The 46,886-nt window shown below is 59.6% G+C and carries 33 protein-coding genes, 1 rRNA gene and 1 pseudogene (1 of these 35 running past the window's edge); 16 read left to right on the top strand and 19 right to left on the bottom strand.

Going from position 1 to position 46,886, the window contains the following annotated elements:
• The first annotated feature begins 78 nt into the window (after positions 1-78).
• Positions 79-194 (top strand): 5S ribosomal RNA (gene rrf / locus F7R06_RS14415).
• Positions 195-210: 16 nt separating this feature from the next.
• Here rrf and F7R06_RS14410 read toward each other — a convergent pair.
• Positions 211-759: an LLM class flavin-dependent oxidoreductase gene (locus tag F7R06_RS14410; protein WP_425530741.1), complete on the bottom strand. Its 549-nt coding sequence runs from the start codon at positions 757-759 to the stop codon at positions 211-213.
• 273 nt (positions 760-1,032) lie between these two features.
• Between F7R06_RS14410 and mrdA the strand changes: the two genes are divergently transcribed.
• The 5 genes from mrdA (at position 1,033) to qhpG (ending at position 8,716) form a co-directional block, all read left to right on the top strand.
• Complete coding sequence (gene mrdA / locus F7R06_RS14405; RefSeq protein ID WP_090318407.1) at positions 1,033-2,925, top strand: penicillin-binding protein 2; 1,893 nt, start codon at positions 1,033-1,035, stop codon at positions 2,923-2,925.
• Between the two features lie 206 nt (positions 2,926-3,131).
• Complete coding sequence (locus tag F7R06_RS14400; protein WP_090318412.1) at positions 3,132-5,036, top strand: sigma-54-dependent Fis family transcriptional regulator; 1,905 nt, start codon at positions 3,132-3,134, stop codon at positions 5,034-5,036.
• Positions 5,036-6,754, top strand: coding sequence for an ABC transporter ATP-binding protein (locus F7R06_RS14395; protein WP_090318415.1), 1,719 nt, complete (start codon positions 5,036-5,038; stop codon positions 6,752-6,754). The genes F7R06_RS14400 and F7R06_RS14395 overlap by 1 nt, the downstream gene beginning before the upstream one ends.
• Positions 6,744-7,421, top strand: coding sequence for a subtilisin-like serine protease QhpE (gene qhpE / locus F7R06_RS14390; RefSeq protein ID WP_090318418.1), 678 nt, complete (start codon positions 6,744-6,746; stop codon positions 7,419-7,421). The genes F7R06_RS14395 and qhpE overlap by 11 nt, the downstream gene beginning before the upstream one ends.
• A complete protein-coding gene (qhpG, locus tag F7R06_RS14385) occupies positions 7,418-8,716 on the top strand; it encodes a flavin-dependent monooxygenase QhpG (protein ID WP_090318421.1) in 1,299 nt (432 codons plus the stop codon). Before qhpE ends, qhpG begins: the two co-directional genes overlap by 4 nt.
• A gap of 134 nt (positions 8,717-8,850) precedes the next feature.
• Here the strand turns inward: qhpG and F7R06_RS14380 are convergent, their stop codons facing one another.
• Both F7R06_RS14380 and F7R06_RS14375 read right to left on the bottom strand, forming a co-directional pair.
• Positions 8,851-10,341, bottom strand: coding sequence for an aldehyde dehydrogenase family protein (locus F7R06_RS14380; protein WP_090318424.1), 1,491 nt, complete (start codon positions 10,339-10,341; stop codon positions 8,851-8,853).
• A 320-nt stretch (positions 10,342-10,661) separates the two neighbouring features.
• Positions 10,662-12,362, bottom strand: coding sequence for an acid phosphatase (locus F7R06_RS14375; protein WP_090318427.1), 1,701 nt, complete (start codon positions 12,360-12,362; stop codon positions 10,662-10,664).
• Between the two features lie 577 nt (positions 12,363-12,939).
• Here F7R06_RS14375 and peaA point away from each other — a divergent pair.
• The 4 genes from peaA to peaD all read left to right on the top strand — a co-directional run bounded on the left by peaA (position 12,940) and on the right by peaD (position 17,514).
• Positions 12,940-14,520 (top strand): quinohemoprotein amine dehydrogenase subunit alpha, encoded by a 1,581-nt coding sequence (peaA, locus tag F7R06_RS14370; RefSeq protein ID WP_090318430.1) that lies wholly within the window; start codon positions 12,940-12,942, stop codon positions 14,518-14,520.
• A gap of 95 nt (positions 14,521-14,615) precedes the next feature.
• A complete protein-coding gene (gene peaB / locus F7R06_RS14365) occupies positions 14,616-16,046 on the top strand; it encodes a quinohemoprotein amine dehydrogenase maturation protein (protein WP_090318434.1) in 1,431 nt (476 codons plus the stop codon).
• A gap of 1 nt (position 16,047) precedes the next feature.
• Positions 16,048-16,371: a quinohemoprotein amine dehydrogenase subunit gamma gene (qhpC, locus tag F7R06_RS14360; protein WP_007971075.1), complete on the top strand. Its 324-nt coding sequence runs from the start codon at positions 16,048-16,050 to the stop codon at positions 16,369-16,371.
• Between the two features lie 24 nt (positions 16,372-16,395).
• On the top strand, positions 16,396-17,514 hold the full coding sequence (gene peaD / locus F7R06_RS14355) for a quinohemoprotein amine dehydrogenase subunit beta (protein ID WP_090318437.1): 1,119 nt from the start codon (positions 16,396-16,398) through the stop codon (positions 17,512-17,514).
• A 137-nt stretch (positions 17,515-17,651) separates the two neighbouring features.
• On the opposite strand, the gene F7R06_RS14350 is transcribed toward peaD, so the two are convergent.
• Positions 17,652-18,053 carry a lysozyme inhibitor LprI family protein gene (locus tag F7R06_RS14350; RefSeq protein ID WP_090318440.1) on the bottom strand — a complete coding sequence of 134 codons (402 nt, stop codon included), beginning with the start codon at positions 18,051-18,053 and terminating at the stop codon, positions 17,652-17,654.
• Positions 18,054-18,117: 64 nt separating this feature from the next.
• The gene (locus F7R06_RS14345) at positions 18,118-18,516 is read right to left on the bottom strand and encodes a GFA family protein (protein WP_090318442.1); all 399 of its coding nucleotides are present in this window, start codon (positions 18,514-18,516) and stop codon (positions 18,118-18,120) included.
• A 202-nt stretch (positions 18,517-18,718) separates the two neighbouring features.
• On the opposite strand from F7R06_RS14345, the gene F7R06_RS14340 reads away from it, so the two are divergent.
• On the top strand, positions 18,719-19,201 hold the full coding sequence (locus F7R06_RS14340) for an SRPBCC family protein (protein WP_090318446.1): 483 nt from the start codon (positions 18,719-18,721) through the stop codon (positions 19,199-19,201).
• A 333-nt stretch (positions 19,202-19,534) separates the two neighbouring features.
• On the opposite strand, the gene inhA is transcribed toward F7R06_RS14340, so the two are convergent.
• Positions 19,535-20,221 carry an isonitrile hydratase gene (inhA, locus tag F7R06_RS14335; protein ID WP_090318449.1) on the bottom strand — a complete coding sequence of 229 codons (687 nt, stop codon included), beginning with the start codon at positions 20,219-20,221 and terminating at the stop codon, positions 19,535-19,537.
• A 90-nt stretch (positions 20,222-20,311) separates the two neighbouring features.
• Here inhA and F7R06_RS14330 point away from each other — a divergent pair, with 90 nt between their 5' ends.
• Positions 20,312-21,292 (top strand): GlxA family transcriptional regulator, encoded by a 981-nt coding sequence (locus F7R06_RS14330; RefSeq protein WP_090318452.1) that lies wholly within the window; start codon positions 20,312-20,314, stop codon positions 21,290-21,292.
• Between the two features lie 32 nt (positions 21,293-21,324).
• On the opposite strand, the gene F7R06_RS14325 is transcribed toward F7R06_RS14330, so the two are convergent.
• From F7R06_RS14325 to F7R06_RS14315, 3 genes and pseudogenes are all read right to left on the bottom strand, one after another.
• On the bottom strand, positions 21,325-21,720 hold the full coding sequence (locus F7R06_RS14325) for a hypothetical protein (protein WP_090318455.1): 396 nt from the start codon (positions 21,718-21,720) through the stop codon (positions 21,325-21,327).
• Positions 21,721-21,879: 159 nt separating this feature from the next.
• Positions 21,880-23,706 carry a glycoside hydrolase family 15 protein gene (locus F7R06_RS14320; RefSeq protein ID WP_090318458.1) on the bottom strand — a complete coding sequence of 609 codons (1,827 nt, stop codon included), beginning with the start codon at positions 23,704-23,706 and terminating at the stop codon, positions 21,880-21,882.
• A 180-nt stretch (positions 23,707-23,886) separates the two neighbouring features.
• Positions 23,887-24,384: pseudogene (locus tag F7R06_RS14315) on the bottom strand (PAS domain-containing protein); the annotation flags it as partial.
• A gap of 16 nt (positions 24,385-24,400) precedes the next feature.
• On the opposite strand from F7R06_RS14315, the gene F7R06_RS14310 reads away from it, so the two are divergent.
• From F7R06_RS14310 to F7R06_RS14300, 3 genes are read left to right on the top strand one after another with little or no spacing between them, the layout of a single operon-like run.
• Positions 24,401-24,664, top strand: coding sequence for a hypothetical protein (locus tag F7R06_RS14310; RefSeq protein ID WP_139204760.1), 264 nt, complete (start codon positions 24,401-24,403; stop codon positions 24,662-24,664).
• 57 nt (positions 24,665-24,721) lie between these two features.
• The gene (locus F7R06_RS14305; protein ID WP_090318461.1) at positions 24,722-32,281 is read left to right on the top strand and encodes a type I polyketide synthase; all 7,560 of its coding nucleotides are present in this window, start codon (positions 24,722-24,724) and stop codon (positions 32,279-32,281) included.
• An 8-nt stretch (positions 32,282-32,289) separates the two neighbouring features.
• Positions 32,290-33,639 carry an aminotransferase class I/II-fold pyridoxal phosphate-dependent enzyme gene (locus tag F7R06_RS14300; RefSeq protein WP_090318466.1) on the top strand — a complete coding sequence of 450 codons (1,350 nt, stop codon included), beginning with the start codon at positions 32,290-32,292 and terminating at the stop codon, positions 33,637-33,639.
• 183 nt (positions 33,640-33,822) lie between these two features.
• On the opposite strand, the gene F7R06_RS14295 is transcribed toward F7R06_RS14300, so the two are convergent.
• The 6 genes from F7R06_RS14295 to F7R06_RS14270 are packed head-to-tail and all read right to left on the bottom strand — an operon-like array spanning position 33,823 to position 41,510.
• Positions 33,823-35,274 carry a capsular polysaccharide export protein, LipB/KpsS family gene (locus F7R06_RS14295; protein ID WP_090318469.1) on the bottom strand — a complete coding sequence of 484 codons (1,452 nt, stop codon included), beginning with the start codon at positions 35,272-35,274 and terminating at the stop codon, positions 33,823-33,825.
• 11 nt (positions 35,275-35,285) lie between these two features.
• Positions 35,286-35,897 (bottom strand): GNAT family N-acetyltransferase, encoded by a 612-nt coding sequence (locus tag F7R06_RS14290; protein WP_090318472.1) that lies wholly within the window; start codon positions 35,895-35,897, stop codon positions 35,286-35,288.
• Positions 35,890-37,452: an LTA synthase family protein gene (locus F7R06_RS14285; RefSeq protein ID WP_245706674.1), complete on the bottom strand. Its 1,563-nt coding sequence runs from the start codon at positions 37,450-37,452 to the stop codon at positions 35,890-35,892. Before F7R06_RS14285 ends, F7R06_RS14290 begins: the two co-directional genes overlap by 8 nt.
• Entirely contained in the window at positions 37,445-38,221 is a 777-nt protein-coding gene (locus F7R06_RS14280) for an SDR family NAD(P)-dependent oxidoreductase (RefSeq protein WP_090318474.1), read from the bottom strand. Before F7R06_RS14280 ends, F7R06_RS14285 begins: the two co-directional genes overlap by 8 nt.
• Entirely contained in the window at positions 38,218-39,477 is a 1,260-nt protein-coding gene (locus tag F7R06_RS14275) for a capsule biosynthesis protein (protein ID WP_090318476.1), read from the bottom strand. Before F7R06_RS14275 ends, F7R06_RS14280 begins: the two co-directional genes overlap by 4 nt.
• Positions 39,477-41,510 carry a capsular polysaccharide biosynthesis protein gene (locus F7R06_RS14270; protein ID WP_090318478.1) on the bottom strand — a complete coding sequence of 678 codons (2,034 nt, stop codon included), beginning with the start codon at positions 41,508-41,510 and terminating at the stop codon, positions 39,477-39,479. Before F7R06_RS14270 ends, F7R06_RS14275 begins: the two co-directional genes overlap by 1 nt.
• Positions 41,511-41,991: 481 nt before the next feature.
• Between F7R06_RS14270 and F7R06_RS14265 the strand changes: the two genes are divergently transcribed.
• Positions 41,992-42,927: a KpsF/GutQ family sugar-phosphate isomerase gene (locus F7R06_RS14265; protein ID WP_090318480.1), complete on the top strand. Its 936-nt coding sequence runs from the start codon at positions 41,992-41,994 to the stop codon at positions 42,925-42,927.
• 223 nt (positions 42,928-43,150) lie between these two features.
• On the opposite strand, the gene F7R06_RS14260 is transcribed toward F7R06_RS14265, so the two are convergent.
• The 4 genes from F7R06_RS14260 to F7R06_RS14245 all read right to left on the bottom strand — a co-directional run.
• Positions 43,151-44,080, bottom strand: coding sequence for a glycosyltransferase family 2 protein (locus F7R06_RS14260; protein WP_090318483.1), 930 nt, complete (start codon positions 44,078-44,080; stop codon positions 43,151-43,153).
• Complete coding sequence (locus tag F7R06_RS14255; protein ID WP_090318485.1) at positions 44,081-45,601, bottom strand: glycosyltransferase family 29 protein; 1,521 nt, start codon at positions 45,599-45,601, stop codon at positions 44,081-44,083. It abuts the gene before it with no gap.
• A complete protein-coding gene (locus F7R06_RS14250) occupies positions 45,602-46,246 on the bottom strand; it encodes an acyltransferase (RefSeq protein WP_139204761.1) in 645 nt (214 codons plus the stop codon). It lies immediately after the preceding gene.
• Between the two features lie 89 nt (positions 46,247-46,335).
• A protein-coding gene (locus F7R06_RS14245) for a polysaccharide biosynthesis/export family protein (protein WP_090318488.1) crosses the window boundary here: on the bottom strand, positions 46,336-46,886 show its 3' portion. Its footprint extends 523 nt past the window's final position; 551 of the gene's 1,074 nt are visible here — the last part of the coding sequence; its start codon lies beyond the right edge, outside the window; its stop codon occupies positions 46,336-46,338.

The raw sequence follows: 46,886 nt of genomic DNA, 5'->3' as shown, positions 1-46,886 counted from the left end.
CGAAAGTTCGCAAAAACACACAAACTATCGCATACCCAATTTGCTGAAGCGTCGAAAGACGGTTCGGTACCCGAATTTCTTGACGACCATAGAGCATTGGAACCACCTGATCCCATCCCGAACTCAGAAGTGAAACGATGCATCGCCGATGGTAGTGTGGGGTTTCCCCATGTGAGAGTAGGTCATCGTCAAGATTAAATTCCGAAACCCCTATCTGCGTATGCAGGTAGGGGTTTTGTTTTTGCGCGCAGGAAAGTACCGTGATGGGCAGAGAGCGCCTGACGGTTGTGCCAGATTCCCGAGGCATTGCATTAGAAGCCTGTTTCGTAACTCCATCGGGCGGTCACCACTGGCCACGCCCAGCAGCAGGCGCCCTTCACTCAGCTCATCGACACTGTTAGCTGACTTCAACGTCAACCAAGGCTGACGCATTGGCAGTACAACCGCCGCCGTACCCAACATGATATTTTCGGTAATACCGGCCAGGTACCCGAGATAGGAAAAGGTTTCGAAAACCTGTGCCGCATCACCGAAATTCGGGTCATAAATCGGAACATCACGAACCCACAGTGCGCGAAAACCCGACTTGTCAGCCAGGCGTGCCATAGCCGCGTGCTGCTTCAGGTCCGGTACACCAAAAGGTCGACCTTCGGCCATCCGCAGCCGCTGACCGGCACTGGACCAGTCATTGTCGAGTGGCAACTCCAGTCCGATGGAGAACCCATTCGAACCCAGTAGTCGTTGAAATCGTGGATGCATGGAAAAAACTCCAAAAAACCAGAATGGAATGACATGCACCCAGTATTCACGGGCTAATCAGCAAGAAAAATGCATGAATGGGAATATCAATCTTGTATGAAAAGCACGAATCCACCACCCCACCGAAAACCCTTTGCGACGCTCAAGGACCGTCCTTATAGGAAATCGCACTAAAGTGACCGGGCAGTTTTTGATATGGTGCAGCTCGTTTTTTTAATGGACTGATTTCAAGCCCACGGATCGGCACTTCCTCTTCACAGAGTTGCTACAGAAATGCCCGAACCGATACCCATCAAGGACCACGAAAATGAGAAGCGCCTGGTCAACAAAAGACTGATCGCCTGCGCCTTGTTTGTCGTCGTCATTACCTGCGCGCTGGTGGTGCGCATGTATGTCCTGCAGGTAGTCGAATTCGACTATCACTCCACGATCTCCGAAAACAACCGTGTCCATGTCCTGCCAATCACTCCTACTCGCGGGTTGATCTATGACCGCAATGGCGTGGTTCTGGCCGACAACCGGCCCAGCTACAACCTGACGATCACTCGCGAACGCGCTTCGGATGTCAAACAAGAGCTGGACGAAGTGGTCAACCTGTTGCACCTGCCTGCCGAAGACCGTGCGCTGTTCGACAAAGCGATGAAGCAGGCGCGGCATCCGTTCGTACCGGTCACGCTGTTCTATGAGCTCAGCGAAGAACAGATCGCGGTGCTCGCGGTCAATGAGTTCCGCTTGCCGGGCATCGATGTCGAACCGCAGTTCGTGCGCCACTATCCGTTCGCTGAACACTTCGCTCATTCAATCGGGTACGTCGGTCGTATCAACGAGAAAGAATCCAAGTCCCTGGACTCGGTCGAATACCGGGGCACCCAATCCATTGGCAAAACCGGGATCGAGAAATTCTACGAGTCGGAACTGCATGGCCATGTCGGATACGAAGAAGTCGAAACCAACGCTCAGGGGCGTGTGCTGCGAGTGCTCAAGCACACCGACCCGATACCGGGTAAAAACATCGTCCTGAGTCTCGACGTCAAACTTCAGGAAGCCGCCGAGCAGGCCCTGGGTGACCGTCGCGGTTCGGTGGTTGCGCTCGATCCGTCGACGGGTGAAGTCCTGGCCATGGTCAGCAAACCCAGCTTCGACCCGAATCTGTTCGTGACTGGCATCAGCTTCAAGGAGTACGCGGCGCTGCACGATTCGATCGACCGGCCACTGTTCAACCGCGTGCTGCGCGGCCTCTATGCGCCGGGCTCGACCATCAAGCCGGAAGTCGCGATTGCCGGCCTCGACGCCGGTGTGGTCACGCCGCAGACCCGAGTCTTCGACCCTGGCTACTACCAGTTGCCGGACTTCGATCACAAGTACCGTAACTGGAACCATAGCGGTGATGGATGGGTAGACATGGACGCGGCGATTATGCGTTCCAACGACACCTACTTCTACGATCTGGCACACAAGCTGGGCATCGACCGCCTGCACGACTACATGGCGATGTTCGGTCTCGGTGAAAAGGTCTCGCTGGACATGTACGAAGAGTCTCCGGGACTGATGCCGTCCCAGGCCTGGAAGCGCGCCACGCGCCGCCAGCCGTGGTTCCCGGGAGAGACGGTAATCCTCGGCATTGGCCAGGGCTACATGCAAGTCACGCCGCTGCAACTGGCCCAGGCCACTGCGTTGATCGCCAACAAAGGGGTGTGGAACCGTCCGCACCTGGCCAAGACCGTGGACGGTGTCGCGCCAGTGGATGAGCACCCGATGCCGAATATCCTGCTCAAGGATCCCCGTGACTGGGAGCAGGTCAACCATGGCATGCAAATGGTGATGCACGATGCCCGCGGGATTGCCCGTGCGGCAGCCGTGGGGGCGCAGTACCGCATCGCTGGCAAGAGCGGTACTGCGCAAGTGGTGGCGATCAAGCAGGGCGAGCGTTACAACCGCGAGAAGACCCTTGAGCGCAACCGTGACAACGCCTTGTTTGTCGGTTTCGCACCGGCGGAACATCCCAAGATTGTCATTTCGGTGATGATCGAAAACGGCGAAGCCGGTGGCCGCGTCGCCGGTCCCGTGGTGCGGCAGATCATGGACGCCTGGCTGCTCGATCAGGAAGGCCACCTGAAACCGCAATACGCCGCGCCGAGCAAACCGCCGGGTGATCCTCACGTCTGAAGGCCATCGCTGGCAAGCCAGGCTCCTGCGATCTATCGAGTTGAAGCTCACTGTAGGGCCAGGCTTGCCGACAATGAACGGGGTCACCATCCACCTGGCGAAACACAAACGCTCTACGGCTCTTGCCATAGCCCTTACGTTAACGTAAAGATTGCGGCAGGGCGCCGTTGTTCAAAGGCGCAGGGCGGACCGACCCGGAGCGCTTGATGACACTAATAAAAACAAATTCCCCCAAATTGCACCGCGAAGCCCGGCTGGCCCGGGAAAAGCTGCATCTGGAAGGCGAAGTACCGAATGGCGTCCTGCGCGCCGAAATCGATGCCTCGTGGCGGCGTAGCCTCAGTCATGGCGTGCATTTCAATGCCCAGCATGAACTGGCGCTGGAATCGACGGCGAGCCTCGATGTATTGCTGGCAAGCAACCGTCTGCTGATTGACGCAGCCTTGCCGGCGATCGATTACCTGGCCGAACGCCAAGGCAAGGAAGGGCTGATCATTCTCGCCAACTCCGAGGCGACCATTCTGGCGGTCGAAGGACGCGCCGACCGACTCAAGGGCAGTGGCCTGCAAGACATCACCCTCGGTGCCTGCTGGAGCGAAGCCGTACGTGGCACCAACGCCCTCGGCACGGCACTGGTGGAAGCGCGGCCAACCCTGATCGATTGCGGCGAGCATTACCTGGATCGCCTCAGTGATTTCTCCTGCACCTCGGTGCCGATCCATTGCCCACAGGGCAATATTCTCGGCGTTCTCGACCTGACCCGCGAAGGTCCGCTGGGCCGCGCCCACGACAGCACCGCGTTGCTGGCCATGGCCGTCAGCCAGATCGAAAGCCGCGTCTTCAACACAAGCTATCCGGATGAAATCGTCCTGGCCTTCCACAGCCGTCGCCAGTACCTCGAATCCCCCTGGCAGGGCTTGTTGGCCGTAAGCCTCGGCGGGCAGATCCTCGCCGTCAGCGCCCAGGCCTGCCAGTTGCTGCATGCCGAGCGTTCGGCACTGGTCGGTCGGCGGTGTGAAGAGTTTCTCGGCGTCGATGGCCTGCAACTGTTGGCGCGACTGCATCAGGGCGGCGTTGGCAGCCTGCAGACCGCCAAAGGTGAATTTTTCTACAAAACCCTGCGTGCGCCGCAGCGTTCGATCAACGTCAGCAATCCACCGCGCAGCGTTGCAAAACCCGCCAAGTCCCAGCCGGACCTCGAATCCCTGGCCGGCAGCAATGTGCGTTATGCCCGGGCCCTGCGCATGGCCCGCCAAGGCCTGGCCAACCAACTGCCGGTGTTGCTGCTGGGCGAAACCGGCACCGGCAAGGAAGTCATCGCCCGTGCCCTGCACATGGCGGGCAGCCGCGCCGACAAACCTTTCGTCGCGGTGAACTGCGCGGCCATTCCTGAAGGCCTGATCGAGTCCGAACTGTTCGGCTACCGCGAAGGCGCATTCACCGGTTCGCGGCGTGGCGGCATGATCGGTCGCTTGCAACAGGCCCATGGCGGCACGCTGTTCCTCGACGAAATCGGTGACATGCCGCTGGCACTGCAGGCGCGGTTGTTGCGCGTGTTGCAGGATCGCAAGGTCGCTCCGTTGGGCGCTGGCGAAGAGCAGGACATCGACGTCGCATTGATCTGTGCCACCCACCGCGACCTCAAGCGCCTGGTGGAAGAAAAACACTTTCGCGAAGACCTGTTCTACCGGGTCAACGGCATCAGCGTGATGCTCCCGGCCCTGCGCGAGCGTGAAGACTTCAGCGCGCTGGTCAGCCGCTTGCTGGCCAGACTCGATGCACCAACGGTGGTGCTACATGACGACTTGAGCCGTTTGCTCGGCGGCTATCACTGGCCGGGCAACATCCGCCAACTGGAGATGGTCCTGCGCACTGCACTGGCCATGCGCGAGCCGGGGGAAACCGTCCTCACCCTCGATCACTTACCCGACAGCATGCTCGATGACCTGAGCTCAAGCGAACGTCCGCAGTCCGGGAGCATCCGCGAAAACGAACTGGAGATGATTCGTCAGTCCCTGGATAGCCATCAGGGCAACGTCTCGGCCGCCGCCGACGCCCTGGGCATCAGCCGCGCGACTCTGTATCGCAAGCTCAAACAGTTGCGCTCGTGATGCAGCGCCTGATCGTTCGGCTGATCGACAGCCAGAACCCCGAAGCCCTGCAATCGTCGTTGCGCTGGCTCTACAGTTTCGTGCGGCCTCATCGACTGGCGATCGCCGGGCTGCTGGGTTTGTCGGTCTGTGCTTCGGCATTGGTGCTGGTGCAACCGTGGCTGACCAAGCTGTTGATCGACGACGGGTTGCTCGCGCGCAATTTCCCGATGCTGGTGCTGATCGCCGGGCTGATGATCGTTGCCGGCTTGCTCGGCACGGCGTTGTCCGGGATTAACCGTTATCTGCACACGCGGCTGTCCGGGCGCATGCTGTTTGCCCTGCGCGATGACCTCTATCGGCATTTGCAGACCCTGTCCCCCAGCTTCTACGGTCAGCGGCGCATCGGTGACCTGATGTCGCGCCTCGATGGCGACGTGGCGGAGATCCAGCGTTTTGCCGTGGACTCGCTGTTTTCGGCGGTGTCCAGCGTGATTGGCCTGGTGGTTGCGCTGGCGATGCTCCTGACTCTGTCCTGGAAATTGTCACTGCTGGCGCTGGTGCTGATTCCCCTCGACGTGCTCTGGCTGCGCTGGATGCGACGAAAGGTTGAGCGTGATGTGCGGCAATTGCGCGAGCGCTCGGCGGACATGTCGTCGTTCATGGTCGAGACGTTGCCGGTGATGAAGTTCATCCAGTCCGCCGGCCAGCAGCAGCGCGAAGCGCGGCGCCTGGAAAACCTGGGGCAGGGCTACATGAGCCAGTTGCTGCGCCTGCAAGTCACCGAGTTTTTCACCCAGGCCGTGCCGGGCACGCTGACCTCCCTGTCCCGCGCCTGCGCCTTTCTGATCGGCGGATACTGGGTGGTGCAGGGCACTTGGCAACTGGGCGCGCTGATCGCGTTTTCGACCTACCTGGGCATGGCCGTCGGGCCGGTGCAAAGCCTGCTCGGGCTCTATGTCGCCATTCAACGAATGACCGTCAGCCTCGGGCGCGTCATGGAACTGCGCGGCGAACAGCCGACCGTACTCACACCCGCGACGCCACAGCCGCTGCCGGCCTCTGGCGATCTGCGTTTCGATGACGTGCACTTCAGCCATCCCGGCCGAACCACAACCCTGCGCGGCATCCAGGCATCCATACCCTACGGTTTGAAAGTCGCCTTGAGCGGCGGCTCCGGCGTTGGCAAATCGACCTTGATCGACCTGCTGCAACGCCACCACGACCCGCAATCCGGGCGGGTGTTGCTCGGTGAAGTGGACCTGCGCGAACTCGACCTGTTCCAATTGCGTCGGCGCATCGCCGTGGTCAGTCAGGACATCGTACTGTTTCGCGGCAGCCTGGCCGACAACCTGGCTTATGCGGTGCCAGATGCCAGCCGCGAAGCGGTAGCCGAAGTGGCACGGCTGGCCCAACTCGACAGCCTGATCGCCTCCTTGCCCGAAGGTCTCGACAGCCCGTTGGGTGAGCGCGGGCAACAGTTGTCCGGTGGGCAAAAACAACGCATCGCGATCGCCCGTGCGCTGTTGCAAGACCCCTTGATTCTGGTGCTCGACGAAGCCACTTCGGCGGTGGACGAAGCCACCGAGCGCGAAGTGATCGAGGCCATCGACCGTCTGTTTGCCGGGCGTACGCGGATATTGATCAGCCATCGTCCTTCGACCCTGGCCGATGCCGATCTGCGTTTTGAATTGCTTGACGGCGTATTGATTTCCAAAGCGGTGCTGCATGAAGCCTGAATTGCGTATCGGCGTGGTGGACAGCGGTCACTCGGCGGCGCAACGGGTGCAAGTCATCGCCGGGCGGCGCTTTGCGTTGGTCGAGGACGGACTCACCGAGAGCGATTTGCACGGCGATCCCTTGGGCCACGGCAGCGCGGTCATCGAAGCCATAGGTCGCCGTGCGCCATCGGCACTGTTTTGCGTGGCCCAGGTGTTCGACCAGCGTGGCGTCACCAGTGCCTTGCAGATTGCCACGGCGATCGACTGGCTGGTGGCTCAGGATGTACGGCTGATCAATTTGAGTCTCGGCCTGCGTCAGGACCGCAGTCTGTTGCGTGACGCTTGCGCGGCGGCGGTGGCGAAGGGCGTGTTGCTTTGCGCGTCCAGCCCTGCCCAGGGCGAGGGTGTATACCCGGCGAATTATCCACAGGTGCTGCGCGTGACAGGCGATGCGCGCTGCGCCGAACTCGAATGGTCGTGGCTCAACACCACCCAGGCGGACTTTGCCGCGTGCGTGCACGGCACTTATCCAGGCCAGTCGGGCGCCAGTCTCGGCTGCGCCGCGTTGAGCGGACATATCGCGGCGTTCCTGGTGGCACACCCCGAGGCGAGCAACGCACAGGTGATCGACTATCTGCAGCACAACGCCCGCTATCGCGGCCCTGAACGGCGCCTCGGGCCATGACTGCGATTGTGGTGCTGGGGGCCGGCCCGGCGGGCGCGGCGGTGGCACTGGGGCTGCGGCGACTGGGCTATGCCGTGACCCTGGTCAGCGAGTGGCGCCGGTTTGCCGCGCTCGAAGGCGTATCCGCGCGGGTGCTGGAGGCCTTGCGCGGTGCAGGGCTGCATCACGCTTTGGAGGAGGCGGCGTTGCCTTCTCAACGGCAGGTCAACTGGAACGGCCAGCAACACGCACAAAACATCGAATTCCTGCTGGATCGCCCGACTTTCGATCGCGGCCTGCGCCAGGACTTGCGCGCGGCTGGCGTGCTGTTAATCGAAGGCCGGGTGCTGGGCGTGCAGTCATTTTCCGATGGGCATCGCATCGACATCGAAGGACGCGAAAGCCTGAGCGCAGACTTTCTGGTCGAAGCCCGCGGGCGTCAGGCACCGGCGCTCGGCAAGGGCCTGCGCGGGCCGGAGACGGTCAGCCTGCTCAATCGCTGGCAAGGCACGCCGGGCGACACCGCCAGCGCCGTGGAAAGCCTTGAGGACGGCTGGGCGTGGATGGCGCGGCGGGCCGACGGCCAGTGCTACTGGCAATGGACGGTGGACGTGGCCAGCGCCGGGTTACCGGGCAAGGCGCAGTTGCTGGAGTACTGTCGCCAGCGACGTCAGGATTCGGCCGTGGCTCGGGCATTCTTTGCCGGCGAAGCGGAGGTTGATCTGAACCTGCACGCCCGCAGCAGCACAGCCATCCTCAGCCCGCAGGTGTGTGGCGAACACTGGATACGGGTTGGTGATGCGGCGATGGCGGTCGACCCGCTGTCGGGCAATGGCATCTTCCAATCATTGTCGTCGGCATTACAGGCACCGACGGTGATCAACACCCTGTTGCGCAAACCCGAACGGGCGGCGCTGGCCCAGCGTTTTCACCAGCAACGGGTGGAACAGCTGTTTCTGCGGTTCGCGCGGATCGGTCGGGATTTCTATGCCGATGAACAACGCTGGTTGAACCAGCCTTTCTGGCAAGCGCGGCGACAGTGGCCGGATGCTGAGGTTGCCCATGCAGAAGCGGACTTCATTGGCCTGAGGATCGAGCGGGCTCCAGTGCTGAAGGATGGTTTTGTCGACGAGGCCGAGGTGGTGATCACCGCGGATCAGCCGTTGGGGATCTGGCATGTACAGGGGGTTGAATTGGCGCCGTTGGTGCAGAGGTTAAAGCAGGGCGAGCCGGCGGGTTCGGTGTTGGCCGGGATGACGGTGGAGCAGGGGAGGATGGTTCGCGGCTGGTTGTTGACTCAGGGATTCAAGCCCTGAGATTTGAGCTGTCTGGATCGACCTCATCGCGGGCAAGCCCGCACAGTGATTTGTGTGAGGCCGAAGAATTCAGCAACACCACAAAACCTGTGGGAGCGGGCTTTCCCGCGATGGAGGCCGACAGGGCCCCGCTATTACAGCTTGATCAACACCGACTTCAACTCCGTGTAATGCTCAATCGCCGCATAGCCCATCTCGCGCCCGACCCCCGACATCTTGTACCCCCCGAACGGCAACGCCGGGTCCAGCGCGCTGTGGCAGTTGACCCACACCGAACCGGACTTGATCCGCGGAATCATCCGATGCACCGCCGCCAGGTCATTCGACCAGATACTCGCGCCCAAGCCATAAGGGCTGTCGTTGGCCATGCGCAGCGCATCGGCTTCGTCATCGAACGGAATCGCCACCAGCACCGGGCCGAAGATTTCTTCCTGCACCAGTGAGTGCTTCTGATCGACGTCAACGATCACCGTCGGCTTGACGAAAAACCCCGGCCCGAATTGCTCGCCGCCGCAGGCAATGGTCGCACCGCTTTCCCGGCCTTTTTCGATATAGCCATACACCCGCGCCTGCTGACGCGCAGAGATCAGCGGCCCCATCTCGACGCTCGGGTCCAGGCCGTTGCCGAGTTTCATGGCATTGGCGATGCCGGCGATGTCCGCCACCACATTGTCGAAATGCTTGCGTTGCACATACAGGCGCGAGCCGGCGCAGCACACCTGACCCTGGTTGAAGAAAATCGCGCTGGCGGCTCCGGCGGCAGCGCTCGGCAGGTCGGCATCGGCCATGACGATGGTTGGCGATTTGCCGCCCAGTTCCAGGGTGACCCGGGTCATCGAGTCCATGGCGATCTTGCCGATCTGCTGGCCCACGGCGGTGGAGCCGGTAAAGGTCAGCTTGTCCACCAGGGGGTTGTGGGTCAGTGCGGAGCCGGCGGTGATGCCCGTGCCGGTGACCACGTTGAACACGCCTTCGGGATAACCTGCTTCCAATACCAGCTCCGCCAGTTTCAGTGCGGTCAGGGGTGTTTCATCGGCGGGTTTGAGCACCACGGTGCAACCGGTGGCCAAGGCCGGGCCGAGTTTCCAGCAGGCCAGCAGCAACGGGAAGTTCCAGGCGACGATGGCACCAACCACGCCCACCGCTTCGCGGCGGATGAAGCTGTGGAACTGATCGTTGGGCATCAGCGGCAACGACACCTCGACGCTGGAACCTTCGATCTTGGTTGCCCAACCGGCCATGTAGCGCAGGAAGTCGATGGCCAGCTGCACGTCCATCACCTGTGCGACGGCGGCACTCTTGCCATTGTTCAGGCACTCCAGCTGCGCCAGCAGCTCGGCGTCGCGCTGCATCAGGTCGGCGAGTTTCCACAACAGGTTCTGCCGCTCCCGGGGGCGGGTACGGCTCCAGGCCGAGTCATCGAACGCCTGACGCGCGGCGAGCACCGCGCGGTCGACATCTTCCGGCGTGGCCCGTGGCACCACACAAAGCACTTCGCCAGTGGCCGGGTTGTGCAGGGGCATGGTCTGGCCGTCGGCGGCCTCGACCCAGTCTCCGCCGATAAGCATGCGCGGCGCGCGTTGGATAAAGGCCGAAGTGGCGGGAAGCAGATCAGGAAGCGACATGTTGAAACCTCGTCTTGTTCGTGTGCCGAGGTCTTTCGCAACGGTTGTGCCAGTTTACCCAAAGGCCGTATTTAGCCGGGTTCGGTGCGGAGGGAGGGGCGCTGGAGGAGGCGGATTTGTCGCAACTTGAGACGCTAAATGAGACAAGCATGACGCCCGCTGATCTGTAGAAGCTGGCTTGTCGGGTCGCCGCATCGCAGCGAAGGTCGTCAACGATGACGCATACCGTCTGGATAACTACGTCGCTCCTGCAATCATCGTCGGCAACCTGGCTCCTTCTTTTCCCCGGGATTACGTGAAGAACCTTTTTTAAGGTTTATTCAGACCGGAAACTGCAAGGCGTTGGTCAGGTCGCCCATCGGCGCCTGGCCTCGGGCGATCATCGCTTCATCGCGCTGCTTCAGACCCTCGAGTTTTTCCAATTGGAACACCCGGGTAATCAGCCGCAGGATCGACGCGGTGTCATACACCGTGTGATCGACCGCGCCTTTGCGTGAAAACGGCGAAACCACCAGGGCAGGCACCCGCGAGCCCGGGCCCCAGCGATCCCCCTTGGGTGGGGCGACGTGGTCCCACCAGCCACCGTTCTCATCGATGGTCACCACAACCACCATGTTTTTCCACTGTGGGCTTTGTTGCAGCACTTTAAGCGCGCGAACGATATGTCGGTCACCCGACGCCACGTCGGCATAACCGGCGTGCATGTTCAGGTTGCCTTGGGGTTTGTAGAAAGTCACCGCCGGCAGCTTGCCCGCCTCGGCGTCGGCAAAGAACTTGTTCGTGCTGGATTCGTCCCCCAGACCGCCATCGCGCAGGCGCTTTTTACGTTCCTCCGGGTTTTCCGGGCCCTGGCGTTTGAAATAGTTGAACGGCTGGTGGTGGTACTGAAAGTTCGGGATTTTCGGAATGCCTCCCGAATCCTTGTACTGCTCCAGCGTCGCCTGCCAGGCCCCCGCGTACCAGGCCCAATCGATGTTCTTCTTCGACAGCTTGTCGCCGATGTGCTCGTGGGTCTGCGGAACCAGGACGTTCGGCAGATCAGGTTTGGAGTAGTCCGGATGGTCCGGGTCGCGGATCCACGTCGGCCAGTAGGGCGGGGCGAGGGTATTGACCCCGTAACCATCGGGCGTCAGCGCGCTGGGGCCGAACTGCGGCGGACCGGTCATGGCGCTGGCCGGCGAGGACTCCAGCGGTTTGAGGCGTGGGTCAGCCGGATCGTTGCTTTGCAGCACGGCAATTTGTGATTTGGCAACCGAATTGGCCGCGTCCGGATAAAACGGTGCGGTGGCGCTGATCAGGTATTGGTGGTTAAGAAATGAACCACCGAAGGCGCCCTGGAAGAAGTTGTCGCAGAGCACGAAATCCCGGGCAATGTCCCATAGGCGCAGGGAATATTGGCTCTGGGCATAGTGGCCCATGGTCAAGCCTCCGGAATCGGCCCAGGCGACAAAGCCGTCGTTCTTGCCGCCGTTGATCTGCATCTGGTTCTGGTAGAACACGTGCCACAGATCGCGGGTCACCAGACCGAACGGCAAGTCTTCCGCGTTCGGGCCTTTGAGGGCGAAGGGCGCGTTGGGCAGGTTTTCCTGAAACTGGACGGCGTTGGGATAAGTCACGCCATCGAGGGTTTGCGGACCGATCTGCAAGACACCGCCCCACACCGGCGGCAAGGTTTGCAACAGGCTGCCATCGCGGTCGCGCTGCTGATAATCGGCAGGCTGGAGCGCTGATAGCGGTTTCTCGACCCCGGGAAAATCGCCAAAGAGGTTATTGAAACTGCGGTTTTCGGCGTAGATCACCACCACGGTTTTCACCTGGTCGTGCAGGGCTTTGTCGAGTTCTTCGGCCGATAGCGGACGATCAGGCGTCTCGCCTGGCGCATTGTCCTGATTGCCGTAAGCAGTGAGGGCTGCGCCGGCGCCGAGTACCGCGACGCCACCGAGAAAACGGCGGCGACTGGTGTCGATGGGGTGGTCGGATTCGGCTGAGGATGGGTTTATACCGTCTGTTTCGTCGCTCATATCGAATCCCCTGGCCTGGTCGAGTTGTTTCTACATGTTTCGGCCGGACGCTAGCAAGGGATTGTGACAGATGGGTGACGACTCACCGTTCAAAGGTGAAGACGAGCCTGCTCGCGAAAGCGGTACGTCAGCCACATTCATGGCGGAAGTGCTGCCGTCTTCGCGGGCAAGCCCGCTCCCACAGGTTTGGTGTGATCTCTGTGCATAGGCGCTGGCTTGTCGGGTCGCCGCATCGTAGCGAAGGTCGGCAACGATAACGCGAGCCGCCTGGATAACCACATCGTCCCTGCCCAAACGATCATTGGTCATCGCCCATCGACGTGGCTCACCTATGCTCGTCTCAGAGTGAAACAGTTGTCGCGAAATTAAACGTGTTGCCGGGTCGGTATCCTGGGAGAAACGCCCGACGATGTTGGCAAACCATTGATTCAACGAGGTTTTAACAAGCTGGCACGCTCCGTGTATTGCTCATCGCAGACGTTTCTACTGCCTCCGTCAGCGGCTTGCCGCCGGCGGCAGAAACCCAAAAAACGATAAGCCACAAAAATAAGAAAGCACCGTGCGAGGTTCGACGTTGATGAAGAGAAAACTCCGATCAGGCATGAGCGCCAGCCTGCTGGCCGTAGCCGCTTGTATAGCGCTGCATTCGCCTCACAGCCTGGCAGCCCGCGACGCCCAGACCATCCTCAAGGAAACCTGTCAGGGCTGTCATACCCCCGAAGCCGATAACGCCCTGAGCCGCATCAGCCACCAGCGCAAAACGCCGGAAGGCTGGTTGATGAGCATCGCCCGAATGCAGACCATGCACGGTTTGCAGATCAGCGATGAAGACCGTCGGACGCTGGTCAAGTACCTGGCCGACACCCAAGGCCTGGCGCCCAGCGAGACCGACGGCGTGCGCTATGCGCTGGAACGCCGGCTCAACACCGTCGAAAAGTTCGACGAGCAGACCAGCCAGATGTGCGGTCGCTGCCACTCCGGTGCGCGGGTGGCCCTGCAACGGCGTCCGGCTCAGGAGTGGGAGCGCCTGGTGAATTTCCACCTCGGTCAGTGGCCGTCCCTGGAGTACCAGGCCCTGGCCCGCGATCGCGACTGGTTCGATATCGCTCGAAAAGACATGGTGCCGCTGTTGGCCAAGCGCTATCCGCTGGACAACCCGGCCTGGAAGAAATGGCAGAGCGTGGCGCCGAAGTCCGACGCATTGGTAGGCGACTGGAGCTTCAGCGGCCACTTGCCGGGCAAGGGTGAACTGGCGGGTGTGATGAGCGTCAGCGCTGACGGCAGCGACACCTTCAAGGTCAGCGTCAAAGGTCAATACGCCGACGGTTCCCCATTCAATGGCGACGGCAGCGCGATCCTCTACACCGGCTACGAATGGCGCGGCAACGTCACCATCGACGGCGTGACCATGCGCCAGGTGTTCGCCGCCCAGGGCAATGCGATGCAGGGCCGGATGTTCGAGGCCGAGCACGATGAGCGTGGCCTGGACTTCGTCGCCGCCAAACAGGGTTCCGCCCGTTTGCTGGCGGTTCAGCCGGGTTACCTGAAGGCCGGCAGCGAAAGCGAAGTCACCCTGATCGGCAGCGGTCTGAGTGGCAAGCCGAATTTCGGCAAAGGCGTGGAAGTGCTCGAAATCGTCGAGCAGAGCCCGCAGCAAATCAAGGTCAAACTCAAGGCCGCCGCCAATGCCCAGCCGGGTCTGCGCGCAGTCTCCGTCGGTACGCTGAAAGGCCCGAGCCTGTCGGTGTACAGCCAGATCGCCGAAGTCAAAGTCGTGCCTGAGTTCTCGGTGGCGCGGATCGGCGAAGGCGGCGGTTCCACGCCGAAAGTCCAGGGCCGTTTCGACGCGGAAGCCTGGGGCAAGGGGGCCGATGGCAAGCCGTATCGCATCGGCGTGTTCCCGGCGCAGTGGAAGGTCGAGGCCTTCGACGAGCGCGCCAAGGAAGACGAAGACGTCAAGTTCGCCGGTACCATGCAGGCTGACGCGGGCGTGTTCACACCGGGCGATGCCGGACCGAACCCGGCGCGCAAGATGTCCACCAACAATGCCGGCAACCTCAAGGTGATCGCCGCCGTCGACGACGCAGGGAAATCCCTGACCGGCGAAGGCCACATGATCGTGACCGTGCAACGCTGGAACAATCCACCCATTCCGTGAGGTTGAAACGTGAGCCTGGCTGCAGGCAAAGGCTTCAGACACTTTTCGGAATGACCGCAAGCCCCGCATAACGGGGCTTGCACAGGAGGTTTGCAATGGGCGCTATCTTGAATCTGGTCGAACGCAACCTGCACGAAGTGCACGTTGATGCCGACCGCATGCTGTTCCATATCCCCAGCAGTTCGCTGTTCGCCAGCGATGAACTGACGGGCACCATCATCGATACCTTGCGCGGTCCCGGCTGCTCGTCGGACGACCTGATCCAGCGGCTGTCCGCGCGTTTCAACGGTGAAGAAGTCACTGAAACCCTGCGCGAGCTGATGGCCCTGGAACTGGTCAGCGACGGTTCGCCGCTGACCCCGGACATCGCCACCAAGCGGGTCGAACGCACGGCGATCAACACCGTGGTGCTCAACGTCAACACCGGCTGCAACCTGAGCTGCACCTACTGCTACAAGGAAGACCTCGACAAGCCTTCGGCCGGCAAGAAAATGGACGTCGAGACGGCCATCGCTTCGGTGGAGATGCTGCTGCGCGAATCCCCGGATGAAGAGCGTTTCACTGTGGTGTTCTTCGGCGGAGAGCCGCTGAGCAATCGCAAGCTGATCGAGTACATGGTCGATTACTGTGAAAAGCGTTTTCGCGAAGCCGGCAAGTTCGTCGAGTTCGTGATGACCACCAACGCTACGCTGCTCACCGAAGAAACCGTGGACTACCTCAACGCCCACCGTTTCGGGCTTTCGGTAAGTATCGACGGGCCGAAAACCGTGCACGACCGCAACCGCATCACCGTGGGCGGGCAGGGCACCTACGACGTGGTGCGGCGCAAGGCTGAAATGCTGTTGTCGCGCTACAACAGTCGTCCGGTCGGCGCGCGGGTGACCCTGACCACCGGCGTCACCGACGTCGAAACGATCTGGGATCACCTGTTCAACGAACTGGGGTTTGCCGAAGTCGGTTTTGCCCCGGTCACCTCAGGCGACATCAGTACGTTCAACCTGACCAGCGATGAACTGATCGAAGTCTTCGCCAACATGAAGAAGCTCGGTCGACGTTACCTGGAAGCGGCGCTGGAGCACCGCAACATCGGCTTCTCCAACCTGCATCAGTTGATCACCGACATCCACGAAGGCCACAAAAAAGCCCTGCCCTGCGGCGCGGGCCTGAAGATGCTGGCGGTCGATCACAAGGGTGAATTGAACCTGTGCCACCGCTTTACCGGTTCTAGCCTGCCAACCTTCGGCAATGTGCACAGCGGCGTAAAACAGGTTGAGCTGAACGACTTCCTGTCCCAGCGCCTCGACCGTACCAACACCGGCTGCGAAGACTGCCAGATCCGCAACCTGTGCTCCGGCGGTTGCTACCACGAAAGCTACGCCCGCTACGGCGACCCGACCCATCCGACCTATCACTACTGCGAACTGATGCGTGACTGGGTCGACTTCGGCATCGAGGTCTACACCCGGATCATGGCTCACAACCCTGCGTTCATCAGCAGCTACATCACTCCGCGCAAGGCTCACTGATATGAAACATCTCAAGGCAATCAATAACAAAGCGTTGAAGCTGGATCAGGCCGCGGACGAAAACCGCATCGAAGAAGTGGTGGCGATGAGCTCCGTGGCGGGCTGCGCCTCGACCACCGACCCGGGTTGGGAGATTGATGCGTTTGGCGGTGTGTCGTCGCTGTGCCAGCCGATGGAGGCTGACCTGTATGGCTGCTCCGATCCGTGCTGGTGGCCGGCCCAGGTGCCCGACATGATGAGCACCTATCCAGACTGGAACAAGGATGCCCAAGCGTCCAACGAAAACTGGCGCAACCTCGGCACTGTCTTCCCCAAAGACAAGTGATCAGATAAGAAGAAGGATTCCAGCATGCACAGCATCAACGCCTGCGGCCTGGCCGCTTTCGCCCTCCTGAGCACCTGTTCGCTCAACGTGATGGCCGATGAAAACACCGCACTGCAAGACGGTCACGAGTACATGTTGACCACCAATTACCCGAACAACCTGAACGTGATCGACCTGGCCACCGACAGCCTGTACAAGACCTGCAAGATGCCCGACGCCTTTGGTCCCGGCACCGTGCAACTGTCGCCGGACCGCAAGACCGCCTATGTGCTGAACAACCACTATGCCGATGTCTACGGCGTCGAACTGGACAGCTGCAAGCAGGTGTTCCACGCCAGCATCACCCAGAAGCCGGGGGAGAAAGCGCGGTCGATGTTCGCCTTTACCCTCAGCCACAACGGCAAGGAACTGTTCACCGTCGCCAACCCGACGCTGATGCTCAACGACCGCTACGAAGTGCAGCAGCCACGGCTCGATGTGTACAAGACTGACGCCGGCATGGACGCCAAGCCCGTGCGCAGCTTCCCGGCACCGCGACAGCTGACCATCATGCAGAGCGGTGACGACGGCACGCTGTACGTGGCGGGGGCGGATGTCTACAAGGTCAACGTGCAGACCGGCAAATTCGACGTGCTGATCCCGAGCCGCCACTGGAAGCGCCCGAACTACAGCGCCCCGGACGTGCTGTACGTGTGGAACCAGCAGACCTATCGCCATGACTTCTCGCTGCTCTATACCGCCGCGAAATTCAAGGACAAGAAACAGGACCCGGCCACCGCCGAATACCTGTATGGCCTGTTCAGCATCGACCTGAAAACCGGCAAGACCGAAACCACCGACTTCGGTCCCCTGACGGAAATCTACTTCAGTGGCATGCGCTCGCCCAAGGACCCGAACCTGATGTTTGGCGTGCTCAATCGCCTGGCCAAGTACGACATCAAGCAGAAGAAACTGCTCCAGTCCGCCACCCTGGATCATTCCTACTACTGCATTTCCTTCAATAAGGATGGCAGCAAGATCTACCTGGCCGGGACCTTCAACGATGTGGCGATCTTCGATGCTGACAGCCTGAAGCAGATCGGCAGCATCAAGATGCCGGGCGGGGACATGGCGATTACCACGGCGCAGGTGTTTGTGCGGTAATCGCGGCGCCTGAGCTGACGCCTTCGCCGGCAATCCGGCTCCAAGGGTTTTTTTGGCAGTGCACAACATTTGTGTGCCTTCGAAATCCCCCAAGGAGCTGGCTTGCCAGCGAAGAGGCCTTCAAAACCAGCACACAATCAAACCCCCGGCACCGGGCAGCTCAAATCACCTTCCTGACACTTCAGATAAGTCTTGAACGTCTCGACCCGCGCCTTGGTCAACGCTGTAATGCAATTGCCGTAGACCAGCGGATAGACACTCCCGCCTTCCACCCCTGACGCCGAAAACTTGCACTCGGCATCCCGAAACGCAATCCACGAACGCTGTGCGCTCACCAACAGTTTCTTGCTGTCGGGATTGGCCTTCAGTCGTGTGGTGATTTGCTGATAGAGCGCATTCAACTCCTTGTCAGCCGCCGCGTGCTGTTGCGCCGCGCACTGGTTCATCGTCGTCTGGTCGGCCGCGTTGTCGCAGTCCACGGCATGGGCCAGGGTGGTCAACATCAAGGGTGTCAACGCCAGAAGAAAGCGTGGAGGCATGTCAGAAGCTCGCTGTGACAGGGAAAAGAGCGGTGCAGTTTAGCGCAGCGCAATCTTCGGCCCTCTACGTCTGCCATTCAGGGTGTTTCTTGACCGCGTCACAGGTAAGCCAAGGCGCGTCGTGGGACGTCCAGATATGCGCCTGAGGCGTCATTTTCGGATCGTCATCCAGTGTGGCGACACGAACGATCACGTGGGGCTGGGCCAAACGTTCCGCCATCAGATGCGAGCCGCACACCGAACAGAAATGCCGCCACTTGCCCGGCGAGGACTCAAAGCTGCTGAGCCGGTCCTGGCCCTTGATCCAGCGAAAATGCTCGCGCATCACGCCGGCAGTCGACGCAAAAGCCGCCGCGTGCGCCTTGCGGCAGGTATGGCAGTGACAGTGGCTGATGGGCATGTCGAGGCTGTCCACTTGGTAATGGATGGTTTTGCATAGGCAGCTTCCCTGCAGTTTGTTCATGGTGCCTCCCGGTGGCATGACTGGATTCTGCGTTGTGGCGGTCAACGTTAGCAGGTTCGATCGACACCAACCGCCACCGTCAAAGCAGAACTAATCGTCACGAATACAGCCGAATACTTCGGGCAACGTTGATCGCCACACAACTTTAGGGTTGGACAAGTGGTCTTACAGGCCTACTGTTGTTCAGTACAGGAGGTGACTTATGAACCCAGCATCAGATCGCATCGAAAGGAAGATCCTGCTCAAGGCGCCGCGTTCACAGGTCTGGCGCGTCATAGCCCATGCCGAGGAGTTCGGGAAATGGTTTGGCGTGGCGCTGGACGGAAGGCGTTTTGTCGCCGGCGAGTGGACCCAGGGGCAAGTGACGTACCCGGGTTATGAACATGTGTTGTGGAACGTGTTGGTCGAACGGGTCGAGCCGGAGCGACTGTTTTCGTTTCGCTGGCATCCGTACGCCGTGGAATCGGGCTTCGATTACTCCCAGGAACCCACCACCCTGGTGAAATTCGAGCTCGAAGACATGGACAAGGGCACGTTGCTTAAGGTGTCCGAGTCGGGATTCGACCACATTCCCCAAACTCGCCGACTCAAAGCGTTCCGCATGGACAGCCGGGGTTGGGATGAGCAAATGAGCAACATCGAGCAGTTTCTTATTGCCAAGGCTCACGAACGCCAGGTGGAATGATCACACCCGCAAAGCTGCAAGTCAGCCGCAGGTCGCGTCATTCGCGGCCTTCGCGCTCGAAGTCCGACATGTCCAAGGGACTTCGGAAGGGCAGCTATAGCGAATGTCCTACAAGTGTTAGTAGATATGTCCTCTATTGCAGATTGGATCCCATGCGTATTCTGGCCCCATCCACTGAAGCACAGGGAGTGCTCAGGATCATGGATGATCGGCCTGCATGGAATGCTGACGACAGGGAGTCGTAATGGTCTGGGAAGAACCCGCTTCGGCGGGTTTTTTTATGGGCGCAAGAAAAGTATTGGCTGCGGGAGCCGGGTTCCCGCAGCCGCTCTTTTAGCGTCGATCCAGTTTCGCTGCGGCACGTTCGGTGATTTCTGCACGCAGCTTCAATGAACCGGCAGCGCGCTTGCGGGCTTCTTCCAACACGCTGGCTGGCGCCGTTTCCGGGCTGCCCGCGGCGAATGGCGGCGCCGGGGCGTATTCGAGCTGCAGTTGCACCAACTGCGCGGTGTCCTTATCGAACAGTTCGGCGGCCAGGGTCAGGGCGAAATCGATGCCCGCGGTGATCCCGCCACCGGTCAGCAGGTTACCGTCGCGCACCACCCGGTCTTTCACCGCAATCGCCCCCAGCGGTGCCAGCAGTTCGTGATAGGCCCAGTGGGTGGTCGCACGCTTGCCCTTGAGCAGGCCCGCCGCGCCGAGTACCAGAGCACCGGTGCAGACCGAGGTGACATAACGCGCGTTGGCGGCTTGAGACTTGATAAAGGCCAGGGTCCGGTCATCTTCCATCAACGCACCGACGCCGCTGCCGCCAGGAATACAGATCACATCCAGCGCAGGGCAGTCGTCAAAAGTGACGGTCGGTTTCAACATCAGGCCGGTGCTGGCGGTGATGGGCATCAGGTCCTTCCAGATCAAATGCACCTTCACATCCGGCAGCGAGGCCAACACGTCGTAAGGGCCGGTCAGGTCGAGTTGTTGAACCTGTGGAAACAACAGAAAACCGATCTGCAAGGTCATGGTGTTTTTCTCATGAAGTGGGTGGACGGCTTCACTGTAGGCTCGTAGGATTTGGCGTATACGCCAATAACCCCACGAATTACGCCAATCATGCCCAAGATCATTCACGTGCTTGCGTTTCCCAACGTGCAACTGCTCGATGTCACCGGGCCGTTGCAGGTGTTCGCTTCGGCCAACGACATCGCCCGTCAGCAAGGTTTGCCGCCGCCCTACGCGCCGTCGGTGATCGCCAGCGGCGGCGGGGCGGTGATGTCATCGGCGGGATTGGCCTTGTTGGCCGAACCGTTGCCGGAGCAGGGCACCGACACCTTGATCATCGCGGGCGGCTGGGGCGTATATGCGGCGGCTGAAGATCAGCCTTTGGTGGCGTGGGTGCGCGAGCATGCAGTAGGGTGCCGGCGGGTTTCATCGGTGTGCACCGGGGCGTTTTTGCTGGCGGCCAGTGGCTGGCTCGATGGTCGGCGCGTGGTGACCCACTGGACCCGTTGCGAGCAATTGGCGCAGCAGCACCCGCAATTGCGGGTCGAGCCGAATCCGATCTTCATCAACGATGGCCCGGTCTGGACCTCGGCGGGAGTCACCGCCGGCATCGACCTCGCGCTGGCCATGGTCGAGCAAGACCTCGGCCGCACCATGGCCCTGGAAGTAGCGCGGCAACTGGTGGTGTTCCTCAAGCGGCCCGGCGGTCAGTCGCAATTCAGCGTGACCCTGTCTTTGCAAAAGGAAGGCAACCGGTTCGACGAACTTCATGCCTGGATCAGCGAAAACCTTACCAAGGACCTCGGCGTTCCCACCCTGGCTCTGCAGGCCGGCATGAGCGAACGCAGCTTCGTGCGCCACTACCGCGCCGACACCGGCCAGACCCCGGCCCGTGCCATCGAACAGATCCGCGTCGAAACCGCGCGACGGCTACTCAGCGACACCGGCGTGCCGATCAAACGGGTCGCCGTGCAATGCGGATTCGGCAGCGAGGAAACCCTGCGCCGCAGCTTTCTGCGCGCCATGGGCGTGACGCCACAAGCCTATCGTGAGCGGTTTTCTGTCAGCGCCGCAGATCCCGTGCTGCCTTGAACGCGGGGGACGTCAGTCGATGCGCAGCGCTTTTACTCAGCCGCCTCGACTTCCGTCACCTGATTGAAGTACTTCGCCCGATCCGGCGTAAACGTCACCACCATCCGCGTGCGTGAACAGGTCAATGCCCGCTCTTCACTCAAATCCACATCCAGGTCCTCGCCGCGCAAGCCCTGCCACTGGGCGAGGTATTTGAGGGAACCGTATTTTTCGAGTTTTTTCAGGCTGCGGCTGACACCACCCTTCCAGCCCAGCACCGGCAGTTCACCGGCCAGGCACCGTTGCGCGAGGTCCGGGAAGCGGACGGCACGCTGGCGGCCGATCTCCCAGCATTTGATCAGGCCCCTGTCGTGGGCCTCCCACAGTTCGTCGCGGGTCAGGCCCGAGCGCAAGGGCGATTCGATGCTGCGATGGATGCGTTGGGTCATTCTGGTTCCTTGAATTCGGGGTGGTTGGACAGCTCCGCTGTGCCCGTTGATCGGGGATGTTAGGTGGGGATGTAACGGCTGGCAACAGAGTATTTCTGCATGTTTTGTTTAAGAAATGTAGGACATCCACCTGGGGTGAACAGGTGACAGGCGCTGGCTTCAAGGCTGCCAGACACTCTTCTCCCCACTCAACTTCCGATCCAGAAAACACGCCGCACTGATCAACGCCAGGTGCGTCAGCGCTTGCGGTGTGTTGCCCATGTGCCGCGCGTGACTGTCGAATTCTTCCGCGTACAACCCCAAGGGGTTGGCATAGCGCAGCAGTTGTTCGAACTCCAGATGAGCCTTTTCCAGGCGACCGGCCCGGGCCAGGCATTCGACGTACCAGAACGAGCACGCGGCGAACGCGCCTTCGGTGCCGGGCAGGCCGTCGATGTGTTTGTCGTCATTGTGGTAGCGATACACCATGCCATCGCGCACCAGATTCTTTGCGATGGCGTCGAGGGTCGCCAGCCAGCGTGGGTCCTTGGCGCTGACGAAACGCACCAGCGGCATCAGCAGCATCGAGCCGTCGAGGGCGGTGCCGCCGATGTGCTGGACGAAATGCCCGTGTTCCTCGTTCCAGAAGTTTTCCCAGATGTCCGAGTAGATGGCCTGGCGGGTCTGGTCCCAACGGGCGAACGGGGCGGGCAGGGAGCGTTTCGAGGCGAGGCGGATCGCCCGGTCCAGCGCCACCCAGCACATCAGGCGCGAGTGCAGGAAATGGTGCTGCTCGCCGCGCATTTCCCAGATACCGACATCTTCCTGCTGCCAGGTTTCGCAGACCTGATCGACCACTTCCACCGTGTGCTTCCAGCCCTCGTGGGAAATGGCTTCGCCGTACTTGTTGACCAGGTACACCGCGTCCATCAGCTCGCCGAAGATATCCAGCTGGACCTGCGTATACGCCAGATTGCCGATGCGCACCGGGGTCGCACCACCATGGCCGGACAGGTGCGTGAGTTCGACTTCCGGCAGTTCCTGGCGACCGTCGATGCCGTACAGGATATTGATTTTCATCGCGTGGCCCCGACAGTCGCTGACCCGTCCGCGCAACCAGCGCATGTAGGCGTTGGCCTCGTCGACGAACCCCAGGCGCATGAAGGCATAGACCGTGAATGAGGCGTCGCGGATCCAGGTATAGCGGTAGTCCCAGTTGCGTTCGCCGCCAACGCTTTCCGGCAGGCCGAAGGTCGCGGCGGCGAGGATGGCGCCGTGTTTACGCGAGGTCAGCAACTTCATCGCCAGCGCCGAGCGGTTGACCATTTCCCGCCAGCGCCCACGGTAGCTGGACTGCCTGATCCAGTCGCGCCAGAACTTCAGGGTGCGTTCCAGGCACAAGTCGGCGGCACCTTCCTTGAAGCGGGGATCGTCGACGGCGCCGAGCAGGCATTGCGCGGTCTGGTCCTGTTCGAGGGAGAATTCGGCCACCGCCGCATTGCCGTCGATCCTTAGGGGCTGATCCGTGGACAGCCGCAACGACGGTTGACCGGTGGCGGCGAATACAACGTCCTTACCATCCAGGCGGGCGAGGGTGGTGGCACGGGCGTAGTCATGGCGCACCGCGCAGCGCAGGCGAAAGGTCGCCCGGCCACTGACCACGCGCACCCGACGCATCAGCATCGGCAGGTCATCTTCGGTGTCGCCGATGGGCAGCAGGTCGGTGATTTCGACCACGGCGTGATCACTGAGCCAGCGGGTTTGCAGCACGTTGGTGTCGGGCAGGTAAATCTGCTCGCGACGCGCATCGGGCAAGTCCGGGGACAGCTGGAAAATGCCGGCCTCGGGGGTGTCCAGCAGCGAACAGAAAATCGACGGGCTATCGAACTCCGGCCAGCAGAAAAAATCCACGCTGCCCTTGTCATTGACCAGCGCCGCGCTGCGCATGTCGCCGATGATGCCGTGGGCGTCGATGGGGCTTTGTCGTTCCGGGTGATGATCAGGCATTACCGTGACGCTCCGGGAATTGAGGTCCTATGCAGCTGACTGATTGGGATGGCCTGGAGTTCATTTACCCGCGATGGGGCCTTCACATTCAACCAACAAATTGCCGCTTCCCCCTCATTCCAGCGTTGTGGCAACGTGCAGGCCCTGATCGAGGCCGGCCCCCATGGCAAACCCCTACTGGGAATTCAGCGAGGCACCGATCATGAAGCTCAACTGGCTGACCAGAATGAACGGCAGCCAGTCTTGCAGGATCGGCAACCATTTATCGGTGGAAGGAATGGCCGGCTTGCCCTGATTGATGCGTTGGTAGAGCGCTTCGGCACGGCGGATCTGTTCCGCGGTGGGCTTGACCCGCACCGACTCGTAACCGATCACCTGATTGCCTTCGAAGATCGGCGTCACGTAGGCATTAACCCAGTAGTGATCACCGCTCTTGCAGCGATTCTTGACAATGCCCATCCATGGCAAGCCTTGTTTGAGTGTTGCCCACATGTGCGAGAACACCGCGGCCGGAACGTCGGGGTGGCGAACCAGGTTATGCGGCGCGCGGATCAGTTCCTCACGAGAAAACCCGCTGATTTCGACGAAGGCGTCGTTGCAGTAGGTGATCAGTCCCTTGGCATCGGTGGTGGAAATCAACCGTTGCTGAGCCGGGAAGGTCCGTTCGCGTTGTGTGATGGGCTAGTTGTTACGCATGGCTTTTTCAATCCGCAAGGTTTTCAAGAGTTGTCGGCTGCGTCGCGAATTTGTTGAATATTTTTTTGCGGAACCTGACGGGCTTCGCAAATTCGCCGCGAAAGCGAAGGTCGAGCCGCCCGGCGGCTGCGCTTTTCAGGTTTCCCTTGATGGGATCCAAGCGTATGATTCGCCGCTGTTTTGCGCAGGGTGTTTGCTGCTATCAAGGTTGGGTCAGTACACAGCCCTCGAGGTGTCGCCGGGTTTCCAGCATTTACATTAATGGAATTTGATTGTTGTTCAGCTTTGGAAAAGGGCTGGGGATAAAGGGTTAGTTTCAATGCTTAAGAAAGTTGCAATCATAGGGACGTCGTTCAGGTTTCCAGGATCTACTTCTGCAACTTTTTGGCAGCACTTGCTGGACCGGCGAAGCTTCATTACCCAAGCGGATTTTTCCCGCTGGTCCAAAGACGAATTCCTGCACCCGGACAAGGCGAACCCTGCAACGTCCTACACCTTTGCTTCCGGATCCCTCGGCGATATTTCGACCTTCGACGCCGGATTCTTCAATATCTCTCCTCGTGAAGCGGCGGTCATGGACCCTCAGCAGCGCTTGTTGCTGGAGCTTGGCTGGGAATTGTTCGAGAACGCCGGCGTCAAGCCGTCGAGCCTGCGTGGCAGCAATTGCGGTGTGTACCTGGGTATAGCCAGTGTCGACTACAGCTACCGCCTGGCCCATGACATGTCGATGATCGACGCCGCCACCGCCACCGGCAACACCTTCAGCATCGCGGCCAACCGGTTGTCCTTTTTCTACGACCTGCAAGGTCCGAGCATGGCCATCGACACGGCGTGTTCTTCTTCGCTGATCGCGTTTCACCAGGCTTGCCAAGCCATTCAGAGCGGCGATATCGAACAGGCGATTACCGGTGGGGTCAGCCTGCACCTGCATCCTTTCGGCTTCCTGATCTTTTCCAAGGCTTCGATGCTGTCGCGCACCGGGCAATGCCACGTGTTCGATGAAGCGGCGGACGGCTATGTCCGCTCCGAAGGCGCCGGACTGTTCTACCTGAAGGATTACGACAAGGCGATCGAGGACGGCAACCAGATCCTCGCGGTCGTTGCCGGCACGGCGGCCAATACCGATGGGCGCAAGTCGAGTCTGACGGTCCCGAGTGCGGATGCGCAGATTGCCCTGATGAAACAGGCTTACGATTCGGCAGGCATTGCAGCGGCCGACATCGATTACCTGGAAGCTCACGGCACGGGCACACCGGTGGGTGATCCCATCGAGAGCCGGGCCATCGGCGAAGCGCTGGGCCAGCAACGCCCGTCGAATCAGCCACTGCTGATCGGTTCGATCAAAAGCAACATTGGCCACCTCGAGGCCGCCTCGGGCGTTGCCGGCCTTATGAAGGCGCTGCATTGCGTGATCGAGCGCAAGGTGCCGGCGACCATTGGCATCAACAAGCTCAATCCGAACATTCCTTTCGCCGATCTCAACCTGAGTGTGGTCACCGAAACCCAAGCCCTCAAACCCACTGGAAAACTGGTGGTCGGGGTCAACTCCTTCGGGTTCGGCGGGGCCAACGCCCATGTGATCCTGGAGAGTGCGCCACCGGCAGCACCAGCCGCGAGCCAGGCGCAACACTCTGTGCCGCTGCTGGTTTCGGCCAAGGACAGCGCAGCCCTGACCGATCAGTGTGAACAGCTTGCGCAGTTCATGTCCGCGCCGGACGCCCCGAGCCTCTACGACGTCGCCTACCAGTCGCTGTGCCGTCGCGAATTGCACCCGCAGAGAGTTGTGGTGCTCGGTGCGCAGGCGCAGGGTAGCGCCCAGGCGCTGCTGGATTTCGCCACCGAACCTGGCGTGCCGGCGTTGTCGGCGGTGCTGGAAAGTGGCCGCGCCGTGGAGCAGGCCAACGGTCCGGTATTCGTTTACTCCGGCAATGGTTCGCAGTGGCAGGGCATGGGCCAGTCGTTGCTGGCCGACCCGGTGTTCCATCAGGCGGTTGCCGAGCTGGACGCGATTTTCCAACCCTTGTCCGGTTATTCGCTGATCGCGGAACTGGCGGGTGAGCTGGGCGACGACCGTTACCCACTGACTGAGTTTGCCCAGCCGGCGCTGTTTGCATTGCAGGTGGGTGTTACCCGCATGCTGGCGGAAAAAGGTGTCGTGCCGGTGGCCGTGATCGGCCACAGCGTGGGTGAAGTCGCGGCTGCCTGGGCGTGCGGCGCGTTGACGCTGAATGACGCCACGGCGGTGATCTACCATCGCAGTCGCCTGCAAGGCTTGACCAAGGGCTGCGGCCAGATGTCGGCGGTCGGCTTGTCGGGTGACGACACTGCGAGCCTGTTGCAGACACTTGGCCTGGACAGCGAGCTGGTTGTCGCCGGGGATAACAGTTTCAAGGGAGCGACCGTCGCCGGCTTGCCGGCAGCCCTGGATTCCCTGGAGAGCGCCTTGACCGAGCGTCAGGTGTTCGTCCGCCGTCTGGGTCTCGATTATGCGTTCCACTCGCCGGCCATGGAGGTGATTGCCGATCAGGTGGTCGCGGCCTTGAGCGACATCGTTCCGGGACCTGCGCGTATTCCCCTGTATTCGACCGTGACCGGCGACCTGCTGGCTGGCGAATGCCTGGACGCCGAATACTGGTGGAAAAACATCCGTTATCCGGTGCTGTTCAAATCGGCCAGCGAAGCGCTTGTCGAGCAGGGTTACAACGTATTCGTTGAAGTCGGGCCACACCCGATCTTGCGTGCCTACGTGACCGATGCACTGAACAGCCAGGAACGGGAAGGTGTTGTGATTCCGACCGTGCTGCGCGGCGAAGAGTCCCCGCAGTCCATCGACCGCACCCTGGCTAAGGTGCTGATAGCCGGTGTCGACATCGATCTGCAATGCCTGTTTTCCGCTCCCGGGCGTTTCGTGCGGTTGCCCAATTACGTCTGGCAGCGCGAACGTCTGTGGCACGCCGATTCGCCGGAATCGAGCGGCAACCTGCGGCGTGAACGCGTCCACCCGCTGCTCGGTTACCCGTTGCCGGAACATGAATTCACCTGGGACAACCGCCTCGATACACAACTGTTCCCGTCACTGGGCGATCACATGGTGGGCGATTCGGTGTTGTTTCCGGGGGCAGGTTTCACCGAACTCGCACTGGCCGCTGCCTTGCAGTATCAACCCGGCGAATTCGTTGAAATCGAAGAACTGGAGATTCACAGCCCGCTCTTGCTGCATGCGGAATTCAGCAAGAAAGTCCGGGTGACGGTCGATAGCAGCGACGGCACCGTTTCCATTGTGTCGCGTACCACCGCCCAGGCCGAGCCATGGGTGCAGCATGTGGTCGCCAGGCTGCCCGGCGAAGCGCGCGGCGGTCTGCTGGCCTGTGCTGCGCCGGCCTTGCCGGCACGTGCACCGGATTTCACCTCGTCCGGGCACCTGGCGCTGACCCGTGCCGTCGGCCTCAATTATGGTCCGGCCTATCAGGCGGTGCAGGCCGGCTGGATCGAGGGCAATCAGGTGTTGGCGCGCTTGGCGGTCCCGACCCCGATCGAAGCAGAACTGGCCAGCCTGAATCTGCACCCGGCGCTGCTGGACAGTGCCTTCCAGTTGATCACCCAGCTGTTGAGCCAGGAGGCCGGCAGCCGCAAAGGCCTGGCCTTTATTCCGGTGAAGCTGGGGCGTATCGCCTTTGCCACTGGCAGCCTGCCGCCTTGTCTGGCCCAGGTCAGCCTGGTGAAACGCTCGGAGCATTCGCTGCTGGCGGATTTCACCTTGTACGACGCCGAGGGCCGCGCGGTCATCTGCATCAAGGACGCGCGTTTTCGCGGGGTGCGACTGCACAAGGATCGCAGCGGCGACATCAAGCTGGCGGATTTTGTCGGGGTTGCCAAACCCTATCCCGCCAATGAACGCGCCGTACCCACGGCCGGTTCAGCGTTGCAGGCGTTGCTGCAGCAGCACCTGGACACTGTCGCGGATGAGCCTGGGCTCGTCCGGTATGCCCATGAAATCGACCCCTTGCTCGACGGCCTGTGCGCCAGCTTCCTGCTCGAAGCCATCGACAAACTCGGCGGTGAACTGACCCGCCAGCAGCACGCCACCTGGAACGCCGGCAGTTACCTGGATCATCTGCTTGCACAAGCAGTAGAGGATGGCAGCCTGGTCGCGGTCGGCAATGACACCTGGCAATTGGCCGATCAGGGCGAGCGCGCGAGTGCCCAGGACATCTGGCAGGAACTGTTCCGCAGCTATCCCGAGCATTTCCAGGTCATTCATTCGGTTGGCCGTATCGGCATGCACCTGCTGGAGTTGATGAGCGGCCAGGTGGAGCTGGCGCAGCTATTGCCACGGGAAACCACACCCGCCGTATTGACCCGTCTGGTGCTCGGCGCTGGCGGCTACCACGCGGTGCTGGGTGGTTTGCGCGAGCACATCGCCCAACGGTTGCGCGCTCTGCCTGACGGGCAGCGCCTGCGTATTCTCGAGCTGGGCTTCGAGGGCGCGCCATTGGCGGCCGATCTGTGTGTTGGCCTGGATTTCGATCGGGTCGACTATCAGTACGTGGCCCGGAACATTGAAGCGCTGTCGATGCTCCAGGCTGACTTCCCGGACCTTCAGGTGCTGAACCTGGAAGACACGGAAAAAGTGGCCCGGGTGCCGGCCAATGACTTCGATTTGCTCCTTGTCGCCACCGACCTGGCACCGCTGGAAGCACTCAGCCAGGGCTTGCAGCAGGCGATTACAAGGTTGGGGGCTAGGGGCGAAGTGCTGCTGCTGGCGCAACACCCTGCGCGCTGGGCAGACTTCACCTTCGGCGCCGAGCCGTCCTGGTGGCTCGCCCGCCAGGGGCAGCAGGCGCTGTCGGTGCAGCAGCCCCCGGGTTTCTGGCAGCAGGAATTGCGGCGTCATGGCCTTACGGTATCCGAGCCGCTGGAGTTGATTCCGGACATGGCATCCGGCAGCTACCTGCTGGTAGCCGGCAAGGACAACGCAAAGACTCTCTCGGTCGCCCCGGCGTATCCCCATCAACGCTGGTTGCTGGTTGCTGACGAGCAAGGGCCTGAAGGTCCATTGACCGAGGCACTGGCCACGATCCTGCGCGAGCAGGGTCAGGACGTCGCGCTGCTCGTGCCGGGCTCGACCGCGGTACTGGCGCAACAGTTGAGTGCAGGGCCGGCAGCTCAGCACATCGTGATGCTCGCCGGTCTGTTCGCCTCCCTGGGTCTGGATGCGCAGGTGGATCGCTGCATGCTCGCCGCAGCCATCACTCAGGCCTGTGAGTCGGTCGGCATCGCCGCCGATTGCTGGTTGCTGACCTCGGGCGCCGCTGTTCATCTGCTGCCCCCAGGCGCTGCGCAGGAAACGACGGTGACTCACATCGCCGATGCGGCCTTGTGGGGTTTCGGTCGGACCCTGAGCAATGAAGCGGTCGGCTGCCGTGTCCGTCTGCTCGATCTGGCAATGGGCGCCGACGCCAGGCACCTGGCCACGGCACTGCTCAATGCCGATGAAGAAACCGAACTGGCGCTCAGCGCGGCGGGCGATCGCTATGTCGCACGGCTGCGAGTCCAGCCCGATGAATGGCCGCAAGACGGCACGCCGCAGGTGCCGGCGCAGATCAAGCTCGGCTTCGACTTGCCGGGTCAGTTGCGCCATTTGCGCTGGGAAGCGGGGGAGCCAAGGCTACCGGCTGACGACCAACTGGATATTGAGGTTCAGGCGACCGGCCTGAATTTCCGTGATGTGATGTATGCATTGGGTCTGCTGTCCGATGAAGCGATTGAAAACGGCTTCTCGGGTCCGACACTGGGCTTCGAATTTGCTGGCGTGGTGCGCGGCAAAGGGGCGTTGGTCGAAGGCGATTTCCAGCCGGGCGACCGCGTCGTCGGCTTCGGTCCTTCGAGCTTCGCCAATCGCCTGGTGACCAATGCCAACGCGGTGGCGCGCATTCCTGAAGGCATGTCCTTCGAGGCCGCTGCGACCATCCCGAGTACCTTCTTTACCGTGTACTACGCGTTGCACCACCTGGCGCGCCTTGAGCCGGGAGAGAAAATCCTGATTCACGGTGCAGCGGGCGGTGTGGGAATCGCGGCGATCCAGATTGCCAAATGGTGCGGTGCCGAAATCTATGCCACCGCGGGCAGCGACGAAAAGCGCGATTTCCTGCGGCTGATGGGGGTCGAGCATATTTTCGACTCGCGTTCGCTGGCCTATGCCGATGAGATCCTGGCCATCACCGATGGCCGTGGCGTGGATGTGGTACTCAACTCGCTGGCGGGCGAGGCGATCAATCGCAATCTGCGGGTTCTCAAACCCTTTGGTCGCTTCCTCGAACTGGGCAAGCGTGATTTCTACCAGAACACCAAGATCGGCCTGCGCCCGTTCCGCAACAACATCAGCTACTTCGGCATCGACGCCGACCAACTGATGAGCGAGCGTCCGCAACTGACCCGTCGATTGTTCGGCGACATGATGGAGCTGTTCCGCGAAGGCCTCTTGAGCCCGTTGCCGTACCGTGCCTTCGATGCCAATGAAGTGGTCGAAGCCTTCCGCTACATGCAGCAGGCAAGGCAGATCGGCAAGATTGTGGTGACGTACCGCACGCCGATTCGAGGTGTGGTCGCGACATCGATGGCGCCCGCACCGACGTTGTCGCTGGCTGCGGATGCCAGCTATCTGGTCACCGGCGGGCTCAGTGGTTTCGGCCTGCGCAGCGCGCAATGGCTGGTGGAGAAAGGCGCCCGGCACCTGGTCCTGCTGGGACGACGTGGCGCCGCGACGGAAGAGGCGCAACCCTTGTTGGCGTTGTGGCGCGAACAGGGCATCGAGGTCCAGGCACTGGCCTGTGACATCACCGATCGCGCACAGCTGCTGTCGGTCATGACGCGTATCCAGGCCAGCGGCCAGCCGTTGCGTGGCGTGGTGCATGCGGCAACGGTGTTCGACGACGGCTTGATTCGCAATCTGACCCTTGAACAGTTGCAGCGCGTTCTGGAGCCCAAGGCCAAGGGGGCGCAGTACCTGCATGAATTGACGGCCCATTTGCCACTGGACTTCTTCGTGCTGTTCTCCTCGGCAACCACCCTGTTCGGTAATCCGGGGCAGGCCAACTATGTGGCCGCCAACCATTGGCTCGAAGCACTGGCGCGCCATCGCCTGGCGCTTGGTTTGCCGGCCACCAGCGTGCTGTGGGGGGCCATCGATGATGCGGGGTTCCTCGCCCGCAACCAGGACATCAAGGACGCCCTGCAAAGCCGCATGGGGGGTGCAGCCCTGCAGTCGGAGGCGGCGCTGCAAACCCTGGAACGCTTGCTGTTGCAACGCCGTTCGGGCCTGGGCGTGCTGGAGCTGGACTGGAAGGCGTTGTCGCGCTTCCTGCCAGCCGCCGGTTCACCCAAGTTCAATGAACTGGCGAGGTTGCACGGCGGCGAACAGGACGAAGAAAGCGATGCCGACGATATCCAGCGGCTGCTGGCGGAAATGGACGACCCCGAGCTGATCGAGCTGTTCAATGAAATGCTCAAGCAGGAAATCAGCGAAATCCTGCGTATACCCACCAGCAAACTGGATATCACCCGACCGCTCCAGGAGTTGGGTCTGGACTCGCTGATGAGTGTCGAGCTGGTGGTCGCGGTCGAGGAGCGGTTCGGTGTACGTCTGCCGGTCATGGAACTGAGCGAAGCGTCGAACATCGGCAAGATCACCGTGCGCATCCTCGAGCTCTTGCGCGGCAACCAGGACGGCGATGTGCAAGTGGATGGCGAAAACAACCTGCAGTCCCTGGCGAGCGAAACGTTCTCGCGTCACGGCGTCGACATTTCCCGTGACGACATCGTGCAGTTGAGCGATGGCCTCGACGCCCAGGGTTCCAAACTTTCACGCTTGATTAATTGATCCGGACCATGACCCATAAAACCTCGCCCGGGCTTGCTACTTCGATGAAGGACAAGCTGATCCAACAAGCCCTGGAACGGCGCCTGCGCAAGACCGGCGATGGTGCGCCAAGCCCATCGCTGGAGGGTATCAAAGGCGCCCCGCGCGAGGAGTTCGGGCAATTCTGCCGATTTGACCAGTTCCCCGGCTATCAGCAGTTACGCATCATGCTTGACGGCGCCGCGCGCTTTGGCCTGGCCAATCCGTTCTTCAAGCTGCACGAAGGCTTGGCGGGGGCTGAAACCGTCATGGGCGGTAGTCGCTACGTCAATTTCGCGAGCTACAACTACCTGGGTTACTCGGGGCATCCGGTTGTCGCCGAAGCCGCCAAGGCCGCGATTGATCAGTACGGCACTTCGGTATCGGCCAGCCGCCCGGTCTCCGGCGACCGTCCGATTCATCGTGAGCTGGAGCAGGAGTTGGCTCGACTCTATGAAGTGGACGATGCCATTACCTTCGTCAGTGGTCATGCGACCAACGTGACCACCATTGGTTACCTGTTCGGCCCACGGGACCTGATCCTGCATGACGAACTGATTCATAACAGCGTGCTGCAGGGCATCCAGTTGTCCGGTGCGCGGCGCTTGAGCTTTGCCCACAATGACTGGGAAGCGGTCGACCGGGTCCTGAGCGATCAGCGTCAACATTTCGAGCGCGTGTTGGTGGTGCTCGAAGGCATTTACAGCATGGACGGAGACTTCCCGGACCTGCCTCGTTTCGTCGAGCTCAGAAGCAAGCACCAGGTGTTGTTGATGGTGGACGAAGCGCATTCCCTGGGCGTCATGGGGCAGACCGGCAAAGGCATCCGCGAGCATTTCGGCCTGGCCGGCGGTGATGTGGATATCTGGATGGGCACCCTGAGTAAAAGCCTGGCCAGCTGCGGTGGATACATTGCCGGTGAGTCGGCGCTGGTGGAGCACCTCAAGTTCCTGGCGCCGGGCTTTCTCTACAGTGTCGGCATGCCACCTTCGGTGGCGGCGGCAGCGTTGGCGGCGTTACGTTGCCTGCCGGAAGATGGCGAACGCGTCGCCACCTTGCAGGCGCGTGGCCGGCAATTCCTTGAGCTCGCCAGGGACGCGGGCCTGGACACCGGCACCAGCACCGGTCTTGCGGTGGTGCCGGTCATCACGGGCAGTTCGCTCAAGGCCACCCAATTGTCCAGCGCATTGTCCCGTCGCGGCATCAACGCCCAGCCCATCCTGCATCCGGCAGTGCCCGAGAAGTCGGCGCGCGTGCGCTTTTTCGTGTCGTGCCTGCACACCCCGGAACAAATCGCCGAGACCGTCGCCATCGTTGCGCAGGAACTGCAGAAGCTCTAAGGCGCGCGGTCGAAGACCAACGCAATCTCCGAAGACGCCTTCGCCGGCAAGCCGGCTCTACGGGTTGGGTGTGGCTACAGACTCATGCGTTTTTTGTAAGAGCTGGCTCGCCAGCAAAGGCGGTCTTGAGACGTGCGGCGCCAATGAAAAGGCCTTCGCCGGCAAGTCGGCTTCTGCAGAGGGTCAGAGCGCGAGCATGCCTTTGAGGTAGCGGCGGATTTGTCGATAGCGTGGGCACTGTTCGAGCAGGTCTGGGGTGTTTTGCGTGTGGTGTTCCTGTGCCTGCTGGTGGCTGCAGGGCTTACCCCGGACTTGTACCAGTAGTTGCTCTTCGCCGTCGTTACGCTTGAGAGCCAAGCTGGCGGTGGCTTTGCCAGGGCTAATGCGCCACAGCGGTACGTTCTGCGCCGCAGCATGCGCCGACAAGTCATGGGGTTCGTCGGCACTCCAAACCAGTACCTTGCCGTTCTCCCGCGCCACGCAGCTCATCAGGTCGGCCCGGTATCGGGTGAACTTCACACGGCCCCAACGGCTGTCGAGCAAGCTGCGGATGGTCGATCGCTGGCGCCGGGGCGCGCCGAGTACGGTCAATGGGCCGGCGAACTGGCTGTCCTTTTGTTTTTGCCGGGCCAGTTGCCGGGCCACGGTCATCACATCGCAGCGCTGGTCGGTCAGTGGGTCCACATAGCGGCAGTAACGAATGTAGGCGGCGGCCACCAATTGCTCCAGCGTTGGCCTGGCCTGGCGGCGCGGGATTGGCAAGCGATCATCGGTCAGGCCCCAACCGGCATAGAAGGGCAACCCGAAACACGTCACCGGTGTCCCCTGAATCAAGGCTTCCAGCCCGGCCTGGCTGGTGCCGACATATACCCGTCGGGCCCGGCACGCCAGGGAGGCCCAGGACACGTGGCGGTTCTCCAGGGGCACTCCTCGCGCCTGGGCGGCATCGAGCAGGCAGCTTTTCTTGTGGCCGTTGATGCAGTCGGGGTGAATCCGCACCCGCACATCGGCATCGGGGTTTTCCGCCAGCGCCGCATCGAGCATGCGGATGAAGTCTGCTTCGCACAGGCCGCCGCCCGGAATGGAGAAGTCGCCGTAAGTCTGGTCCACCACCAGAACCAGTGGCTTGCCGCGCCCCAGGGGGTCGTCCTCGCTCAAGTCCGGGGCGTTGTTGTATTTGCCGATGCCACTGCTGCGCATCAACGCAATCAATGCCTTGGCGGTTGCCAGTTCCGCGGCGGTCAAGGTGTGCGGGGTTTGCAGCATGTTTTCCAGCAGTGACGGGCGATCAGCCAGGTAGTGAATGCCGATGGGATCGACCACCATCGACATCGGCGTATCGCCCTCGACCCCCAGTGAAGAAGAACGCAGAAAGCCGTCCTCCAGCGCCACGTAGGGAATGCCCCAGCGTTTGCATAACACGCGGGCGTGGTCGGAGGAGCTTTTGTAGCCGATCCCGGAAATGGCCTTCAAACCCGCGGGGCGTTTCTGGCCGCGCCGCCACAGCCAGTGGGGCGGTCCTTCAGGGTCGAGGAACTCACTCAGATGAAAGACTTTCCACATCACCCACTGCGACATGATGCCCACCCAGCCGGGGCCTTCCACCAGTGACTCAAGGGGGACTGATCGACTCATCTCTTCGCAGCTCATTGGAGGGATTTCAGCGTGCGGCGCATATTGATGACCGAGGGAAAGGGCAGGAAGCGGCCAAGCCAGTTCAGCGGTGTGGTTCGCACCCGGATGAATCCCAGATGCTCGTAAAGCCGCCGGGCCCGCTGATTCTTCACCTGGACCTCCAGCTCAACCCGGTCATAACCGGCCCGACCGGCCTGATCGAAGGTTGCGCTCAACAGCGCGCTGGCGATGCCTTGGTGACGCGCGTGCTTGATCACGTGCAACCCATAGAGATAAAAACCGTAGTACCACTCCCGACCCTCAGTCAGCGCAAACAACAGATAGCGCGCTGCGCCGCGCAAGCGGCCGAATTCCCTTAGAAAAGGCCCGGCGCCGGGCGAGAAAGGCCCACGCCAGTGGTGCTTGAAGGCGGCGTAGCCCAGGGGCGTGCAGTCACGGTAGGCGATCAGAATCCGGTCCCAGTTGATTGACGCGGCCAGCAGCCGATAGCGACAGGCCTCATCGCCGAGAAAGAAGGCCAGCGAACTGCGTCCCGAAGTGATCATCCGCGCGATCGATTCATCAGGTTCCGGCAAGCTGGAGCCGAGGGCGATCCGCAAGGGCGCTGGGGCGATGTCAGTCATGGGTTGCCGTCTGTGCCCGGCTGGCTTTCTTGACCGGTGTGTGGCTGTTGCTCATCTGCTCAACGAAGGTCTTGGCCAACTGTTCAACGCCGAGGGGCCGCGGCAGGCTGGAAGAAGGCGTCTGATTGGACCAGATGAAGTAATCGGTATCGCCATCCGGTGCGCCGAGGGCGGCATACACATCCGGGAGGATCGGCACGTGATCGCCAAAGAAACACAGCCCGGTCGAAGTCGGACTGACCAGCAGGTACTCGCGCAACTTGCCGAGCATCCGATCGGCATTGCTCAGGTGACGCAGGTAAGGCGCCAGGTCGCGCATGCCGTCGAGCAGCGGTCGATCGAACCAGTTGGGCAACTCTGCCGCGTCGACCTGCTCCAGGTGCAGCGGCCCGTGGTTCTCCATCGTCACTGCATGGATGTAGAGCGGCTGGGTGCGAGCGCTGTCGTCGAGTAGTTCGATGATCTTGTCTGCCACCGCACAATCGCCAATGAAGGGGCCGGCTTTTTGCTCCTCGTTGAAGCTGCGCACGTCGATGAACTCATCGAAGCCCAGCGCCGGCAGCACGCGATCACGACCGTAGAAACTGCCCGCATAAGGGTGAATGCACACAGTGCGATAACCGCGGCGTTTCATTTCGGCGGCGATGCTGGGCAAACCCAGGCGGGCCAGATGGCGATAAGGATTGAAGCGATGCACGCCGAGCCGGTCGCCGGCAATCCCGGTCAGGAAGGCGAACTCGGTGCGCACGGTGTTTGCGCCCCAGGCCGCGACTTGCAGGCGACCATGGGCCCTGGCTTCGCCGCGCAACACATCGTACTGGCTCAGCACCTGCTCGCGGATGCCGGGCCACAAGGTGCGAATGTCGAAAAACGATTCGCTCTGCACCGAGACCAGGTCAGGCAAGGCCGTATCGCAAGGAGGGCGAATCGCTTGCGCATCGGTCGCAAAAGGCGAGTGCAGGGCGTCGATGGACACCTTGCGCCGGGCGGCACAAAAGTAGGTCCATAAACTGGCGGCCAATCCCCAGCGACGCAAATCCAGACTGGCGTCGTAGCTGGGTCGCAGCGGCTTCAGCGCGCCGATGAGCAGCAACAGCGAGGCACTGGCCAGCGCCACGGCAGCGGTAGATAGCGCATCGCTGGCGGTGGCCTCGAAATACAACCCGCAGGCCAGATAGGCGATAAACGCCAGCGCCAACACAATCGTCTTGCCGATGCCGAAGAAGGGCAGGTACAGGCGCGGAAAGCGCACGGCGTCGCTGAAGTACTCGAAATCCGCACACACAAAGGGCTCGCGCAACGAGTGGTACTTCGAGTTGCTCACCAGCACGATCAGCAGCCACAACGCCAGCACATTCACCGCACTGAAATACGGGCGCCCGGTCATGCCATATAGCAGGGCCAGCGCGAACAGCCATGCACCGGCATGCAGCAGCCAGCTACGCAGTGGCCGACGCAAGGTGGGCCTGGGGATCAGCAGCGCTTCGATGCCGCAGGAAAGCAAAAAGCCGCCGAGGATCACGCAGGCAAAAGAACTGTTCAGAAAGTCAGGCACCGTAGTCCAGCCATCGCAAAATTACAGAGGACATCCGCGGGGGAATCACGCCAAGGGCCCAGCATCCGAGGTTCAAGGGAAAGGGAAAACTGATTCGCGCCTGATTGGCGGCCAGGCCGCGACGAATCCGTTGTGCGGCTTTGTCCGGGTTCCACAGCAGCGGTTTCGGCCCCGGCATTTCAAAGCACATTTTCGATTCGACATACCCGGGCATGATCACATTGATTCGCACGCCGTCAGCTGCGACCAGGTCGCGCATGGACTCGCCGTACGCCTTGATCGCGGCCTTGCTGGCGCTGTAGCTGGGTGTGGCCGGCAACCCGCGCCAGCCGGCGAGGGAACTGAACAGTGCGATCTGCCCGTGCTTGCGTGAGCGCATCGCCGGCAATGCCGCCTGCACGGTGGCAATGGCGGCCATGACGTTGACCTCGATCACTGCCTGGGACAATTGCCACGCTTCATCCTCGGCATTCGGCCCGGTCGCGGTATTGAGCCCGGCGCCGACGATGATCAGGTCCGGTTGCTCGGTTTCGCTGATCCGGCTGATCCAGTCGCGCACCGCTTGCAGGTCCTGCACGTCGAGCGCGTGGAGGATGACCCGTGCGCCGGCGGCGCGGCATTGTTCGGCCATTTCTTCCAGACGCTCGGTGCGTCGGCCCTGCAGGATCAGGGTCACGCCCGGTGCCGCATAAGCGGGCGCCAATGCACCGCCGATACCACCTGTGGCGCCGGTGATCAGGATGCAGCGTGGTTTTTTGTGCAGCGTCATAAGTAGCGTTCAATCCTTGAGGTCTTGGCCAGCAGCACTTCCAGCGAGTTGTTCACGGCCATGTCGATACCGCAGCGGGTATAAAAGCCGCCATTGACCTGGGTGGTGTGAATCACCGTGCTGCGAAAGCGCTGAAACAACGTGGTGTCAGGCGGTTCCGGCGTGTGCCAGAAGTCGTCGAGGCTGCCTTGGTGGGTCAGCCCCTTGAGGTTGTAGATCGGATCGCTCAGGGCAATGGTCGGCACGTTGTGCATCAGCGACGAACCGCCGACGGTGCTGTTGACCGTGATCACGCCCGCGACGTGGGACAGCAGCGTCGGCATGTGGCCGCTTTCGAGGAAGTCCACGCGGTCGGCGATGCCGAGTTTGTGGGCGATTCGCCGGGTGATTCGGTGATAGTTGACGATACCCGGGGTCAGGGGATGGTTCTTCACCACCAGGCGCGTGTCACTGCCGGCATGGCGGGCGAACGAACCCATGACATGCTTCAACACATCCTTCATGTGTTTGAACGGCGAGTGATCGCGGATCTGCGCATCGCTGTCCAGTTGCAGTGGCAACAGGAAGGTGCGATGGCGATTGCGCGCCACTTCACTGATGACTTCGGAGTCGCGGCCCTTGGCGTTGACCAGGCGAATGCCCTGGCGAATGTAGCCGGCATACTCCACAGCCGCGTTGAACGGCGCGTGGGTTTTGTAGTGGGGGAACACCACTTTGTTCAGCGCGCCACCGACGTGGTACATCACATCGTGGAAGGCCCGGGAAGCAAAGGACAGGCGGAACGAATCGCCATTGTGATAACGCGGGATGTACTTGCCGACTTCCCGGTACCACTCCGGATCACGGGGCAGCAACGAGTGGTTGTTCACGCCATTGCGCTCAAGGGTGATCCAGTAGGGGCGGAAGTAACCCTCTTCGAACACGTGCACGCGAATGCCCAGCGACCTGGCCAGTTCCACCGCCGGCTGGTGCACCGGCCGGCAGTCACCGAACAGCACCACGTCGGTAATGTGGTCCGCGCGGAAGCACTGGCTGTAGAAGTCCATCAACTGCTCGGGCCGCGAGGAATAAAACACCCGCGCGCCACTGCCATAGAGCGTGTCGCCCATGTTGAAGTTGACCGACTTCACCAACTGCCCTTCGGCCCGAAGTGCGCGCACCAGGCGTGCGAAAAACGGCGAACTGACGCCCTGCAGAAACAGGAACGAATTGCGCGGTTTCACCAACACAGGACGTTGGGAGCGATCGACCGGCACTAGGAGTTTCTTGGGCGTGGCTTCAAAGCGCTGAGGACCAGGTGTTGAATCATCTCTCGCCATGTCGTAGGCCTTCCTTGGGTAGGTACTTCATCCCAGTTTTGAATCTCGATTAACGTGCGTTCGGGGGTGGTGAATTTTCGGGTGATGCGGCTGACATAGGTCGGGTAGCGGATCAGCGTCGCCGCCACCAACTCGTCCAGGCTCAGGCGCCGGGTGCGGCGCGCCTGGACTTCAGGGCTCATGCCCAGATCCCGGGTCAGCCCCCAGCCGGCATAGAACGGCTGGCCGTAGGTGGTCACCGGCACGCCGCGCAACAAGGCTTCGAAGCCTGATTGCGAGGTCAGTACGTGCACCTCATCTACTTCGGATAACAGTTGGTGGAAGGGCACATCGCCCACCACCTGATTGCACCAGTCACTGGTGCGCTCTTCGCCGTCACCGGCCTCGCGAGTGCCGGCCAATACTTCCGGGTGCGGCTTGTACAACAGCCACGCCAACGGGTGGCGCTCGCGCACCGCCTTGAGCAAATCAAGATTGCGCCGGATCCGGTGCGCGCCGTAGCGAATCGAAGCATCGGACTCGACCTGACCCGGGACCAGAATTACTTTCGCGACACCGGCGGGGCGTTTCCACGTGGTGCCAGGCAAGTTGTATTTGGTCACGCCGGCGGCACAGATCGCTTCGCGCAAGGCCGCGGCCCGTTGCAGCAAACCTGAAGTCCAGGGTTCGTTCTGCAAGAGGTGTTCCAGGCGCGAAGGACGGGTGGCGTCGTAGTAAATCCCCAGGTCGTCGAACACCCACGACAGTGGACGGGTTTTCTTTGCGCCCAGGCCGACGGAGCGCAGGAAGCCGTCTTCGACGCGGCCGAGGTGGTTGGTGTATTTCTGCTGAGCCAGTAACGAGTCGTGCTGGCAGCCCCAGGTCACCACCGCCGCAGGCGTTTTCGAACGTCTGTAAGAAGGGGAAAATCGGGGGGCTGAACCATTAAAGAAATCCAGTACCAACGGCTGCTTCCACTTGCTGAAACCGACCATTTGCAAATCATGGGGCAAGCGACTGCGCATTCTTCGTTGAAGGCCCAGCCATGCCAGCACGGTTTCCGGCTCGCACGGCGCGCCCGTTTCCGGGTCGACGTAGCGCGGGTACTCCACCAGCGCGGCATGCAGCAACTGTTCAAGACTCACCGGTTGGCGCCGCGCAGGGGCGGGCAGGGCATCGAGGGTCAAACCCCAACCGGCATAGAACGGCATGCCAAAGGTGTGCACGGGCACGTCCCACAACAGTGCATCGAAGCCCAGTTGCGAGGTCATCACGTAGACAGCCTGGACGTTTGGCATCAGCTCGGCCGGGTGGCGGTTATCGCTGATCAAATGGATGCGGGGATGCTTGCGCAGCTTCGCCAGGTCGAAGTGACCGTGCTTGCGCCCGGCCACCACATCCGGATGCACCTTGACCGCGACGGTACTGTGCGGATGCTCCGTCAGCGCGGCCTCGAGCGTGCGCTCGAAATCGGCGGCGGTGGCGCCTTGCAGTGAAGCATCGCCACAGGTCTGATCGGCCACCAGCACACAGGGCTGCGGCAGCTCGCAGGCGTCGATGCGGGCGCCGTTGTATTTGGACACGCGCTCCTCGCACCAGCGGGCCTGCAAGGCACGGGCACGCAGGCTCTGCGCTTGCGTCAGCGGGACGGGAATCAATTGTTCCAAACGAGAAGGCACGGTGGCGTCGTAATAGATGCCCACTGGATCGACAATCAGCGACAGCGGCGGCTCTTCGGTCCCCAGCCCCACAGAACGCAGAAAACCGTCTTCGACGGTGAGCAGCGGCAAACCGGCTTCTTCAGCCACGGCCTGCGCGCGTAAAGCGCTGGGCTTGCGCCCCCACGCGAGCACATCATCGGCCTGGGCAATGTCACGCACCGTCCCACAGAGCAGCCGATACTCGGGCAACAAAGAGGGGAGCGTAGAGATCTGTTGCGCGCCTTTGGACAGAATCAGCAAAGAGCGACGCGGTGAAGCGGCATTGTCCATAAAAAACAGCAGATATCCGTAACGAGCGCAGTCTTGAGTCAGCCACGAATCAGTCGTGTCTGGAAAACGCTAAATCAAAATTTGGCGCGAATGATAATACAAACGGACAGCTTCCATTCAGGAAATGGAGGGGTTTTTTTACGGATTTTTCACAAGTCCCGTGATTTTTCAAACATGACGGGTGCAGGGAATTGAACTGTCCGATAAACGGTCAAAACACGCCGCCTGGCGCGCTTGACGACATCAAAAATCGGGTGGGGCACATTCCCTTGTGGGAGCTGGCTTGCCAGCGAAGAGGCCCTCCCAGCGACCCCCAACCTTCTTTTCCTTGATTCGATGTTCCTGGGTTCCAACGTTTATAAGCACCCACATCTCAAGCGATTCAGGAAAATTCCTACAAACGGAGGTATATCCGCGTTTCCTCCCTGACTTTGAGCCGTTACCATACGCGCCTTCAAAATCAAGGAACGATAGCGCCCTCATGAATCACCTTCCAATTGCCAAAGAAGCACTCTGCGCCCAGGCGCAAGCCATCGGTCAACTCGCAGAGCGCCTGGATGGCGAGTTTCAACGTGCCGTTGAACTGATTCTCGGTTGCAAAGGTCGTGCAGCGGTATGCGGCATGGGCAAATCCGGTTTGATCGGCCAGAAAATGGTCGCCACCTTCGCCTCTACCGGCACTCCAAGTCTGTTCCTGCATCCGGCCGAAGCCTTCCACGGCGACCTCGGCATGCTCAAGCCAATTGATGTACTGATCCTGATTTCCTATAGCGGTGAAACAGAAGAAGTCATCAAGCTGATCCCGAGTCTGAAGTCCTTCGGCAACAAGATCATCGCCATGACCGGCAACGGCCAATCCACCCTGGCCAAACACGCCGACATCTGGCTCGACATTTCCGTCGAGCGCGAGGTGTGCCCGAACAACCTGGCACCCACCACCTCGACACTGGCCACCATGGCCATGGGCGACGCCCTCGCTGTCGCCCTGATCAGCGCCCTCGACTTCAAACCGATGGACTTCGCCCGCTACCACCCCGGCGGCAGCCTCGGCCGCAAACTGCTGACCCGTGTCAGCGACGTGATGCACACCAACCTCCCCAAGGTTACCCGCGAAACCTCATTCCACGACTGCCTGCTGGTCATGACCTCCAGCCGTCTGGGACTGGCACTGGTGATGGACAACGACAAACTGGTCGGCATCGTCACCGACGGCGACCTGCGCCGCGCACTGCTGGGCAATCCGGGTGTGGTCAACGAGCGCGTCGCCAGCTTCATGACCGCCAGCCCGCATACCGTGAAAGCGAATGCGCAGTTGAGTGAGGCAGAGGCTTATATGCTGGATCACAAGATTCGTGCGCTGCTGGTGACGGCAGAGGGGAGTGGTGAGGTGGTGGGGGTTGTGGAGATTTTTGACTGAGCAATTACGTTAGAAAGAAGGGGTATATCTGTGCGAGCGGCTTGATTTTTGGCTTACCTAATCAAGTCTTAGCGCTTAAGGGGGGAGCAGTTCATGATAAACACTAACGCGGTTCCATTACCGCGTTAGTGTTTTTCATTATCTGCGCACCAGCTATCGAGATTTCTGCACGGGTGGAGGGCTTAAAATAGCAGATTAGCGCCCGCTACTTGGTAGAGTGCACCTATTCCATTACATCTTTCCAATAGCTTGTGCTGTCATTTTTTATAATTTCTTTGGTCAAGTTTAAATGTGTTGATTGCAACATTAGCTCGCGCAGGTGTCGAATAATATTTTGCGGGTTTTTTGAATCTGAAATTACTTTGGATATAAGTATTCGGGCTTCTTTAAAGATTCTTCGTGAAAACTTTAAAAGTAATTCTTCGTCTGAAGGACGGTTTTCCGATGTTAAATTCAAGATTTCAGCTTTAAGTTCGCTTACCCTAACGAAGTCTTCTATTGTTTTTTCGGTGGTTTCCCTATTGGTTAGACTCTGCGGGTGTCTGATCCATCTGTATAAGTGTTCGCAGATAATTTCGATATGAGGAAGGTCTTTATAGGCTTTTAATAAAAATATATGGTCTTCGCCATTGTGAATATTTTCGGGGAAAAAGGCATGTCGATCTTCGATTGCTTTTCGTTTATAGGCCTTCCCCCAGGAAAGTCTCGGAACGTCGCCATAGACAAGTGCCAAAAATCTATCGCTGGAGGAAATGAAGCTCTCAAGGTTTGTTCCAGAGACTATAGTGCCGTTTGAGTCTATAGATTGGTACATGCACTCAATAATGTCAGCTCCAGTTGATCGAGCTTTTTCGTAGAATTTTGAAGTGTAGTCTTTAGTGATCCTGTCATCGGCATCTATGAAGAGAATATAGTCTCCACTTGAACTGTTTATTCCCGTGTTTCTGGCGGCACCCGGCCCTATACCGTCCGACTCCCATACATGGTAAGAGAACGAGAAGTCATTCTTTAGGTATGCTAAAGATTCATCTGAGCTTTGATCTGATACGAAATGGGCTGTAAAATTTTTATTTGTTTGGTTTTCCAGATCAGCACAGATGTTTGGGAGATGGGTTTCGGCATCTTTAAATGGTATTACTATATCGAATTTCATTTAATTAAATTCCTCTGAGCTTTCTTTGAGGAGTATTTCTTCAAGATGGATTTTTTCGCTTGACCAGTTGTGTATAGTATTAAGTCCTACTTTTCTACCGCTCGCATAAGATGTAGCTACCCCGTGAGCTTGGTCAGTCAAGGAGAATCCGAATAAACTTTTTTGACGGATTGTCCCGTTTATTGAGTAGAGCCAAGTCAGAAACTTTAGTCCGCTGCTTGGGGATGCATATATTTTTTGTGTGAGTTGTAGATCAACTTTTCTGGGGATTAAGCAGATGTTGTCTGTGAATTGTATAAGGTCGTTTATTTTATAATATAGATCTCTAGTGGAGAATAAATTCCCGTCAGAGATTATGACGAAATCAAGATCGTATTTCCTGTTTCGTTGGGTTTCATAGTATCTAGGATTGGTGATTAATATATTTGTTTTTTTTCCATAATCAAGGCAGTGCGGATGATCAATGATGGCGCTATTGAATCGCACGACTTTTCTATGGTTGTCTATGATTTCACCTTTTCTCCTCGATACTTCAACTGGCGAGTTTCCAACAATTGCAAGGCTCTGGGAGTTTTCCAGGATATATTTTTCAAATTCCCATTCGTTTCTACTAAGCGATAGGTAGAGGTCGTGATCTTGCTTGATTGCAAGTTCTGAGCATTGGCCGCTGGAGTAAAGTAAGTGTGATAGTCCAAGGTATCGGTATTTTGTCCATGCTTCAGGATCATTACTTTTTGCTATTGTTGCTACTTCAATTGCTCGCTTAAAGTCTCCGCTCTCAGTAAAAAATGCGGCAAGCAGCATTATGAAGTCAACTGGATACGAGTCCTTTTTCACAAGTATTGAAAGCTTATTTGCTATCGGTTCTAGCTTCTGATCTGTCCCCAGAACTCTATATAATTTTTTGAATAAAAAGGTAATGTCTTTTGGTGGAGGGGTGGATTGTGATGTAAGTAGGGATATCGCTTTTTCAACGATATCTGGTTCGTAAATACCAGCGCTCAGAGCATATTTTATCTGCGATTGCTCATTGCGTTCTGGGCGGTCCTCGTAGTACTTGAAGAGTAAGTTGAAATCGCCAACGGATTTCATATGGTCGATGTTTATTTTGTGTAATATGTCGAGGAAAATGGAATCGGTTTTATTTTTTTCACCTTCAAAAGCTTCTTTCGCTGTTGCTAGAAAAAAACCTTTTACAAGAGTGTTGTTTTCAATAGGTGAGCTGAGTTCGGCGATATATACTTTGCCTGAGATTTCAATAATGATATCACTATAGGCAAAGCGGTAATCTCCAACCTGAAGATTTGCATGGTTTTTTAGGATGTTGATTGTGTGGCTATTAAGTTTTTCGCTATTGGTAAAATTTGAGTTCAAGTACAGTTTGTACTTTGGCTTTTGTTGAGGTTTTTTGATTGTGGTGGCCGGTTGTGATTTAGCGGCATCAATTTTTCGTTGGCGGTCAATAAAAAATTTTCGAGGATGTAGAATTAGTTTTTTGGTTTTTCTGATAAATGGCCCCACTTAAATGTCCTCCAAGCAATTAATTCCGTCTAGATGGGAGGTGTTTAGCGACGCCCTGTCCCAAATTATATCTTCTTTTATCACTCGTGCGGGGCTGCCCGCAGCAATACAATTTTTAGGTATTTCGCAATTAACTATAGATCCTATGCCAATAGCGGAGCCGCTATTGATTATGCTGCCTTTAAGAATGGTGACATTATTTGCTAGCCATACTCTATCTTTTATTATTACGTCTTTTGAATAATTCAAGCGTTTGCCGGTGGAGGCAGAAAAAATAGGATGGTAGTCATGGTTGTATATATTTACGTTGATCCCTAGCATGCAGTCATTTCCTATGTGAATACTCTTCCCTTCAGATAAATGAATTTTCAACCCTCCAGTTGATGTTAGTCCCTCGCCTATCTGGAGTCTGCAGCCTTTTCCTATTTTTATTGTCCCAGTTAGCTTTGACTTATTGCCGACAATAATTGTATTGTTTCCGCCATAGTCGGTGATCGACAAGTTATCGACTTTAGAAGTTGAAGAGAATTCGAAGTTTGTGCCTCGGCCCTTTATTTCTATAGAGACGGATTTCCAACTTGCGGGTTTTCCGCTGACTTTGCCGCCAGAGTGTTCAACTAACTTTACAAAGTCTTCAAATGTCATTGTGATCCGTCTCTAGTGCTTTTATGGTATTAAAGTGTCGCTGTTGCTGTGGCTTTTTGGGGATGGCTTTTTTATGGGTTAATTCAGTACTAGTTGCTGATGATGCCAGTGCCTCGCCCCAAAATGAGAGTTTGTACTATTGGAGTAATGATTTTTTGCCATTCATACACGGCTGCGTTTGTGACATATATAGTGTCATCCGGCTTTAGTATTACTTGTCGGGCAAAGAAGATCGCTGCTGGGTCACGCATATCAATGCGCATAACGGTTGGTTTGGCTGTTTCACCTTCACTCATGCGGAAGACGAATACCCCTTGTGGATTTGCGTTGGACTCTTTCAGACCACCTACTGAGCCAAGGGCATCAAGTAGACTGGCGTTCTGCGAAGGTAGGTCGTGCAAGCCTGGCTCGCCAACAGCGCCCATCGCTACAAAGCGTTGGCGGGAACGATCCAGAACCACTTCTGAATTTGGCTTCAACACGAAATTGTTGCCGGCCAGAATATCTTCGTAGTTGAAAGAATTGGCTTGAGAACCATTGCGCACGGTGACATTGACTAAGTGCGGTTCCATCACCGGGCCACCTGCCTGGTTAACAGCATCGAGCAAGGTCAGCGGGCCTTGCAGGGTGGAGAAACGGC

Source organism: Pseudomonas moorei, assembly GCF_008801475.1.
In the GTDB taxonomy this organism is placed as follows: Bacteria; Pseudomonadota; Gammaproteobacteria; order Pseudomonadales; family Pseudomonadaceae; genus Aquipseudomonas; species Aquipseudomonas moorei.
This window is presented reverse-complemented; position numbering and strand designations above follow the sequence as displayed.

Bases quoted from the DNA above. Each gene is read 5' to 3' on its own strand.
- F7R06_RS14410 (WP_425530741.1), bottom strand. From the start codon at position 759: ATGCATCCACGATTTCAACGACTACTGGGTTCGAATGGGTTCTCCATC.
- mrdA (WP_090318407.1), top strand. From the start codon at position 1,033: ATGCCCGAACCGATACCCATCAAGGACCACGAAAATGAGAAGCGCCTG.
- F7R06_RS14400 (WP_090318412.1), top strand. From the start codon at position 3,132: ATGACACTAATAAAAACAAATTCCCCCAAATTGCACCGCGAAGCCCGG.
- F7R06_RS14395 (WP_090318415.1), top strand. From the start codon at position 5,036: ATGCAGCGCCTGATCGTTCGGCTGATCGACAGCCAGAACCCCGAAGCC.
- qhpE (WP_090318418.1), top strand. From the start codon at position 6,744: ATGAAGCCTGAATTGCGTATCGGCGTGGTGGACAGCGGTCACTCGGCG.
- qhpG (WP_090318421.1), top strand. From the start codon at position 7,418: ATGACTGCGATTGTGGTGCTGGGGGCCGGCCCGGCGGGCGCGGCGGTG.
- F7R06_RS14380 (WP_090318424.1), bottom strand. From the start codon at position 10,341: ATGTCGCTTCCTGATCTGCTTCCCGCCACTTCGGCCTTTATCCAACGC.
- F7R06_RS14375 (WP_090318427.1), bottom strand. From the start codon at position 12,362: ATGAGCGACGAAACAGACGGTATAAACCCATCCTCAGCCGAATCCGAC.
- peaA (WP_090318430.1), top strand. From the start codon at position 12,940: ATGAAGAGAAAACTCCGATCAGGCATGAGCGCCAGCCTGCTGGCCGTA.
- peaB (WP_090318434.1), top strand. From the start codon at position 14,616: ATGGGCGCTATCTTGAATCTGGTCGAACGCAACCTGCACGAAGTGCAC.
- qhpC (WP_007971075.1), top strand. From the start codon at position 16,048: ATGAAACATCTCAAGGCAATCAATAACAAAGCGTTGAAGCTGGATCAG.
- peaD (WP_090318437.1), top strand. From the start codon at position 16,396: ATGCACAGCATCAACGCCTGCGGCCTGGCCGCTTTCGCCCTCCTGAGC.
- F7R06_RS14350 (WP_090318440.1), bottom strand. From the start codon at position 18,053: ATGCCTCCACGCTTTCTTCTGGCGTTGACACCCTTGATGTTGACCACC.
- F7R06_RS14345 (WP_090318442.1), bottom strand. From the start codon at position 18,516: ATGAACAAACTGCAGGGAAGCTGCCTATGCAAAACCATCCATTACCAA.
- F7R06_RS14340 (WP_090318446.1), top strand. From the start codon at position 18,719: ATGAACCCAGCATCAGATCGCATCGAAAGGAAGATCCTGCTCAAGGCG.
- inhA (WP_090318449.1), bottom strand. From the start codon at position 20,221: ATGACCTTGCAGATCGGTTTTCTGTTGTTTCCACAGGTTCAACAACTC.
- F7R06_RS14330 (WP_090318452.1), top strand. From the start codon at position 20,312: ATGCCCAAGATCATTCACGTGCTTGCGTTTCCCAACGTGCAACTGCTC.
- F7R06_RS14325 (WP_090318455.1), bottom strand. From the start codon at position 21,720: ATGACCCAACGCATCCATCGCAGCATCGAATCGCCCTTGCGCTCGGGC.
- F7R06_RS14320 (WP_090318458.1), bottom strand. From the start codon at position 23,706: ATGCCTGATCATCACCCGGAACGACAAAGCCCCATCGACGCCCACGGC.
- F7R06_RS14310 (WP_139204760.1), top strand. From the start codon at position 24,401: ATGGCTTTTTCAATCCGCAAGGTTTTCAAGAGTTGTCGGCTGCGTCGC.
- F7R06_RS14305 (WP_090318461.1), top strand. From the start codon at position 24,722: ATGCTTAAGAAAGTTGCAATCATAGGGACGTCGTTCAGGTTTCCAGGA.
- F7R06_RS14300 (WP_090318466.1), top strand. From the start codon at position 32,290: ATGACCCATAAAACCTCGCCCGGGCTTGCTACTTCGATGAAGGACAAG.
- F7R06_RS14295 (WP_090318469.1), bottom strand. From the start codon at position 35,274: ATGAGTCGATCAGTCCCCCTTGAGTCACTGGTGGAAGGCCCCGGCTGG.
- F7R06_RS14290 (WP_090318472.1), bottom strand. From the start codon at position 35,897: ATGACTGACATCGCCCCAGCGCCCTTGCGGATCGCCCTCGGCTCCAGC.
- F7R06_RS14280 (WP_090318474.1), bottom strand. From the start codon at position 38,221: ATGACGCTGCACAAAAAACCACGCTGCATCCTGATCACCGGCGCCACA.
- F7R06_RS14270 (WP_090318478.1), bottom strand. From the start codon at position 41,510: ATGGACAATGCCGCTTCACCGCGTCGCTCTTTGCTGATTCTGTCCAAA.
- F7R06_RS14265 (WP_090318480.1), top strand. From the start codon at position 41,992: ATGAATCACCTTCCAATTGCCAAAGAAGCACTCTGCGCCCAGGCGCAA.
- F7R06_RS14260 (WP_090318483.1), bottom strand. From the start codon at position 44,080: ATGAAATTCGATATAGTAATACCATTTAAAGATGCCGAAACCCATCTC.
- F7R06_RS14250 (WP_139204761.1), bottom strand. From the start codon at position 46,246: ATGACATTTGAAGACTTTGTAAAGTTAGTTGAACACTCTGGCGGCAAA.